Annotated in this window: 50 protein-coding genes and 1 riboswitch (2 of these 51 only partly in view); of the genes, 17 read left to right on the forward strand and 33 right to left on the reverse strand. The window is 71.4% G+C overall.

The genetic code is table 11. The features are described 5' to 3' along the window. From ACIRJP_RS05240 to ACIRJP_RS05255, 4 genes are all read right to left on the reverse strand, one after another. On the reverse strand, positions 1-78 hold the start of the coding sequence (locus tag ACIRJP_RS05240; RefSeq protein ID WP_404168316.1) for a nitroreductase family deazaflavin-dependent oxidoreductase. 366 nt of this gene lie to the left of the window's left edge; only the first 78 of its 444 coding nucleotides appear in the window; its start codon is at positions 76-78; its stop codon lies beyond the left edge, outside the window. A 132-nt stretch (positions 79-210) separates the two neighbouring features. Next, complete coding sequence (locus tag ACIRJP_RS05245) at positions 211-1,092, reverse strand: PucR family transcriptional regulator (protein WP_404168318.1); 882 nt, start codon at positions 1,090-1,092, stop codon at positions 211-213. 64 nt (positions 1,093-1,156) lie between these two features. Next, positions 1,157-1,804: a prolyl oligopeptidase family serine peptidase gene (locus ACIRJP_RS05250; protein WP_404168320.1), complete on the reverse strand. Its 648-nt coding sequence runs from the start codon at positions 1,802-1,804 to the stop codon at positions 1,157-1,159. A gap of 45 nt (positions 1,805-1,849) precedes the next feature. Then, on the reverse strand, positions 1,850-2,464 hold the full coding sequence (locus tag ACIRJP_RS05255) for a hypothetical protein (protein WP_404168322.1): 615 nt from the start codon (positions 2,462-2,464) through the stop codon (positions 1,850-1,852). Between the two features lie 536 nt (positions 2,465-3,000). Between ACIRJP_RS05255 and ACIRJP_RS05260 the strand changes: the two genes are divergently transcribed. After that, positions 3,001-3,567, forward strand: a complete 567-nt coding sequence (locus ACIRJP_RS05260) for a DUF4291 domain-containing protein (RefSeq protein WP_404168324.1) — start codon at positions 3,001-3,003, stop codon at positions 3,565-3,567. Positions 3,568-3,569: 2 nt separating this feature from the next. Here the strand turns inward: ACIRJP_RS05260 and ACIRJP_RS05265 are convergent, their stop codons facing one another. The 4 genes from ACIRJP_RS05265 to ACIRJP_RS05280 all read right to left on the reverse strand — a co-directional run bounded on the left by ACIRJP_RS05265 (position 3,570) and on the right by ACIRJP_RS05280 (position 6,803). Then, entirely contained in the window at positions 3,570-4,604 is a 1,035-nt protein-coding gene (locus tag ACIRJP_RS05265; protein WP_404168326.1) for a hypothetical protein, read from the reverse strand. Between the two features lie 62 nt (positions 4,605-4,666). Continuing rightward, positions 4,667-5,677 (reverse strand): phosphotransferase, encoded by a 1,011-nt coding sequence (locus ACIRJP_RS05270; RefSeq protein WP_404168328.1) that lies wholly within the window; start codon positions 5,675-5,677, stop codon positions 4,667-4,669. Between the two features lie 73 nt (positions 5,678-5,750). Continuing rightward, entirely contained in the window at positions 5,751-6,218 is a 468-nt protein-coding gene (locus tag ACIRJP_RS05275; RefSeq protein WP_404168330.1) for an NUDIX hydrolase, read from the reverse strand. Between the two features lie 75 nt (positions 6,219-6,293). Further along, positions 6,294-6,803, reverse strand: coding sequence for a DUF664 domain-containing protein (locus tag ACIRJP_RS05280; RefSeq protein WP_404168332.1), 510 nt, complete (start codon positions 6,801-6,803; stop codon positions 6,294-6,296). Positions 6,804-6,967: 164 nt separating this feature from the next. Here ACIRJP_RS05280 and ACIRJP_RS05285 point away from each other — a divergent pair, with 164 nt between their 5' ends. Continuing rightward, on the forward strand, positions 6,968-7,909 hold the full coding sequence (locus ACIRJP_RS05285; RefSeq protein ID WP_404168334.1) for an aminoglycoside phosphotransferase family protein: 942 nt from the start codon (positions 6,968-6,970) through the stop codon (positions 7,907-7,909). Positions 7,910-8,260: 351 nt separating this feature from the next. On the opposite strand, the gene ACIRJP_RS05290 is transcribed toward ACIRJP_RS05285, so the two are convergent. From ACIRJP_RS05290 to ACIRJP_RS05300, 3 genes are all read right to left on the reverse strand, one after another. Continuing rightward, positions 8,261-8,452, reverse strand: coding sequence for a DUF6381 family protein (locus ACIRJP_RS05290; RefSeq protein ID WP_404168336.1), 192 nt, complete (start codon positions 8,450-8,452; stop codon positions 8,261-8,263). Positions 8,453-8,524: 72 nt separating this feature from the next. Further along, positions 8,525-8,983, reverse strand: coding sequence for a hypothetical protein (locus tag ACIRJP_RS05295; RefSeq protein ID WP_404168338.1), 459 nt, complete (start codon positions 8,981-8,983; stop codon positions 8,525-8,527). A gap of 36 nt (positions 8,984-9,019) precedes the next feature. After that, positions 9,020-9,712 carry a hypothetical protein gene (locus ACIRJP_RS05300; protein ID WP_404168340.1) on the reverse strand — a complete coding sequence of 231 codons (693 nt, stop codon included), beginning with the start codon at positions 9,710-9,712 and terminating at the stop codon, positions 9,020-9,022. A gap of 205 nt (positions 9,713-9,917) precedes the next feature. On the opposite strand from ACIRJP_RS05300, the gene ACIRJP_RS05305 reads away from it, so the two are divergent. The 4 genes from ACIRJP_RS05305 to ACIRJP_RS05320 all read left to right on the forward strand — a co-directional run bounded on the left by ACIRJP_RS05305 (position 9,918) and on the right by ACIRJP_RS05320 (position 13,162). Next, entirely contained in the window at positions 9,918-10,979 is a 1,062-nt protein-coding gene (locus ACIRJP_RS05305) for a tetratricopeptide repeat protein (protein WP_404168342.1), read from the forward strand. Continuing rightward, positions 10,976-12,028 (forward strand): polyprenyl synthetase family protein, encoded by a 1,053-nt coding sequence (locus ACIRJP_RS05310; protein ID WP_404168344.1) that lies wholly within the window; start codon positions 10,976-10,978, stop codon positions 12,026-12,028. Before ACIRJP_RS05305 ends, ACIRJP_RS05310 begins: the two co-directional genes overlap by 4 nt. 132 nt (positions 12,029-12,160) lie before the next feature. After that, positions 12,161-12,958 carry an Acg family FMN-binding oxidoreductase gene (locus tag ACIRJP_RS05315; protein WP_404168346.1) on the forward strand — a complete coding sequence of 266 codons (798 nt, stop codon included), beginning with the start codon at positions 12,161-12,163 and terminating at the stop codon, positions 12,956-12,958. 18 nt (positions 12,959-12,976) lie between these two features. Continuing rightward, entirely contained in the window at positions 12,977-13,162 is a 186-nt protein-coding gene (locus ACIRJP_RS05320) for a hypothetical protein (RefSeq protein WP_404168348.1), read from the forward strand. Positions 13,163-13,419: 257 nt separating this feature from the next. Here ACIRJP_RS05320 and ACIRJP_RS05325 read toward each other — a convergent pair whose 3' ends face one another. Beyond that, positions 13,420-14,142, reverse strand: coding sequence for a TetR/AcrR family transcriptional regulator (locus ACIRJP_RS05325; RefSeq protein WP_404168350.1), 723 nt, complete (start codon positions 14,140-14,142; stop codon positions 13,420-13,422). A gap of 212 nt (positions 14,143-14,354) precedes the next feature. On the opposite strand from ACIRJP_RS05325, the gene ACIRJP_RS05330 reads away from it, so the two are divergent. From ACIRJP_RS05330 to ACIRJP_RS05345, 4 genes are all read left to right on the forward strand, one after another. Further along, positions 14,355-15,914 carry an APC family permease gene (locus ACIRJP_RS05330; protein ID WP_404168352.1) on the forward strand — a complete coding sequence of 520 codons (1,560 nt, stop codon included), beginning with the start codon at positions 14,355-14,357 and terminating at the stop codon, positions 15,912-15,914. Between the two features lie 87 nt (positions 15,915-16,001). After that, a complete protein-coding gene (locus ACIRJP_RS05335) occupies positions 16,002-17,645 on the forward strand; it encodes an amidohydrolase (RefSeq protein ID WP_404168354.1) in 1,644 nt (547 codons plus the stop codon). 234 nt (positions 17,646-17,879) lie between these two features. Beyond that, positions 17,880-18,035, forward strand: coding sequence for a hypothetical protein (locus ACIRJP_RS05340; RefSeq protein WP_266727286.1), 156 nt, complete (start codon positions 17,880-17,882; stop codon positions 18,033-18,035). A gap of 233 nt (positions 18,036-18,268) precedes the next feature. Beyond that, positions 18,269-18,649 (forward strand): DUF6193 family natural product biosynthesis protein, encoded by a 381-nt coding sequence (locus ACIRJP_RS05345; protein WP_404168356.1) that lies wholly within the window; start codon positions 18,269-18,271, stop codon positions 18,647-18,649. 45 nt (positions 18,650-18,694) lie between these two features. Here the strand turns inward: ACIRJP_RS05345 and ACIRJP_RS05350 are convergent, their stop codons facing one another. Both ACIRJP_RS05350 and ACIRJP_RS05355 read right to left on the reverse strand, forming a co-directional pair. Further along, on the reverse strand, positions 18,695-20,140 hold the full coding sequence (locus ACIRJP_RS05350; RefSeq protein ID WP_404168358.1) for an SMI1/KNR4 family protein: 1,446 nt from the start codon (positions 20,138-20,140) through the stop codon (positions 18,695-18,697). A gap of 65 nt (positions 20,141-20,205) precedes the next feature. Continuing rightward, a complete protein-coding gene (locus tag ACIRJP_RS05355) occupies positions 20,206-20,673 on the reverse strand; it encodes a hypothetical protein (protein ID WP_404168360.1) in 468 nt (155 codons plus the stop codon). Positions 20,674-20,861: 188 nt separating this feature from the next. On the opposite strand from ACIRJP_RS05355, the gene ACIRJP_RS05360 reads away from it, so the two are divergent. Next, a complete protein-coding gene (locus ACIRJP_RS05360) occupies positions 20,862-22,571 on the forward strand; it encodes a translation initiation factor 2 (RefSeq protein WP_404168362.1) in 1,710 nt (569 codons plus the stop codon). On the opposite strand, the gene ACIRJP_RS05365 is transcribed toward ACIRJP_RS05360, so the two are convergent. After that, complete coding sequence (locus ACIRJP_RS05365; protein ID WP_404168364.1) at positions 22,568-24,550, reverse strand: NB-ARC domain-containing protein; 1,983 nt, start codon at positions 24,548-24,550, stop codon at positions 22,568-22,570. The genes ACIRJP_RS05360 and ACIRJP_RS05365 overlap by 4 nt on opposite strands. A gap of 385 nt (positions 24,551-24,935) precedes the next feature. Here ACIRJP_RS05365 and ACIRJP_RS05370 point away from each other — a divergent pair, with 385 nt between their 5' ends. Next, positions 24,936-25,970 carry a metallophosphoesterase family protein gene (locus ACIRJP_RS05370; protein ID WP_404168366.1) on the forward strand — a complete coding sequence of 345 codons (1,035 nt, stop codon included), beginning with the start codon at positions 24,936-24,938 and terminating at the stop codon, positions 25,968-25,970. A gap of 73 nt (positions 25,971-26,043) precedes the next feature. Here the strand turns inward: ACIRJP_RS05370 and ACIRJP_RS05375 are convergent, their stop codons facing one another. From ACIRJP_RS05375 to ACIRJP_RS05435, 13 genes are all read right to left on the reverse strand, one after another. Further along, on the reverse strand, positions 26,044-27,003 hold the full coding sequence (locus ACIRJP_RS05375) for an ABC transporter substrate-binding protein (RefSeq protein ID WP_404168368.1): 960 nt from the start codon (positions 27,001-27,003) through the stop codon (positions 26,044-26,046). Then, positions 26,996-28,939 carry an ABC transporter permease subunit gene (locus ACIRJP_RS05380; protein WP_404168370.1) on the reverse strand — a complete coding sequence of 648 codons (1,944 nt, stop codon included), beginning with the start codon at positions 28,937-28,939 and terminating at the stop codon, positions 26,996-26,998. The genes ACIRJP_RS05375 and ACIRJP_RS05380 overlap by 8 nt, the downstream gene beginning before the upstream one ends. An 82-nt stretch (positions 28,940-29,021) precedes the next feature. After that, a complete protein-coding gene (locus tag ACIRJP_RS05385; RefSeq protein WP_404168372.1) occupies positions 29,022-30,071 on the reverse strand; it encodes a glycine betaine/L-proline ABC transporter ATP-binding protein in 1,050 nt (349 codons plus the stop codon). Next, positions 30,068-31,594, reverse strand: coding sequence for a GMC family oxidoreductase (locus ACIRJP_RS05390; protein WP_404168374.1), 1,527 nt, complete (start codon positions 31,592-31,594; stop codon positions 30,068-30,070). The genes ACIRJP_RS05385 and ACIRJP_RS05390 overlap by 4 nt, the downstream gene beginning before the upstream one ends. A 115-nt stretch (positions 31,595-31,709) precedes the next feature. After that, on the reverse strand, positions 31,710-33,197 hold the full coding sequence (locus tag ACIRJP_RS05395; RefSeq protein ID WP_404168376.1) for an aldehyde dehydrogenase family protein: 1,488 nt from the start codon (positions 33,195-33,197) through the stop codon (positions 31,710-31,712). Positions 33,198-33,564: 367 nt separating this feature from the next. After that, entirely contained in the window at positions 33,565-34,275 is a 711-nt protein-coding gene (locus ACIRJP_RS05400; protein ID WP_404168378.1) for an SGNH/GDSL hydrolase family protein, read from the reverse strand. Positions 34,276-34,343: 68 nt separating this feature from the next. Continuing rightward, positions 34,344-35,174, reverse strand: coding sequence for a sugar phosphate isomerase/epimerase family protein (locus tag ACIRJP_RS05405; RefSeq protein WP_404168380.1), 831 nt, complete (start codon positions 35,172-35,174; stop codon positions 34,344-34,346). 145 nt (positions 35,175-35,319) lie between these two features. Next, positions 35,320-36,747 carry a chondroitinase-B domain-containing protein gene (locus ACIRJP_RS05410; RefSeq protein WP_404168382.1) on the reverse strand — a complete coding sequence of 476 codons (1,428 nt, stop codon included), beginning with the start codon at positions 36,745-36,747 and terminating at the stop codon, positions 35,320-35,322. 29 nt (positions 36,748-36,776) lie between these two features. Beyond that, on the reverse strand, positions 36,777-38,210 hold the full coding sequence (locus ACIRJP_RS05415; protein WP_404168384.1) for a polysaccharide lyase 6 family protein: 1,434 nt from the start codon (positions 38,208-38,210) through the stop codon (positions 36,777-36,779). A 47-nt stretch (positions 38,211-38,257) separates the two neighbouring features. Beyond that, a complete protein-coding gene (locus ACIRJP_RS05420; protein WP_404168386.1) occupies positions 38,258-39,583 on the reverse strand; it encodes an alpha-L-fucosidase in 1,326 nt (441 codons plus the stop codon). A gap of 109 nt (positions 39,584-39,692) precedes the next feature. Beyond that, positions 39,693-40,559 carry a carbohydrate ABC transporter permease gene (locus tag ACIRJP_RS05425; RefSeq protein ID WP_404168388.1) on the reverse strand — a complete coding sequence of 289 codons (867 nt, stop codon included), beginning with the start codon at positions 40,557-40,559 and terminating at the stop codon, positions 39,693-39,695. Beyond that, positions 40,556-41,518 carry a carbohydrate ABC transporter permease gene (locus tag ACIRJP_RS05430; protein ID WP_404168390.1) on the reverse strand — a complete coding sequence of 321 codons (963 nt, stop codon included), beginning with the start codon at positions 41,516-41,518 and terminating at the stop codon, positions 40,556-40,558. Before ACIRJP_RS05430 ends, ACIRJP_RS05425 begins: the two co-directional genes overlap by 4 nt. Beyond that, positions 41,515-42,762, reverse strand: a complete 1,248-nt coding sequence (locus ACIRJP_RS05435; protein ID WP_404168392.1) for an ABC transporter substrate-binding protein — start codon at positions 42,760-42,762, stop codon at positions 41,515-41,517. The genes ACIRJP_RS05430 and ACIRJP_RS05435 overlap by 4 nt, the downstream gene beginning before the upstream one ends. A gap of 588 nt (positions 42,763-43,350) precedes the next feature. Here ACIRJP_RS05435 and ACIRJP_RS05440 point away from each other — a divergent pair. Continuing rightward, positions 43,351-44,361 (forward strand): hydroxyacid dehydrogenase, encoded by a 1,011-nt coding sequence (locus ACIRJP_RS05440; protein ID WP_404168394.1) that lies wholly within the window; start codon positions 43,351-43,353, stop codon positions 44,359-44,361. 359 nt (positions 44,362-44,720) lie between these two features. Here ACIRJP_RS05440 and ACIRJP_RS05445 read toward each other — a convergent pair whose 3' ends face one another. Both ACIRJP_RS05445 and cobN read right to left on the reverse strand, forming a co-directional pair. Then, positions 44,721-44,957, reverse strand: coding sequence for a hypothetical protein (locus ACIRJP_RS05445; RefSeq protein WP_266727314.1), 237 nt, complete (start codon positions 44,955-44,957; stop codon positions 44,721-44,723). Positions 44,958-45,114: 157 nt separating this feature from the next. After that, positions 45,115-48,711 carry a cobaltochelatase subunit CobN gene (cobN, locus tag ACIRJP_RS05450; RefSeq protein ID WP_404168396.1) on the reverse strand — a complete coding sequence of 1,199 codons (3,597 nt, stop codon included), beginning with the start codon at positions 48,709-48,711 and terminating at the stop codon, positions 45,115-45,117. A 90-nt stretch (positions 48,712-48,801) separates the two neighbouring features. Beyond that, a riboswitch (cobalamin riboswitch) is annotated at positions 48,802-48,874 on the reverse strand. 103 nt (positions 48,875-48,977) lie between these two features. On the opposite strand from cobN, the gene cobG reads away from it, so the two are divergent. From cobG to ACIRJP_RS05465, 3 genes are all read left to right on the forward strand, one after another. After that, positions 48,978-50,306, forward strand: coding sequence for a precorrin-3B synthase (gene cobG / locus ACIRJP_RS05455; protein WP_404168954.1), 1,329 nt, complete (start codon positions 48,978-48,980; stop codon positions 50,304-50,306). A gap of 74 nt (positions 50,307-50,380) precedes the next feature. Next, positions 50,381-51,007, forward strand: a complete 627-nt coding sequence (locus tag ACIRJP_RS05460; RefSeq protein WP_404168397.1) for a precorrin-8X methylmutase — start codon at positions 50,381-50,383, stop codon at positions 51,005-51,007. 2 nt (positions 51,008-51,009) lie between these two features. Then, on the forward strand, positions 51,010-52,515 hold the full coding sequence (locus ACIRJP_RS05465; protein ID WP_404168399.1) for a precorrin-2 C(20)-methyltransferase: 1,506 nt from the start codon (positions 51,010-51,012) through the stop codon (positions 52,513-52,515). A gap of 227 nt (positions 52,516-52,742) precedes the next feature. On the opposite strand, the gene ACIRJP_RS05470 is transcribed toward ACIRJP_RS05465, so the two are convergent. After that, positions 52,743-53,498, reverse strand: a complete 756-nt coding sequence (locus ACIRJP_RS05470) for a cobalt-precorrin-6A reductase (protein WP_404168400.1) — start codon at positions 53,496-53,498, stop codon at positions 52,743-52,745. Positions 53,499-53,509: 11 nt separating this feature from the next. Here ACIRJP_RS05470 and ACIRJP_RS05475 point away from each other — a divergent pair, with 11 nt between their 5' ends. Then, positions 53,510-54,625 carry a cobalt-precorrin-5B (C(1))-methyltransferase gene (locus ACIRJP_RS05475; protein WP_404168402.1) on the forward strand — a complete coding sequence of 372 codons (1,116 nt, stop codon included), beginning with the start codon at positions 53,510-53,512 and terminating at the stop codon, positions 54,623-54,625. Between the two features lie 27 nt (positions 54,626-54,652). Here the strand turns inward: ACIRJP_RS05475 and cobM are convergent, their stop codons facing one another. Together cobM and cbiE are read right to left on the reverse strand one after the other, a co-directional pair. Continuing rightward, the gene (cobM, locus tag ACIRJP_RS05480; RefSeq protein WP_404168404.1) at positions 54,653-55,402 is read right to left on the reverse strand and encodes a precorrin-4 C(11)-methyltransferase; all 750 of its coding nucleotides are present in this window, start codon (positions 55,400-55,402) and stop codon (positions 54,653-54,655) included. Next, positions 55,399-56,313: the 3' portion of a precorrin-6y C5,15-methyltransferase (decarboxylating) subunit CbiE gene (gene cbiE / locus ACIRJP_RS05485; protein ID WP_404168406.1), read on the reverse strand. 387 nt of this gene lie beyond the right edge of the window; only the last 915 of its 1,302 coding nucleotides appear in the window; its start codon lies beyond the right edge, outside the window; it ends in the stop codon at positions 55,399-55,401. The genes cobM and cbiE overlap by 4 nt, the downstream gene beginning before the upstream one ends.

Consider the following 56,313-nt stretch of genomic DNA (forward strand, 5'->3'; position numbering starts at 1 on the left):
GCCGGAGCTCTCGAAGAGCTCGACCTGGTCGCGGACCCACTGTTCGGGGCTCGGCTCGTACTCTCCCTGCAGAGGCATGGCATCTGTCCCATCGTCGGCTTCCGGACACCCGGGTGCCGGTGTGTCCCGCTGCTCCGGGAAACTCTCGCACCATTCCGTCCGACCGGCGTCACGGTGACTCCGTGGGGCACGGCGATGGAGTGATCCGGCTCAGGAGTGCGGCGGTCTCAGCCGCAGTTGCAGCATCGCTTCGAACCTCGCCTCCGGGTCGTCGAGATAGATGTCCGCGACCAAGGCCAGCCGCTTGAGTCGGTAGCGGAAGGTGTTGGGGTGGATGTGTACGGCGGCAGCGGCCGCGGCCACGTCACCGAAGGTGCTCAGCCAGGCGTCCAGGGTCTCGGTGAGGGCCGTGTTGTGCTCGGCATCGTAGGCGGGCAGCCGTATGACGGGGCCGTCGGGCAGATCGTCCTCGGCTGCCATCCGGTCCGTCAGCTCCTCCAGCAGCGAGGCTGCGTAGACGTCCGCCAGCCGGGCGGCCCTGCGCCGGGTGCGGCCGGAGCCGAGGACCCGCAGCGCGCGGTCCGCGTCGGCGCGCGAGCGGCGCAGCTCCACCGGGCGGGCGGCGAGCCGGCCGACGCCGATGACGGCGGGCACCCGGCCGCCGATCCGGCCGAGGAACGCCTCTGCGACCCGCAGTCCCTGCTCGTCCGAAATGGTGGGCAGGACCGCGTGGGTGACTTGGCCGAGGGAGGCCGCGGCGGTGCGGGGGTGGATCGCGGCCAGGTGCAGAGCGAGCGCCTCGGCGACGCGGTGGCCCGCAGCCACCCGGTCGGGGTCGTACTGCTCGCCGGTCACCGCGAGCGCCAGTACGCAGGCGGGCTGCGCGGAAAGGCCGAGCCGGACGGCGGCCTGCGGTGCGTGCGTGCCGCCCTCCAGGACGGTGGCGAGCCTCGCCGGCTCGTCCAGGGGGTCCTGGATCAGCACCCCGGTGACGGTGCGGGCCGGGTCGGCCTCCCCGGCCACCACTTCGATCAGTGTCGACCCGAGATCGTTGAGGATCCGGCCGAGCACGGCCCGTGGCTGCTCCGTCATCATCACAAGGTAGTTGATCGGCGATCGCCCGCGGCGGGGGCGGACTGCGCGGGGCCGGGGCCTGTCATCGGCCGATCCATTCCGTCGATTCGGTCACCTCGGCCAGTTGCCCGGGGATCGGGGAGGTCCCGATGCCGGGTCCGCGGGGAACGTCGAGATGGCCGTCGCGCAGTGTGAACGGCTCGGTGATGTCGGTCCGGTAGTACCGGTCGGAGGCGGACGTGTCGCCGGGCAGGGTGAAGCCGGGCAGTGCGGCGAGGGCCACGTTGTCGGCGTGGCTGAGTGGCGAGAGTTCCGTCATCCGTGCCGGGTCGCCGATCTCGTGTTCGGTGATCAGGTGGCCCTCCTCCGAGGTGCCGGCCATGCTCTTCGGGTCGACCAGGACGCCGCCCGGGACGACGGCGGCGAACCGGTCGGTGCGGGTGGAGAGCCAGCAGCTCAGATAGCCGCCGTAGCTGTAGCCGGTGAGGGCGATCCGTTCCGGGTCGACGAGCCCCTCCTCGACCAGGGCGGCGACCGGCTGCAGGACGTCCTGTTCGTCCGTCTTCCCCCCAGGCGCCCACGGCGGCGGTGTAGAACGCCTCGCCGTAGCCGTCGCTGGCGCGGACGTTGAGCGCGAGGACCGTCCAGCCCCGCGAGGCCAGTTCCTGGTGGTAGAGGTGGACCGGGTCGGAGTGCGGGGCACAGGCGTTGTGCGGGCCGCCGTGCACATCGACCAGGAGCGGGCCGCCCGGCGGTGTGCCGGCGGCGCGGGTGATCATGCCGTGCACGACCTGCCGTCCGAGATGCCGAACTCGCGTTCGGTGACCGGGTGGAGGGTGATCTCCGGCAGCGACCGGGCCATGTGGCCGGTGAGCCACCCGGGCCGGTCCGGCTCCCTGTCGGCCCAGGCGTCCAGGTCCAGCAGCACGACCTCGCCGAAGCGCGTCGCGTCGCAGACCACGACCACCGCCCGCCCCGCCTTGCTGACGACCGAGCAGCCGCTGACGCCGGTGCCGGCGGGCAGCGGGGAGGCGCTGATCCCGTCCGCGCCCACCCGGTACAGCCGTGTCGCGCCCCGGTCGCGGGCGCAGAAGACGATGTCGTCGCCGTGGAACTGCGGGAGCGCGCCCGGGTATCCGGGGCCGCCGCCCATGACGTTGCGGTCCAGGGCGGCACTGAGCGACACCGGCGCGGAGCCGTCCAGCGGCTGGCGCAGCAGCTCCGAGTGGCCGACACCGAACGAGGCACGGCCGACGACGAGCAGCGCGGACCCGTCGGGAAACCAGCCCACCGGACCGGCCAGACCGTCGGCGGGCCCGACCCTGCGGGGCTCGGACGCGTTCTCCCCGACCCCGACGACATGGGCGGCCGAGGGGCCGAAGACGGCCACGTCCGGGGTGGTCTGCGCCGGGTAGGCGAGCCGGGTGCCGTGCCGGAGCCAGCCCCACGACGGCCTTGCCGAGGGTCGACTTCCCCGACCCGGACCCGCCCACCAGTCCGGTCACCGTGCCTTCCGGCACCAGCAGGCTTCACCAGGCTCTCCTCGCACAGCAGCGGCAGCAGCCGGGCCATCTGCACGATGAACGGTGCGGGCTTCGTGGTGGTGACGGTGACCGTCCGGGCCGCCTTGTCGGCCTCGGCCACAGCGGTGACGTACCTGGTCCCGCGGGCCCTTCTGTTCCTGGTCTCCGTGCCTGCGGTGCCGGCCATGGTCCACCTCCGAAGGAGCAGCACTCCGCCGCCGAGTGAAGGAACAGTAGGCAGCGCCGTACCGGCTCCGACTGGTCGCGCCGCACAAAAAGCGAGGCCCCCGACGGTGCGCCGCACCGAAGACGGACGCAAGGACCCGCTGATCGCGGACGGAGGAGTTCCGGCGGCGGGAAAACCGATCGCGGCGGATATCCACCACGTGAAAACGTCTGGCGCATGACTGCGCAGCACCAGATACGGGCCGACTACGACGCCCGGACGATCGTCGTCTATCAGGCGTACTCACCGGCGGTCGCCGGGCCGGCCCTGCGGGCGAACAGGTTCGTCCCGCCCTTCTCGTTCAACCGGATGACCTGGATCAAGCCGTCGTTCCGCTGGCTCATGCACCGCAGCAATTGGGCGCAGAAGCCGGGCCAGGAGCGGATTCTCGCGGTACGGATCACCCGGGCCGGCTGGGAGGAGGCGCTCTCGCAGGCGGTGCTGACGACAGCCGATCCGTCAGCTGTCTCCCAGGCTCCCGTGCACGTCCAGTGGGATCCCGAGCGCTCGCTGCGGGGAGCCGCGCTCAATCACTACAGCATCCAGGTCGGGGTGGGACGCGGTCTTATCCGTACGTTCGCCGAGGAGTGGGTCGTCGACATCGGCGACATCACGCCCAGGGTCCAGAAGATCGCGGCGCTCAGGCAGGGCGGCCGGAGCGCGCAGGCCCAGCGGCTGCTCCCGCCAGAGCGGATCTGCCCGGTGCCTCCGGCCGTGGCGAAGCGCCTCGGCATCGACTCGTAGGGCTACTGCATCACTTGGAGCGGGGTGTGTCCGAAGGACCGCTCGCAGGAGTAGACCTGCATGGTGTAGCCGCGCCCGATGGTGATCTGGGTGGGTTCCTGCGGCTGCGGGTGGACCACTCCGGGGGCTGCGGCCGCGGCTTCGTCCTCGACAGGACACCAATGCCGCTCGTTGTCCCATTCGCCGCTGTCGACGGTCAGGAGCGGGCGGACGGGCCCTGCGCAGTCCGGGCACTCCATGGGCCACGGATCGCTGAAGCTCCAGTTGCCCCAGCCGCCGAGCTTCCATCCGGGCGCCACGGACAGGGCGTCCTGGTACAGGTGGTCGCGCGGCTCCTCCCAGTCCCTGACGCGTCCGGCGAGTTCCTCGGTCAGTTCGTGCGGTGCCGGGTACTCGGTTACCTGTTCGGGGTGCAGGACGCAGGGAGCGGGCAGGTAGTTGTCGTCCCCGATCACCGACGGCCCGGGAGGCGTGGACAGCGGCGTACCGACCTCCGCGGCCAGCCGCCACACCAGCCGCACCCGCGGCAGGCAGTCCTCGTCGTGGTCGAAGGGACACCACAGCACCTGGAGCAGATCGGCCGCCTGCGGGCCCGGCCAGAGGCCGCCTCTCACCGTGCCCTCGGCGCCCTCTGCGCCCGGGAGGTCTCGTGCGTACAGCTGGGCGACCGCCAGCAGGGGAACCGGCCCGTCCTGCGGGATGCGCCGGCCGGTGCAGCCGACCCGGTCCACCACTTCGCGCTCCTGCGGGGTGAGGGTCAGGCTGTTTCCCTCCGCCCGTGCCCAGCCCGCGGTCAGGACACGGCGGCTGTCCCGCACCTCGTCGGGTACATAGCCGAGGTGCCACGGGCCCGCGTGCTCCGGGCAGGTGGGCCAGGGTTCGTCCCGTGGCCACAGCAACGGTCCTCCGACGGAGCTGTCCGAGACGGCCGGCTCCCCCGGGCGCGGGTGCAGCCGGACCGCCGTACGTGCCAGAGGGGCAAGTTCCGGGAACTCCTGGGTGATGTCCACCGGGCGAGGCGGCGTCGAACGAGGCATCGGAGCAGCGTAGTTGCCACTGCCCCGGCCCGGTCCACCGGCCCCCGTCCCGCCGAACGCCCCTACAGCGGTGGGTCGGTGAGGAGTTCGAGCAGCCAGCGCGCGCCTTGCGCGTCGCCGCCCCCGCCGGACGCGCCGGGGAAGATCCGTCCCCAGGAGCGGGCCCGTCCGATCGCCCCGAGCCGCCAGGTCAGGCTCAGCGCTCGCCGCAGCTCGGCCGGGGTACGGCCGTGGCCCGTCCACTGTTCCAGGTAGGCGTCGCGCAGCCGCGGCAGCGCCTCGGGCCCGAACCGCTCGCGGGCCGCGAGGGCGGGGACGAGGAAGCTGCAGAAGGGGTGGGCGACGGCCGCGTCGCCCCAGTCGAAGAACGTGAAACGGCCCGGCTCCGGCGTGAAGAGCTGGCCGTCGTGCAGGTCGGCGTGGTCGAGCGTGTCCGCGATACCCACTCCCGCGAGCTCCTCGCACCACTCGACGAGCCGGGGCCGCAGCTCGCCCAGGGCCCGGCGGTCGGCGGGCTCCAGTGCGGTGTTCCCGGCCACGATCCGGTCGAAGGCCGCCGGGAGGCCGGGTGTGCGTGCGCCAGGGACCCCGAGCCGTTCGAGCTCGTCGGTGTACGGAACGAGGGCGCGCTGCATCGCGGCGTACTGCCGCAGCGGTTCCTCCCAGGCCCTCGGATCGACTGCGGTACGGTCCGCCGCCGAGTCGAGAGCGTCGCGGAAGAGAGTGCCGCCGTCCGGCAGCAGTGACCGGCCCCGGTCCGCGTCGACGGCGAGCGGCCGCAGTACGTACCCGGGCACCCAGCGGGCCAGCGCCTCGGTCAGCCCCGCCTCGAAGGCGCTGGCGGGCGGGTTGGCCTTGAACCACACGGCTTCGCCGCCCGCGACGGACATCCGTACCAGCACGGACCACGGCCGCAGTCTCACCTTCCGTGGGCCGGTTTCGCGCAGCCCGTGCGCGGCGAGCCCGCGCTCCGCCCAGCCGAGGGCGTCCGCCCGCCAGTCCTCCCGCTCCCAGGGCGTCACCGCGTCCGGGTACCGCCCTCGGTCCACCGCCACCGCCGAATCGCTTCGCATCGCACCATCCCACCACCGGCCCGGCCCGGCCCTCATCCGGTTTTCCGGCGGTGGTGCGCGGCGGACAACCGGCCTACTGCCGCGTCCCTTGCGTGTCGATCATCGCCAGACCGTCGATCGCCGCCGGGGAGAGCAGTGACTCCTCCAAGCCCGACAGGGGCTTCCAGCTGACCGCCGAGGTGGAGTCGTCGGTCCTGGTGACCGCGAGCGGTCCCGGTTCGAGGTCGACCCGGTAGAAGAGCCCCACCAGGTGCCAGTTCACGCCGAGCCGGTGCGCGCTGTACGAGCGGGCGTCCACCAGTTGGGCGTCCAGGAGTCCGAGGCCGGTCTCCTCGTACAGTTCGCGTGCCAGCGCCTGACGCGGCTGCTCACCTGGATCGATGCCCCCGCCCGGCAGGTGCCACAGTCCGGGCGTGAAAACAGGTGAGCTGTCCGAGAGCTGGGTCAGCAGCAGCTGATGCTCCACGACAGCGATCGCATACGCCGATATTCGTGAACGTACGTCACTTCCCACGTGTGCCCTCCGGTCATCGGGGTCCACGGCTCCGACCGAGCCGTGCGGTCAATCCATCGATCATGCGGCGGGGCCTGGAGAGGGCGCCCGCCGGCTCTCCGCCTACCGGAGCTCCAGCGTTCCCCGGACGAATGCGGCCTGACCCGCGTGTTGCAGATCGTCCGAGATGACGCTGATCAGACGCACCCCGAGACTCACCGGCGGGGACCACGCCTCGTCGACGATGCGGTCCAGGGCCTTGTCGTCGAGCCCGCTCACGAAACCGAGGGTCTGTTCGTGGACGGCGTCGTGATAACCGAGCAGCAGCTCCGCCGAGCCCACCCGCACGGCCGCGACGTCCGCGCTGCTGTGTCCGTACCCGGTGGCCTCCTTCGCGAAGGGCAGATCGAAGCGGGAGGCCCAGTCCTCGGAGAACCAGACCTGCTCGACTCCGGCCGCGTCCGAGACGTGGTCGTCCTGGATCCGGGTGAGATGCCATACGAGCCAGCCGATGGAGTTCGCTCCGTCGTCGAGACGGGCATGGAGGTCGGCGCTCGAAAGGCCCTCGACCGCCGAGTGCACCGTCTCCCGGACGCGGGTGAACGCGTCGGTCAAAAGGTCAGCACTGTTCATGCCCTCACCCTCACCGCTGCGTGCCCGCTCCCCCGTTATCGACACGCGCCGGGCCCCGTCGTCCGCGTAGGGTGGCAGCATGCTTTGACGCCTGCCCGCAGACCGGGCACCACCGCCGCCTCCCTCGTACCCGACCGGTTCCGGACCCGACGAAGGAGCGACACATGAGTACTGCCCTGCCCATCGACGTCCCCGGCGCGTTCGCCGCGTCCTACAGCAAGAACGGCGGTGCGTCCGCCCGCACCTGGCTCGCCGCGCTCCCCGGGCTGGCCGACGACTTCCTGGACCGCTGGAGCCTGCGGCTGGACGGCCCCTCGGCACACGGCATGGCCTCTCTGGTACTGCCGGTGACCCGCGCGGACGGCACGCGCGCGGTGCTGAAGCTCCAGGAGGCCACCGAGGACAACATCGACGCGGCGCCGGGCCTGCGGGCGTGGAACGGCAACGGAGTGGTGCACCTGCTCGACCACGACCCGGACACCGGCACCATGCTGCTCGAACGGCTGGACAGCGCACGGCCGCTGTCGGCGGTGGCCGACGAGGCGGCCGCCGTGCAGATCCTCGCCGAACTGCTGGCACGTCTGGTCGTGGTGGACGCGCCTGCGGGCTTCCGGCGGCTGGCCGACATCGCGGCGGCCATGCTCGAAGAGGTGCCTCGCAGCCTGCCGATGCTGCACGACCCGGCCGAACGGCGGCTGGTGCGTACCTGCGCGTCGGCGGTGGCCGAACTCGTCGGCGAACCGGGCGACCGCCTGCTGCACTGGGACCTGCACTACGACAACGTCCTCGCCGGGCAGCGGGAACCCTGGCTGGCCATCGATCCGGAACCGCTGGCCGGCGACCCCGGCTTCGACCTGCTGCCGGCGCTGCACAACCGCTGGGACGACATCGTGGCGACGAGAGACGTGCCCCGCGCGGTGCTCCGCCGCTTCGACCTGCTGACCGAGGTGCTGGGCCTGGACCGGCAGCGGGCGACCGGCTGGACGCTGGGGCGTGTCCTGCAGAACGCGCTGTGGGACATCGAGGACGGCGAGAGGGCCCTGGATCCGGCCCAGACCGCCATCGCCGATGCCCTGTTGGCCCGGCCACGGCCTACGGCGGGGTGAGCGCCCGGCCCGCTGCGATCTGATCGGGGAGAGTGGGCGTCACCGGCTGGATCTCCAGAGTCGCCGCCGGCTGTGCAGGGAGAAGTGGGCCGCACCGGGCTGTGCTCCGCCCAGCACGGCGGTGGAGACGACTGCCCCGTCGGTCAACTCGCCTGTCGGCGTCGGCTGATCCGCACCTCGGCCGCGACGTCCTCTCCGGTCTCCGCCACCGACCGCAGCGGCCGTCTCCAGGGCCGTGCCGCAACCAGGCTGTGACACGGCCGTGGAGATGTCTCGGCAACCCGGTGGATCCGCCGCTGTTCATCGAAACCGTCCATGGAAGGATCTGCGAAGGGCAGGTCACCGCCCAGATCACTTCATGGGGTAGATGTCCCCACTCGCCATTCCGCTGACCTGCTCGCTCTCCGATTCGATCCTGCGGGCCTTCTCCTTCAGGCGCCGGCGCTCCTCGGGATCGGTGGCGCGCTCGGCTTCGGCCTCCAGGCCCTTCGCCTTGGCTCGCAGCTGCTGTACGCGATTGCGGAGCTCGTCCGACTCACTCATGATCACTCCTTGGATGTGCTGGCCCCCGACACGGAGCCGCCAGTCGTCCGTACGGTTCCCGGCCGGTGTGTGTCAGCCACGGGACCGATGCCATGGGCATCCGGACGCGGCCGTGTGCGGCCGGCGCCTGCAGGCGCCCAGGAAACCGAGGCCGATGCCCAGCATCCAGAAGTCCTTGGCCATCGGGATGCCGTTCTGGGTGGGGCGCAGGCTTCCGGACTCCCGCAGGCCGGGGACCCGCAGGTACAGACCGACCAGCCCCCCGGAGAACCCTGTCAGCGCCAGCCCGGCCAGCCTGGTCGGCACAAAAGGGGCGAGCAGCGTTCCGCCGACCGCGATCTCCGACCAGGCGAGCAGCCGGGTGAACCTCTCCGGCTCGATCTTCTTCAGGAAGGGATAGGCGACACAGGCCATGCCATGCAGGCCCTCGGCCGTCTCCGCGTCGGCCTTCAGCTTGCCCAGGCCGGAGTTCAGGATGAACGCGCCAGTGGCGAGGCGAGGGGGGACATCGCGTGGTTCGAGAGTCGTCATGGGAGCCTCCGTCCCGTTCCGGGCCCCTCGTCGAGCTTAGCCAGTGGGCGCCGGTGGCGCTTCACAAGAAGGGTGCCGGGCCGGGCGTGGTTCCGGATTCAATTGATTCGGTCGGCTGCGGGCTCCGCCGCCGCTGCCGCCGCGTTGCCCGTGACCGTGACTCGTGGTCTGCGAGGCGGTGCTCAGGCAGCTCCGGGAGGACGGATCGGTGACGGTGGGTAGGCTGCCCGTATGGGCGGCGCCCGCCTCGGTGCCGACCGGCCTGCCGTACGTCACCGTGATCCGCTGGCCGCAGCCCGCGGAGAGGTACGGCTCGATGAACCCCTGATCGGCATTCTTGAACCGGCCCGAGGCGGACGGCAGCCCGAGACTGCCGATGTGCGCCACCGGCGTCCCAACCGCGGTCTCGACGACGTCCCCGGTCATCAGCTGCGTCGCACCACTCACACCGGCCCGCTTGAGAACCAGGGAGTACATCGTCCCCGGTGTGTAGCGGAACCGGACCGCGCAGCTCACTCCGGCACCGCCATCGGCGCCGTAGGTGCAGTGGTCGCCCGTCGTCGTGGCATCGGCGTCGAAGGAGCTGAAGATCGCTTGGAGCACACGGTTCCCGTTCGCGTCCACGGGCTTCGGCTGGAAGCCCGCGTAGGGGCGGGTGCCGCTCTCCAGAGTGGTGTAGTAGGCGACTCGCCGTAGCGGCGACGTCGACTTCTGTTGAACGCGGAGCAACCTCGGAGGCACGACCGTCGTCTTGATCCACAACAAGGCGGCTCGCCACGGGCAACAGCCAGAACGAAAGCCACGAGCAGCAGCCACGTCCGACAGCCCAGACCGACCCCTCGCGGGTCCACCGGCCAGGCAACTATGCACGGAATGTATACATCAAGTGCATAGCAATCCCCTGCCCTGATCCGACCGCGCACGAAAGGCCCCCATGCACAGCAAGGCACTGGCGCCCGAGTACCAAGGCGCCCTCACCAAGATGTCGGTGAACTCCTCCCTCACAGACGTACTGGCAGAAGGAGTACGCCACTTGAGGGAGGCCGAACTGTCCGGTTCACAGGAGGAGGTGGCCCGGTGCGGGCTCGCCGTCGCCGAGGCGCACCGCCGGCTCGGCAACGTCGAGGAAGCCGATCGGGCCTGGAAGTCCAGCTACCGGTCCGCCCGCTCGGCCGGCGACCTCGGGGCGATGGCCTGGGCTCTCTGGAGCGGCGGGACCCTGGCCCGGCAGCGGGGTGAACTCAAGCTTGCCTTCCGGCTGTTGGGGCTGGCTGCCGACATGGGAAAGCGCGGCGGGGACATAGTCGCCCGCGGCTACTCCCTCGCCGGCCTCGCAGAGACCGGCCGGATCCAGGGGGACTACCGCACCGTTGCCGCGCTGCACGAGCAGTTGCTCGCCGAGGCACGGGCGCGCGGCGAGGCGCGTCACACCGTCTGGGCCCTGGAGGGCATCGCGCAGATCCACCGCAACACCGGCTCGCTCGACACCGCCCTGGCCATGTTCGAGGAGGCGGCCGAGCTCGCCGGCAACGCGGACGACCGGCGCGGCCGGGCGTGGGCCCTGCGCGGCATGGCCGACATCATCTCCTTGAGGGACGATCCGGAGCGTGCCCTTGCGCTGCTCGCGGAAGCCGAACTCACCTGCCGTGCGATGAATTTGTCCAGCGCGCTCGCCTACAACCACAAGATGCGCGCCAACGTCCTCTTCCGCGCCGAGCGTTACGAGGAGGCGCGCGCGATGTACGAGGAAGCGCTCGGGGAGTTCCGCGCCATGACCGAACCCCGGGGTGAGGCGCTGGCCCGGCTCGGACTCGTCAAATCGCTGGCCCGGCTCGGCCGCGACCGCGACGACACCGCGGCGGATCTGCACGAGCTGCGCCGCACCCTCAGCCGGATCGGCCTGCTCAACGCCCGGGACATGGTGGACAAGGCGTACGCCGAGCTCGGCGTGGCACCGGTCGACGGCGGCACGGACGAGGAGAGCGGACGACGATGACACCACCACCCGCAATCCGGCAGGCCGCGCCGCCGGAGGTGCTCGCCCGCTGCCGTGAGCAGGTGCGCCCGGCGCTCGCACAGGCCGTGCGTCGTCTGCATCCGTGGCACGCGGAAATGGCCGTGTTCTCCCTCGGGTGGGCCGCGACGGACGGCAGCCCCGGCCCGGGCTCACAGGGCAAGGGGGTCCGCCAGGCCCTCGCGCTGCTCAGCGCCGAGGCCGCCGGTGCACCGGCCGAGGACGCGGTCGTCGGAGCGGTCGCCGTGGAACTGATCCACGTCTTCTCGCTCCTGCACGACGACATCATGGACGGCGACGAGACCCGCCGACAGCGCGCCACCGTGTGGAAGGCGTACGGAACCGGCCCGGCGATCCTCGCGGGCGACGCGCTCTTCGCCCTGGCGGTGCAGACCCTGGCCGACGCACCCGGAAGACACAGTGCGGCGGCGGTCCGGCACCTTGCCGGGACACTGACCGAGCTGGTGCGCGGCCAGGCCGACGACCTGCTCTTCGAGTCCCGGCCCTGGCAGGGTCCCGAGGCGGTGCGGCCGCACGAGTACCGGTGGATGGCCGAGAACAAGACGGGGGCACTGCTCGGCTGCGCGGCCGGTCTGGGCGCCGTGCTGGCGGGTGCCCCGGACGCGACCGTCGACGCACTCTCCCGGGCGGGCCGGCATCTCGGGGTGGCGTTCCAGGCAGTGGACGATCTTCTGGGGGCATGGGGAGATCCCGAGGTCACGGGCAAGCCCGTGCACAGCGATCTGCGCCGGCTGAAGAAGACGTACCCCGTCTTGTCGGCGCTGGCGACGGACCACCCCGCCGCCCGTCGGCTCGCCCTGCTGCTGGGCACCGGAAACCCGCTCGACGACTCCGACGCCCGGCGGGCGGCCGAGCTCGTCGAGGAGGCCGGCGGACGCACCGCCACGCTGGCCGAAGCCCATCAGCAGCTGGACATCGCCCGCCGTGTTCTGGAGGCCGTTCCGCTCGCTCCGGCCGCGCTGGGCGAGATCCTCGCGCTCTTCCCGTACCTCATCGACCGCACGCGGTGACCCGGGCCCGGGTCACCGGCTCCTGACGCAGGGTTCGTGCCTCCCGGACGGTCGTTCACTCGGCGTCGTGGAAGACGAGGCCGAGGGTGCGGCGCCGGCCGGAGCGGACGGTGCTGACTCCGGAGGTGTCGCATGCCTGCACAGCCGCTCGACGACACGACGCTGCGGGAACTGGTCGCCGATGCCACCGCCGCCCCGTCGATGCACAACGCCCAGCCCTGGCGGTTCCGGTACCGGCAGGCCACGCGGACGCCCACGCTCCGGGCGGAGTTCGGCCGGGAGATGCCTGAGGCCGACCCGTCCACACGCGCCGTTCATGTGGGGTGCGGTGCGGCGCTGCTGAATCTCCGGGTCTCGGCGTCGCACCGGGGCCTCGACGCGGTGACCACGCTGCTTCCGGTTCCCGCCGATCCGGCCGTCGCGGCAACCGTCCGCCTGGCCGAGTGCTCCGGCGTACCCGGGGAGCCGGCGGATGCGGCCCTCGCCGCCCTGCATCCCGCGATCCGGAACCGTCACACCAGCCGCGCTCCGTTCGCCGACCGGGTCGTCCCCGACGACGTCCGCACGCGCCTCGTCGACGCGGCCCTCGTCGAGGGGGCCGACTTCGCCTTCCTGCCGCCGGAACACCTGGAAGCTGTGCTCGTGCTGATCCGGGAAGCCGAGGGGTTCGGCCTGAGCGACCCGGCGAGGGAGGCGGAGCAGCGCTACTGGACCCGGGACACAGAGGCGCAGGCACCGGTCGACGGCATCCCGGACTACGCCTTCGGCCCCACCGACATATCGGGCAGAGCAGTCCACCGGGACTTCGCGGGCACAGATGTCGTTCCGGGGCGGGCGCGCGCCCTGTTCGAGAGCAGGCCGCAGCTCGCCCTGCTCCGTACCGTGCGCGACCGCCCGGCCGACTGGCTGCGTGCCGGTCAGGCCCTGTAGCGCGTACTGCTCACCGCCGTGGTGCACGGGCTCGTCGCTTCGTTCGCCACGCAGCCCCTGGAATGGCCGGAACTCCGGCGCCTGCTGCGCGACCCGGCCCTCGGCACGGGGCACCCGCAGATGATCGTGCGCCTGGGGTACGGGCCCGAGGGGCCGCGCACGCCTCGCCGCCCCGTGGCCGAGGTGCTGGAGACCGAGCCCTGACGGTCGATGCCGACCGCATCGTGCTCGGGCAGCGCGAGACCGGGGCCACGAGCCTGTGGGAGATGAATCTGCGGTCCGGCGGGGAGCGGTTCCTGGCCCGGGTCGCCACCCCTGCGGGTCGGGGACCAACACGCTCCGCCTGGCCCACGTCGGCCAGCGCCCCGACAGCACCAGGTCCCGCGGGACGTGCGCCATCGGCCGCATCGGTCTGCGGCGCGCCGGTTGGTCGTGCCGTCCGGCTCGCGACGCCCGGCCCTTCAGCCGCTCGCCGGGGCGCGGGCGGCGATCGCGTCCAGCATCAGGTCCAGGGCGAAACGGAAGTTGGCGTCGTCGTCCACCGAGGCCAAGTAGGGGGCCGCCGCCGCGATATGGGGGTGGGTGGTGGCGGGGACCGCCGCGTACTCGCCGGACCAGGCGGACTCGTCGCCGCGGCGGGTGTGCGCGTCGAGCGTGGAGTAGGTGGCGTCCATGCACGACCAGGCCAGCAGGAAGTCCACCAGCGCCCGGTAGTGGCGCACCGCCTGTTCGGGCGGGAATCCCGCGTCGGACAGCGCGGTGAGCGTAATCTCGATGACCCGCATCTCGGCCGGGCGCCGTGTGACGCGTACCGTGGCGAGCACGGCGGCGCGCGGGTGCGAGAGATAGACCTTGTGCATGCGGATGAACAGTCTGCGCAGTGTCTGCCGCCAGTCGTCGGAGGGCTCAAACCCTTCGATGCTCGCCTCCAGCAGATGGTCCGCCACCGCCAGCAGCAGATCGTCCTTTTTTCGGAAGTGCCGGTAGAGCGCCGTGGGGTCGGCGCCCAGCTGGGCGCCGATCCGGCGGAACGTCAGGGCGTCGGCACCTTCGGTGTCCATAAGTTCGAGGCACGCCTCGACGATCAGCCGGGGACTGAGCGAAGGCCGAGGGCGGCCGGTGTCGGTACGCTTCCCTGTCGCCGCCTTCGCCGCCGCGGCCCGCTTTCCCGTACGTGACTCCACTGCGCACTCCCTCGCTCCGGTCGGCCCCATTGTGCCGTCAGCCGCGCCCTCGCACGTCATACCCTCGCCCATTCGGAGTCAACCACGTTGTCATCACCGTTGACTTTGGTGTCGCCTCCCTGCCACGCTGCCGCCACCCGCACCACGCCGCGGGACAGCGCGCCATGGCACGGCCCATCGCACCGCCCCGTTCAGAGGTCAAGGAGAAGCCCATGCCCGGTCACCCGCCCCCTTCCTCACCGGTCTCCGGCACCATGGCCTCGGGGACCCCGCCGCAAGCCCCCGCCGAGCTGCCAAAGGTTCTCGGAGTGCTGGACGGGGTCGTGCTCTCCCTGTCCAACATCAGCCCGACCTTCAGCATCGGCGTCGGCCTGGGCATCATCGGCGCCTCGGTGGGCGTGGGGATCCCGGCGGCCTTCCTGCTGGGGCTGCTGCCGATCCTGGGCATCGCCCTGGCCTACACCAAGCTGAACCAGCGCGAGGCCAACTGCGGCACGGCCTACGTGTGGGTGGGCAAGGCGGTCGGGCCGATGCCCGGGTACATGATCGGCTGGGTCACCGTCGTCACCCAGGTGCTGTTCCTGTCCTACGCCATCCCGCTGATGGGGCAGTACACACTGCTCGCGGCCGACTCGATGGGACTGCACCGGGTGGCGGGGGTGAGCCTGGCCGATGCCCCCGCGTTGGCATCGATAGCGTTCGGCCTGGTCCTCACCGTCGGACTCACCGCGTTGGCGATCCTCGGTGTCGATGTCGCCGCGCGCTTCCAACTCATGCTGATCAGCCTGGAGTTCATGGTGCTCCTCGCCGTCTGCATGTGGGCCGTCGTCGCCGGTCGCGCGGCCGACTTCGACCTCAGCTGGTTCTCACCGACGGTCTTCTCCTCGCCCTCGGTGATGGCGATGGGCATCCTGCTCGCGGTGTTCATGTACTGGGGCTGGGAGACCGCGTTCTCGGTGACGGAGGAGAACGCCGACGCACGCACCTCGGCACGGGCCGGCATGTGGTCGCTCGCGGCGGTGGCGGGGCTGTTCCTGCTCGCGGCCGTGGCCTTCCAGCGCGCCCTGACTCCCGAGGAACTCGTCGCCAACGGGGAGCGCGGTCTGCCCTACATCGGCCAAATGGCGGCCGGGGACGTCGGCCGGGCGGTGACCACCGTCGTCCTGCTGTGCTCCATCATCGCCTGCGTACAGTCCGTACTGATCGGCTCCGCACGCCAGACACTCGCGATGAGCCGGGACGGCGTGCTCGGCGCAGGCTGGGCCGCGGTGCACACCCGCCGCCGTACCCCGCATCTGTCGACCCTGCGGATCGCCGCGCTGTCGGCGGTGCTGGCCCTGCTGTCGGCCGGTCTGGGCAGCTTGCAGGACATCATCGTCGGATCCGTCACCTCCGTCGGCATCCTGATCTCCCTCTACTACGCCTTCGCCGCCCTGGCCTGCGCGATCACTTTTGCCCCGGACGCCCGGCGGGACCCGCGCATGCTGGTGGTCACGGTGCTGGTGCCGCTCGTGTGCGGGCTCGCGCTGCTCGGGCTCGGCTGCTACATGGTCTACAGCCTGTGGACGTCCTCCGAGCATTTCGCGTTCGCCGCCGACAACGGCCGCTTCCTGACTCTGGTGCCGGTGGTCATCCTCGTCACCGGAGTACCGGCCGCCCTGTGGGCCAAGTACGGGCGGCGCGCACCGTACTTCCACCGAGACCGTCCGTCCGCGCCCCGCCCTTCGAAGCCGCCCGTGCCCGCCGAGCGCGACACCGCACCGACCGCGTGACAGGCCGGCCCTGTGACGAGCCGGCCCCCTGACCCGTCCCACTGCACGGAACGGCCCCATGAACCAGCACCACGAGGAGTACCCCCGATGAGCCACGCAGATCTCGTCTTCACCTCAGGCTCCGTGATCACCATGGACCCCGCGCACACCGGCGCCACCGCCCTGGCGGTGACCGGTGAGCGGATCACCGCGGTCGGCGGCGATGAGGTACGCGAACTGATCGGTCCGGGCACCCGGGTCGTCGACCTGGCGGGGCGGGCGTTGCTGCCTGGCTTCCAGGACGCCCACGTCCACGCCGTGTTCGGCGGCCTGGAGCTGGGAACCTGCGACCTGACAGGAACGACGGACCCGGCCGAGTACCGCCACCGGATCGCGGACTACGCCGCCGCCCACCCCGAACGGCCCTGGATCACCGGCGGCGGCTGGTCGATGGAGAGCTTCCCCGGCGGCCTGCCGACCAGACAGATGCTCGACGAGATCGTGCCCGACCGGCCCGTACTGCTGGTCAACCGGGACCACCACGGCGCCTGGGCCAACACCCGGGCCCTGGAGCTGGCCGGGGTGACCGCCTCGACCGCCGACCCCGCCGACGGACGCGTCGAGCGCGAGGCCGACGGCACACCGTCGGGCATGCTGCAGGAGGGAGCCGTCGAACTCGTCGGCCGCGCCGCGCCCCGGCCCACCGTCCGGGACCTGGTCGACGGGCTGCTGCGGGCCCAGCGGCTGCTGCACTCGTACGGCATCACCGCCTGGCAGGACGCCCTGCTCGGCGAGTACGGCGGACACCCCGACGTCTCGGCCGCCTATGTCACGGCGGCCGGACGCGGCCTGCTCACCGCCCGGGTCAACGGCTCCCTGTGGTGGGACCGGGACGCCGGCGCCGAGCAGATCCCGCACCTCGTCGAACGCCGCAGGACCTTGCGTACGGGCCGCTTCCGCGCCGACACCGTCAAGATCATGCAGGACGGCATCGCCGAGAACCACACCGCGGCCATGACCGCCCCGTACAAGGACGCCTGCGGCTGCGCCACCGCCAATTCCGGCCTCAGCTTCGTCGACCCGGAGGCGCTGCGGGGGTACGTGACCGAACTCGACGCCCTGGACTTCCAGGTCCACTTCCACGCGCTGGGCGACCGGGCCGTCCGCGAGGCGCTCGACGCGGTCGAGGCGGCGCGGAAGACCAACGGGCCGCGCGGCAACCGCCACCACCTGGCCCACCTCCAGGTCGTCCACCCGGACGACGTAGGGCGCTTCGCACGGCTGGCGGCGGTCGCCAACCTCCAGCCGCTGTGGGCGGCGCACGAGCCGCAGCTGGACGAGCTCACCACCCCGTTCCTCGGCGACGAGCTCGCGGCATGGCAGTACCCCTTCGGCGACCTGCACGGCGCCGGTGCCCCGCTGGCCGCCGGAAGCGACTGGCCCGTCAGCTCCGCCGATCCCCTGAAGGGCATCCACGTGGCGGTCAACCGGATCGTTCCCGGCGGCGACATGCCGCCGTTCCTCCCCCACCAGCGGCTCGACCTGACGGCTGCCCTGCGCGCGTACACATCGGGCTCCGCATACGTCAACCAGCTCGACGACACCGGCGTTCTGCGGGCGGGCCATCTCGCGGACCTGATCGTGCTCGACCGCGACCCCCACTCCGTGGATCCGGCCGAACTGGCCTCGCTGCACGTCGAGGCCACCTATGTCGGCGGGCAGCAGGTCTTCGGCGCCGCTGCCGGGGAGTGACCGGCGCGGCGGGGCAGGTGTGAGGGTCGAGGAGCAAGGCTGTCCGGTGCCGCCTCGCTCCTCGCCCCGTCACAGCCCGGCGTCGCGGTGGGTGGTGCGACCGTCCACCAATGCGCCGCCGCCTTGCCGCACCCGCTCGCCGGCCGCGCTGACCACCCGTATCCGGCCGGCCGTCGACCGGACGGACGCGATACGCTCGATCTGTAGGCAGGCGTCCCGACTACGGAGGCTGCCATGAAGGAGAACATCGAGTACCCGACTCCGTCGCAGGCCGAGGGCGAGAGGCTGGACGAGGACAGGGATCCGGCCGAGGAGCGCCACCCCGCCACCATGCGCACCCAGCCGTCCCAGGCGGAGGGTGAGCGCCGCGCGGAGGATGAGGAGACCTGACGCGGGCCGCGCACCGGACCGTGGCCGTCCCCGGGCCGGCGCGCGGGGTGTTCCGCATTCCCGGCGGAACATCCTCCCGCCGCTGCGGCACGATCAACGGCTGTGGTCATACACCTTGATCCAGCCGTTCTGTATCCCGATGTCGCGGCGCGGGCAGCCTCGCCGCGGCGCTGCAGGCCGTAGCGGAAGACGGCGGCTTCTCCGTCGTTGCGACGCCCTCGTCCACCGACCCGTTGTCCCATGCCCGAGCCGCGAGCGGGCTGCCGTACCGCAAGGCTCTGGTCGTCAGCGCGTGGGCGGTCGAGCAACGGTGGTCGATTCGCGGTGAGGAGCCGTTCGAGGACAGCACGCTCGTCCGAGGCGACACCGACGACTTGGCGCAGGTCGCGCGGGCCGTGCAGGGATGGCAGGACGGGGCGGCATCGAGCGACATCCGGGGCGATACCGGCCAGGCCTGCACGGTCAGCAAGGGGTTCATGGGCGGGGACCCGCTGGCCGAGGCCGCGACGGCAGCGGAGGCCGCGGCGGCCGCGGTACGCCATCTGCCCGTCGGTCCCGGCCCTGTCACGTACGGAGCGCCCCCGGACAAGAAGCGGAGCGGATCCGCTTCGTGAGCTCCGCGGCCGTCGTCCCCGAGGCCGTCGAGGCTTGGAGTGCCGTCATTCACGGTCTCCGGAGACACCGTCCATAGCCTCCTCCCCGCCCCGAGCCATGGACCCGAGGTCGCCTTCGAGGACGGTCTGGATGATCTGGGGCCGGTCCCAAAGGGCCAGCAGTTCGTTGGCCAAGCCCACAATGGGCAGCGGGTCCCGGGTGCCGTGCACCGTGATGGCTGCGGCCGACAGGCTGCGCGGGACGGCTCCCGCGTCGAGCAGGACACGCCATTCCTCCGGGCCGAGCTCCAGGAACTCCAGTGCGGTGAGGCCGGCGATCTCCAGAGGGTCGGCGAGCGTGCCGGGGTAGGCGGCCAGGGTCCGCAGACGGGGCAGCTCCATGACCGGGGAGAGGCTGAGCGGCTCGGCCTCCCACACACCGACGGACAGGACCTCCAGACCGGGGTGAGCGGCGGCCTCGATGCTCGGCAGGCTCCGGATGTTGACATGGGCCACGGCGGGGGGCCGGTCTCCGTCCGAACCAGCACGTCGCCCGCTGCGCCGCCCCATCACGAGGTCGGTGAGCGAGTCCGCGACCAGGCAGGCGCCGATGTTCTCCTCGTGGCTGAGGATGATGATCTGCCCCGTGTGCCCACGCGGGCCGGGTGTCAGATCGACCGCCAGCCGGTCGCCGCCGCCGTTGTCCCCGAAGACGATCCAGCCGGGCGAGCCGACCACGCCCTGCACCGCCGCGTCGGGCGGGGTGACGACCGCCTCCATCGCCGCGAACTTCCAGAGACAGTGGCGGGACGACGCCTCCGCGATGTACAGGTCCTCCAGGGCGAAGAGCTCGCAGCCGACCGCCTTGCATTCCCGTTCCGCCGCTGTGTGGTCGTCGACCCGGTCCTCCCACCGTGCCCGTGTCACCCGGTAGAGCGCCTTGAGCTCCTCGGGCAGGGTGATGCCGAGTCGGGCTTCCGCGGCGGCGATCTCCGTCTCCGTCGCGCCGACGGCTTCAGGCAGTCGCTCACGGAGGGTCCGCTCCAGCAGCACCGGATCCGCCGAGGGGGCCGGCACCGCCCCGGGCGCCGGGTCCGGAAGACGGAGCCAGGGCCGGGGAACGGCGTCCTCGACCAGGATGAGCGTCCCCGGGTGCGGGCTGCCGAGGCCCGGCTCCACCGCGGGGCTCGTCCCGAAGAGCCGGAGCTCGGTCTTCCCGGCCGGTGATATCTCCGCCGTGAACGTGACGTCATCGACACCGGTGTCCGCCAGTACGCGCCGCACCCGCTCCACCGCCTTCATCTCGTCCCGCATTCCATCGGCCAGAAAGGCCCGACCGAACCCGGGCGACTGTCGTTGCCGGGGCAGGCTCCAGCTCCCCCGGCCGACACGTCCCGCGACTCGGATGGAATGGGCAGCCTGCTCCTCTCCGCCGTCCCGCAGGAATCGCAGCACGGGCGTCCACGTCGCGAAGTCGTACAGCAACGAGGAGCGAGATCTCTGATCAACCATGCGCAGACCCTACGCGCGGCCACTGACAACGGAGTTCGACCTACCTCGCACAACTGCGCCGACGCCTACAGAACCCCGGGTGACGTGGTCAGCGCCTCCTGTGCAGCGGACACGAAGGCGAGCTTGGCGCGCTGGATGCTGTCGGGCGCCTCGTGGCGGCGCAGGCGGTCGACGACTTCCTGTGCGGCCTCGGCGACCCCGGCCGGTCCCTCCAGGACGACTTCACCCAGTGCGGTCTCCAGCAGGGTGTCGTCGTCTCCCCGCACCCGCCCCGTCCGCTCGATCCGGATTCTCGACTCCGCCGCTCCGAGGAATGCCACATAGGTCCGGCGCCGGATGTCGAGCACGCGCACGGCCGCCTGCTCCCGAAGAGTCATCCGTACTGTTTCGAGCAGCGCGTCGGCCTGACGGTCACCGGCCTGACGCGCCGCCTCGGCCTGCCGCAGTCCGGCGCTGCGGGTGTACCAACCGGTAGCGACACTCCCCGCGATGGCTGCTCCCGCAGCGATCAGCGCGATCCCCAAGTCACTCATGCCGCCATCCTCCCGAACAGCCGCCGACCCGCGCCGCACGCTTGCCGAATGTGCGTTGTGGATCACGCGTTCGGAGCGCGTACCGGGCACACGGTACGATCGGAACATGTCGTTCGACGGCGCGAAGAAGCACCCCCGATCTGTGGAAACGCCGGATAGCGCCCACCCCGCCTCTCTAGAATGGACACTTGCGGGCGACGGGCGACGGGCGACGGGCGACGGGCGACGGGCGACGGGCGACGGGCGACGGGCGACGGGCGGTTCTTTTCGCGGCTCGGTCCGCGGTAGCTCTCTACCGTCTTCTCGACGCTCTCCCGGTCTTCGCCGGTGATGACCGCATCACCCGTCTCTTCACCCTGGTGCCGGGATCCGACTTCGGAGTTGACGCGCTCTCGGTCATCGACGGCGTCGGCGGCCGAACGCTGCCGTGGGACGAGGCGTGCCGGCGCACATTCGACCTGGTCCTCACGGCCAGCCCGAAGGGCGAACTGAGCCTGCTCTCCGGACAGCACGTGCTGCTCCCGCACGGAGCAGGGTTCAACAAGTCGATTCCGGGCGAGGGCTCCCCCGGTTCGGCCTCCGGACTCGATCCGGAATACCTGCTGCCGTCCGACGACGAAGCGCCTGCCGCCCTGTACGCGCTCGCCCACCCCGATCAGGTCGCCCGACTGGCTGCCGCGAGCCCGAGGGCCGCCGAGCGGGCGAAGGTCATCGGTGACCCCACCTTGGAGCGCATCCTCGCCTCGCTGTCCCTCCGCGACCGGTACCGCAGGGCATTGGGCACCGGTTCCCGCACACTGATCGTTCTCGCTTCGACGTGGGGACCGGAATGCCTGCTGCGCCGGCGGCCCGGACTGCCTGCCGAGCTGGCCGCCCATCTGCCCTACGATGAATACCAGTTGGCACTCATCGTGCACCCCAACGAACGGAGCCTGCTCGGCAGGTACGAGTTGGCCGAGCGCCTGTCCCCGGCACTGGACGCAGGACTGGTCCTCGCCGGACCGTACGAGGAATGGGCATCCGTACTGATCGCCGCCGACGCGCTCATCACCGACCATGGGTCGACAGCCCTGTACTACTCCGCAGTAAGCGACCGACCGGTCGTCAACGTCCACCGGACCGGCGCCGAGCTGATCCCCGGCAGCCCGATGGACGTACTCCTGCGACACGTGCCGGAGTTGGGCCCTGCCGAAACGGTGCAGGAAGCCCTCGCGGCGTACCGGCCCGGAACAGGACATGCCGCAGCCCAGGCCGGGTTCGCCTCCCGGGGCGAGTCGTCGAGCCCACTGCGCACCGAGGTCTACGCACTCCTCGGTCTCGCCCCGCCGGCCAACCACGTCCCGCCGCGGCTGCTGCCTGCCCCTTCGGCTGCCACCCGTACGCCTGCAGCCTTCGATGTGCACGCCACGGTCTCCGAGGACGGGGTCCTGGTCGACCGGCGCCCCGCCGGAATCGGTCCGCCCGGACACCACCTGGCTGTGGAGTACGGCGCCGCGGGCGAACAACTCGTCCGGTCCGCAGGCCTGTTGTACTGCCGCCGGTCGCAGCCCTCCCCCACTGCGGGGGAAGTCGAGTGGACGGCGGCGGGGTGGGCTCGGCACGCCCTGTACGAGTACTCGGGCTGCCGCTCGGCCGCGGCCATCATGACCACCGGGCCGTGCGTGCTCAAGATCCGGGGCGACGACGGTACGTACGCCGTGCACGTCGAATCCCGTTACGAGGACGGCCGTATCGTGCGCGTCGACCCGGCCGCCGCACTGTCCGCCGTTCATGCCTGGCTGTCCGACCACCGGGGCGTGCCCGACGGACAGTCCGGCCTGAACTGCGTCATCGGCGACCGGACCTTCCACGTTCTGCTCCGCCCGGCCACGGACGAGGAAGCCGGGCAGGCCCTCTAGAGCAGGCCGTTGCGGCGTCGGATGGCTTCCGCGGCGGCACGGTGTTCCTCAGCCGCCGTGTTCACCCCCTCCGCACCGGCCAGCTCGGCCAGTGCGTCGAGGACACGGACCTGGTCGAAGCCGGAGCCCCGTCGGCGCGCTCCCTCCAGTGACCGCTCGTACAGCCCCCGGGCCTCATCGGTACGACCGAGTCGTTGCAGGACGCCGCCGAGCGCGAATCCGGTGCGCGCGCTCAGCCTCGCACGGTCCTGTGCCACGGCCGCGTCGTGTGCTTCGGCCAGCAGGCGGGCCGCCCCCTCCAGGTCCCCGAGCTCCGCGCTCGCCTGGCCCGAGCGGTAGGTCTGGAGCATGGCTCCGTATTCGTTGCCGATGGCCAGGTGCACCTCACGGGACCGGGCGAAGTCGGCCGCCGCGGCGTTCCAGTCCCCGCGTGCGGAGCTGAGCATCCCGCGGAACTCGATCGTCGAGGCCCGGAGTTTGTGGTCCGCCTCGGAGTCCCCCAACAGATCGAGGGCCGCGAACGCTCCGTCGAGTTCGCGTCCGGCGTCCGCGAACCTGCCCGACTCCCAGAGCGGACGGGCGAGTTGGCATCGCATGCGCACCATCCAGGAGGCGTTCCCGGACCGGAGCGCGGAGGTCACCGCGAGCCGGAAGAGCTCGGTCACATCGGAAGCGTGAGGATGGTCCATCGCGTACGTCCACACGGGCTCGCACAGGGCCACGACCTCGGCGTCCATTCCTCGCCCGTGGGCCAGCCGTACACACGCGAACAACGCGTGCCGTTCCGCGTACAACCAGCGCGCCGCCCGCTCGGCCCGTGCGGTGCGGACCGAGCCGCCCTCCGACCGGGCCGGATCGTCAAGGGGCACGTCCGGGGCATCGGGGACGGGGCCGAAGTCGTCGGCGACGACCAGCCGCCGGCCGGCGGCGAAGCGGTCGGCCAGTTGGGCCTGCCGGACGAACCAGCGCAGCACCCGCTTCTGCGCCTCGGCCGTCTCGCCGTGCGCATCGTGGTCGCGGGCCCGCCGCCGGGCATGGGCGTGCAGCGGACCCGGCAGCCTCATCCGGCCGTCTTCGGTGAGCTGCATCATGCGCAGGTCCAGCAACCCCGCCGTGACCAGCTCCTCCAGCGCGTCCTGACAGACGTCCGGCCCCAGCCCCAGCAACGCGGTGGCGGACTCGTGGGTGAACGTCGAGCCGGGGTGGTCGGGCAGCAACCGGTAGAGCAGGGCGGCCGAGGAGGACAGACTGCGGTAGATCGCGTCCCAGATGTCCTCCACCCCGGAGGACACCCCTTTCTCGTCCAGCTCGGCCCGCAGCTCCGCGATCAGACGCGGCAGCGGCCGCAAGGGGTGGGAGCGGACCCAGCGGCCCGCGACGTGCAGGGCAGCGGGCAAGCCGTCGCACATCTGCACCACTGTCTGCGCAGCTTCCGGATCGGTGGTCAGCCGACGGTCCCGGACGATCAGTTCCAGCAGCTCCGTCGCCACCGGGTCCTCCAGCGGCGGCAGCACCAGGTCGACGGCGGCACCGTCCTCCAGGTCGTACAGGGGCCCGTGACTCGCCACGATCACCACGCTGTTGCCCGACGCCGGAAGCAGCGGGACGATCTCCGAGGCGTACCGCGCGTTGTCCACGACTACGACCAGCCGACGGTCGGAGGTCACGTTCCAGTACTGCCTGCAACGCGCCTTGAACTGGCGCTCCACCGAGTCGGGTTCCACATCGAGGGAGAGCAGCAATTGTGCGAGCACCTCGCCGGGGTCCACCGCGCCGCCCACCCGGAAGTCGTCCAAGTCGACCGACAGTACATCGGAGAAGCTGTCACGCAGCTTCCGGGCGATCAGGAAGGCCAGTTCGGTCTTGCCGAGACCTCCCGGGCCGCTCAGCGACAGGACCAGCGGCCGGGAGCGGCCTTGCCACTCCGCCACCGCGCGGAAGGCCCGTGCCTTCTCCTCCTCGCGGTTGACGAAGTGCATAGGCTCCGGTGGCAGTTCAACCCTCATTCAGGATCCGCTCCCATCCCCCTGCCCGACACGGCCGAGTCAGGTACTCCGCGCAAACCCGGCTACTGCCCGAAGACTTGCCGCTGTCCAGGACTCGCACTCTAGAGGTTCCCACACGACGGGGGTGGCTGGGCACAGCCCGGACAGGTCCACCCGATTCCTTGCCGATCGCGCGAAACGCCCGGCTCGCGGGGAGAAGTGCACCTGTGCGACCGTGTCGACCTGTCCCGGCCTCACCGGATCGGCCAGACCGAACAGTTCAGGCCACAGTCATCCGCGATACCCCGACGGGCCATCCCGAGCGGCGACACTCCCTCTGTCCCATCCGCACGGGGGCGTACAGACGAAGGAAGTTCCAATGGATCGCAGATCGTTCATGGCCACTACAGGCACCGCGTCCCTGGTGGGCGGTGCCCTTGCCGCCGGGGCCGGAATCACGGCACCGGCGGCCGAGGCCGCTCCGTACCGGCCCGGCAAGGGCCGGACGGTCCGGTTCAACATCATCAGTGATATCCAGGGCGATCTGACGGACTTCGGCAAGGCCCTCGATGATCTGCACCGGATCAACCCCGACAGTGCGGGCCTCGGCATAGCCGGCGACATCACCCCCCGCGGCTATGACTTCGAGTACGCGGCGGTCCGCCAGACCCTTGAGCGGCACCCGCATCCCAAGAACGTCGCCTGGGCCATCGGCAACCACGAGTTCTACGTGCCGAAGTACAGCGACCCCAACACCCTGGCCCAGGCGACCTGGCCCAACGGCACGACGGAGGACTCCCTCTTCCGCAGCTTCTACAACTTCGCCGGCCGCAACAAGGTCTACTCCGAGACGTCGTTCGGTGGCGTGCCCGTGCTCAGTCTCGGGACCGAGCGCTACTCGCACTACCACGACGCGAAGCTGTGGGACGAGGTGTGGATCAGCGACGAGCAGTTCGCCTGGCTGGAGGACCGTCTCGCGTACTGGGCCCGCCGCCGCAGGCCCGTCATGGTGATGACCCACCACCCGCTGCCCAACACCGTGTCGGGCACCCACAACAAGCTCTACCTCAACGACTACCTCCAGCCCGACCGGCTCCTGTCGATCCTCGGCCGGCACAAGGACGTGTTCCTCTTCTCCGGGCACACCCACTGGGACCTCAACCTGTCCGACTGGGTGGTGCGCCGGGTCGTCCCCGGTACCGGCAACCTCGAAGGCTTCACCGTCGTCAACACCGCGGCCGTCCAGGTGGGCTGGATGGACGACGGCAAGGGCGGCGAGGTCTCCCTCGGCGATGCCTTCAACCAGGGGCTCCAGGTCGAGGTCGGTCCCCACTCCGTCGTCATCAAGGCCCGTGACTTCACCACGGGCACCTGGCTCAAGCAGCTGACGGTCCCGCTGCACACCAGCGCCTGACCCGCCACGGCACACATGTCCCGCCGTGCCGTACCGAAGTCCGGTACGGCACGGCACGGCACACCGTCGCGGTTCACTTCGGCAGCCACGCCCGCCAGGTGGACTCGTTCTTCTTCACCCAGCGCTCCGCGGCCTGTTCGGGCGCGAGCTTCCGGTCCGCGATCAGCAGCGCCACCTCGTTCTGGGCCCGGGTCGTCCAGCGGAAGTTCTTCAGGAACTCGGCGGCCCGGCCGCCCGCGTCGGCGAACCGGGCGTTGAGAAACTTCCGCAGGGGGGTGTGCGGATACGCGCACGCCACCTTCTCCGGTTCGGCGTCGCAGCCCTCCTCGTACGCGGGCAGCTTCACCTCCGTCATGGGAACCTGCTCGAACAGCCACTGCGGCTTGTACCAGTAGGTCAGGAAGGGCTTCTTCTCCTTGGCGAACTGCTTGATCTGGGTGATCTGCGCCGCCTCGGAGCCGGAGAAGACCACCTGGTAGTCCAGGTCGAGGTTCTTCACCAGCGCCCTGTCATTGGTGACGTACGACGGCGAGCCGTCCAGGAGCTGGCCCTTCCCGCCGCTCTCCGCCGTGCGAAGCCGGTCGGCGTACTTGTTCAGGTTCTTCCAGTCCGTCACGTCGGGGTTGGTGTCGGCGAAGTACTTCGGCACGAACCAGCCGATGTGGCCGCTCACGCCCAGTTCCCCGCCCGGCGCGATGGTCTTCTTGTCCTCGACGTACCGCTGCTCCTGCTCCGGGTGGCCCCAGTCCTCCAGGATCGCGTCGACGCGGCCCTGGCTGAGCGCGTCCCAGGCGGGGACCTCGTCGATCTGGACAGTGTCGACGCGGTACCCCAGCTCGTGTTCGAGCAGGTACCGGGCCACGGCGGCGTTGGCCTGCGCGCCCACCCACGACTGGACGGACAGGGTCACGGTCTTCGCGCCGTGGGCATCGGCGTACGGGGACGCCTGCTTGGTCATGTCCGCCTCCCCGCAGCCCGTGAGGGCCAGCAGACCGAACGCCGCGGCAGCGGCGGCGAGGGTACGGCTACGCATTCCGGGTCTCCTTTCCGGCAGGCTGGGTGACCCGGTCCAGCATCAGTCCGAGGCACACGATGGCCACGCCCGCGACCAGCCCGGTAGCCAGATCGCCCTGAGCCAGCCCGAACACCACGAGGTAGCCGAGCGCACCGCCGCCGACCAGGCCACCGATGATGACGACGGCGAGGACGAGGACCACGCCCTGATTGACGGCCAGCAGCAACGCGGGCCGGGCGAGCGGTAGTTGGACCTGGCGCAGCTGCTGCCAGCCGGTCGCCCCGAGCGAGCGGGACGACTCCAGCACGACCGGGTCCACGGCCCGCATGCCCTGGGTGGTGATGCGGACGACGGCGGGCAGCGCGTACACCACTGCGGCGGCGACAGCGGGTGCACGGCCGACGCCGAACAGCGCGACCACCGGGATGAGGTACACGAACTGCGGCATGGTCTGGAAGACGTCGAGCACGGGCCGCAGCAGCCGCTCCAGGCGTGGGCCGCGCGCCGCGGCGACGCCGGTGGCGACACCGGCGAGGAGGGTGACGGCCACCGCGGCCAGCACCTGCGAGAGGGTGTCCAGCGCCGGTTCCCATGCGCCGAGCACCCCGATCACGGCCATGGCGAGCACGGCGGTCAGCGCGGTGCGCCAGGTGCCGACGAGCTGGGCAAGTACTGCGACCAGCAGCAGTACGGTCCACCAGGGCAGCCACTGCAGGCCGTCGCGGACCGGGTCGAGGACCCAGCCGGTGAAGCGGGCGGCCCAGTCGGCGGTGCCGCCGACGACGGGCACCCCGGAGTACAGGTGCGCGGTCATCCAGTCGACGGCGCGGTTGACGGACGCGGCGATGTCCACGGTCCAGGCGTCGGGCCACGACAGCCGGCCGGTGCGGCGGCCGACGAGCGCGACGGCGGCCGCCACGGCCGCGGTGACGGCCCAGCCGAGACCCGTCCCCCGGGCGGGTGCGGCGCCGATCCGCTCCCCCGCCGCGGCGGTGACACGGTCGAGGACGACGGCGAGGAGCACGACCGGCACACCGGCGGCGAGCGCGGCGCCGACATCGACGGAGGCCAGGGCCTGGTACACGCGGTCACCGAGGCCGCCCGCGCCGATCACGGAGGCGATCACGGCCATCGAGAGCGCCATCATGATCGACTGGTTGACGCCGAGCAGCAGTTCCTTGCGGGCCAGCGGGAGCCGGGCGGTCAGCAGCCGTTGCCGGCCGGTCGCGCCGAGCGAGGCCGCGGCCTCCATGACCCCTGCATCCGCGCCGCGCAGCCCGAGCGCGGTGAGCCGGGCCATGGGCGGTGCCGCGTAGACGACGGTGGCGAGGACGGCTGCCGGGACGCCGATTCCGAAGACCAGTACGACCGGGAGCAGATACGCGAACGCGGGCAGCACCTGCATGGTGTCGAGCACCGGGCGCAGCGCCCGGTGCACCCGGCCGGACAGTCCGGCGGCGAGCCCGAGCACCGCGCCGAGCAGCACGGACGTGGTGACCGCGACGGTCATCAGTGCGAGGGTCTGCATGGTGGGGACCCACATACCGAGCAGCCCGCACCCGGCGAACGCGGCGACGGCGGTGAGCGCCGGGCGGATGCCCGCGAGGCGCCAGGCGACGAGGCCGGCGGCGGCCGTGACCCCGGCCCAGCCGGCGGCTAGGAGCACGAGGTAGACGGCGCGTACGGACAGGACTACGGCGTTGCTGATGTGGCCGAAGAAGTACAGGAAGAGCGGGTGGCTGTCCCGGTTGTCGGTGATCCAGTCGCTGGCGTCGCCGAACGGTCCGGACACGTCGACGGCCAGGCGCGCGGGCCAGGTGCCGCCGCCCAGGAGCAGGGTGCCGAGCAGGAGCGCGACGAGCGCGGAGCCCGCCACGAGTGCGGTGCGGTACCGGGCGAGGGTGTCGCTCAGTGGCAGGCGCGCCTCGGCGGCGGTGGTGACGGGGGTACTCATCGTGGCAGCCTTCCCGTCGCGGCCGCGGCACGGGCGGGTGCGGCACCGGGGCCCGGCGGGCCCCATGTGGTGTGCGCGGGCATCAGGCCGCCTCCTTCTGCGGGGCGAGCCCCGCCACCACACCGAGCAGATCCGCGTGGCCGACCACGCCCACGCAGCGGCCGTTCTCGACAACCCGGGCTGTCGCGCCGCTGCGAACCACGGCCTCGATGGCTTCGTGGACCGTGGCGCCGGGGGCCAGCGTCGGGCCGCTGTCCGCCTCGGCGGCCTCGGCCGGCCGCATCGCCGTACGCACCGTCATGACGTGTTCGCGCGGCACGTCGCGGACGAAGTCGCGTACGTAGTCGTCCGCGGGGGCGCCCACGATCTCCTCGGGTGTACCGAGCTGGACGATCCGGCCGTCCCGCATCAGCGCGATCCGGTCGCCGAGTTTCAGCGCCTCGCCGAGATCGTGCGTGATGAACACCATCGTGCGGCCCTCCTCGCCGTGCAGCCGTACGACCTCCTCCTGCATGTCGCGCCTGATCAGTGGGTCCAGCGCGCTGAACGGCTCGTCGAACAGCAGGACTTCGGGGTCGACGGCCAGTGCGCGGGCCAGTCCCACCCGCTGCTGCTGGCCGCCGGAGAGCTGGCCGGGGCGGCGGCCCTCCAGGCCCTCGAGACCGACCTTGGCGACGAACTCGGCCGCCTGCTTCCGCCGTTCGGCGCGCGGGACGCCCTGGATCTCAAGACCGTACGCGACGTTGTCGATCACCGACCGGTGCGGCAGCAGCCCGAAGTGCTGGAAGACCATGGCGGCGCGGTGGCGGCGCAGTTCGCGCAGCCGGGACGCGTCCATCGACAGCACATCCTCGCCGTCGATGGCGATCGAGCCGGAGGTGGGCTCGACCAGCCTGGTCAGGCAGCGCACGAGCGTCGACTTGCCGGAGCCCGACAACCCCATGACGACGAAGACCTCGCCCTTGCGGACGTCGAAGGACACGTTGCGCACGGCGGCGGTGCAGCCGGTGTGTTCGCGCAGCTTGGCGGGGGCGAGAGCGGCGAGAGCCGGATCCTTCGGCACCCTTTCGGCCTTCGGGCCGAAGACCTTCCACAACTCGTGTACGGAGAAGACTGGGGGCTCGGCGGTCATCGGGCATTGCCTTCCAGGAGGTCCGCGCATTTCTCCCCGATCATCAGCACGCCGATCATCGGGTTGACGGTCGTCATCGTCGGGAAGACGGACGCGTCGGCGATCCGGATGCCTTCCAGGCCACGGATCCTCAGATCGGGTGATACCACGGCGAGTTCGTCGTCCGAGGAGCCCATGCGGCAGGTCCCCGCCGGGTGGTAGACGGTGTGCGCGACCTTGCGCGCGTACTCCCCGAGCTCCTCGTCGGAGGTGACGCCGGGCCCCGGACAGACCTCGCGCTTCAGCCAGCCGGCGAGCGGCTCCTGCTCCGCGATGCGGCGTGCGATGCGGATGCCGTCGACGAGGGTGCGGCCGTCGTAGTCGTCCTCGTCGGTGAAGTACCGGAAGTCGAGGGCGGGTTTGACCTCGGGGTCGGCGCTGGTCAGGTAGAGGCGGCCACGGCTGCGGGGCTTGGGGATGTTGGGGGTCATCGACACACCGTGCGGGGGCCGCTCGTACCCCAGCCGCTCGGGGTTGTCGGTGAACGGGATCTGGTAGAAGTGGAACATCAGGTCCGGCCCGTCGGCGTCCGGGTCCCTGCGTACGAACAGGCCCGCGTCGCTGTCCATCGCGGAGTTCTCCGGGATCGGCCCGTCGGTCTCCCAGACGATGACGGATTCGGGGTGGTCGAGGAGGTTCTCGCCGACGCCCGGCAGGTCGTGCACGACGGGGATGCCGAGCTTCTCCAGGTCGGCGCGGGGCCCGACGCCCGAATGCAGCAGCAGCCGGGGGGTGTCCACGGCGCCCGCGCAGACGAGCACCTCGCGCCGGGCCCGTACGACGTGCTCCTCGTCCTCCTTGGTGCGCACCCGCACCCCGGTGGCCCGGGTGCCTTCGAGCTCCAGACGAAACGCCCAGGTCTCCAGGGCGATATGGAGGTTGGGCCGGTCCAGGAACGGGTGCAGATACGCCACGGAGGCGGATGAGCGCTTGTTGTTCTCCGGGTGGTACGCGAGATCGAAGAAGCCGACGCCCTCGTGGAACGGCTGCTTGTTGAAGCCCTCGACGTGCGGCACGTCGAGTGCGGTCCGGGCGGCCTCGACGAAGTCCCGGGCGATGGCGTTGCGGTCGGCCTCGTCCACCGGGACGATGTTGTTGCGCAGCCGGGCGAAGTACGGATCCATCGACGCCGCGTCCCAGCCCTCGGCGCCCGCGTCGGCCCACTCGTCCCAGTCGGACGGCAGGGGCTTGAAGGCGATGAGGGTGTTGTGGGAAGAGCAGCCGCCGAGCACGCGGGCCCGGCTGTGGCGGATGTGGGAGTTGCCGCGGGGCTGCTCGGTCGTCGGGTAGTCGTAGTCGAGTTCACCGCCGAGCAGGCCCATCCAGCGGCGCAGGGTGAGGACGTCGTCCCGTCCGACGTCGCTGGGGCCGCCCTCGATGACGGCGACTGTGGTGTCGGGGTTCTCGGTGAGCCGGGAGGCGATCACCGATCCGGCGGTGCCGCCGCCGATGACGACATAGTCGTAGACATGGTTGTCGGTCATGTGCTGCTTACCTCTGCTCCGTTGTGTGCGTTGCGTCGGTCGCGTACGGGTGCGGGGGTGCCCACCGCCCTGCTCCAGGCGTCAGGTGTGGCGGGCGCGTCGCGTCGCGCGTGCTTCAGCCCGCGAACCAGCGCACTGGGCGCGGGGCGAGGTTCTGGTAGATGTGCTTGGCCTCGCGGTACTCGGCGAGCCCGGTCGGGCCCAGTTCGCGGCCGATGCCGGACTTCCCGAAGCCACCCCATTCGGCCTGCGGGAGGTAGGGGTGGAAGTCGTTGATCCAGACGGTGCCGTGGCGCAGCCGCCCGGCGACGCGCCGGGCGCGGCCCGCGTCGGCGGTCCACACGGCGCCGGCGAGCCCGTACTCGGTGTCGTTGGCGAGAGCGACGGCCTCCTCCTCCGTGCGGAAGGTCTCGACGGTCAGGACAGGGCCGAAGACCTCCTCGCGGACGACGCGCATCCGGCGGTCGCACCGGTCGAGGACGGTGGGACGGTAGAAGTAGCCGGGGCCGTCGGGCCGTTCGCCGCCGGCCCGCAGCACGGCGCCCTCCTCCATGGCGGACGCGACGAAGTCCTCGGTCCTCGCGAGCTGCCGCGCGGAGACCAGCGGCCCGCACTCGACGCCGGGGTCGGTGCCCCTGCCGAGGCGGATCCGCTCGGCGCGGCGGGCGAGTTCGGTGACGAACCGGTCGCGCAGCGGCTCCTCGACGATGAGGCGCGATCCGGCGGAGCAGACCTGACCGCTGTGGATGAAGGCGGCGTTGAGCGCCTGGTCGACGGCGGTGTCGAAGCCCTCGTCGGTGGCGCAGGCGTCGGCGAAGACGACGTTGGGATTCTTGCCGCCGAGTTCGAGGGCAACCTTCTTGACGGTGTCGGCGGCGGCCCGCGCCACCTTCGTACCGCTGGCCAGGCCACCGGTGAACGAGACGAGGTCGACGTCCGGGTGCTCGGCGAGGCGGGCGCCGACGGTGGTACCGGCGCCGGTGACGATGTTGGCGACACCCTGCGGCAGCCCGGCCTCCGTCAGCAGCCCGATCAGTGCGACGGTGGTGAGCGGGGTGATCTCGCTGGGCTTGATCACGAAGGTGTTGCCGGCCGCGAGGGCCGGGGCGATCTTCCAACTTGCTTGGAGCAGAGGGTAGTTCCATGGGGTGATCAATGCGCACACGCCGACGGGTTCGTGGACGACGACGCTGTGGACCTCGTCGTTCCCGGCGTCGACGACTCGTCCGCCGCTCTCGTTCATGACGAGGTCGGCGAAGTAGCGGAAGGCGTCACGCACGCAGTCGACATCGACGCGCCCCTCTTCGAGGGTCTTTCCGGCGTCCTGGCTCTCCAGGGCGCCGATCCTCTCCCGGTCCCGTTCCAGCAGGTCCGCGACGCGTCGCAGCAGGCCGGCCCGTTCGGTCACGGCAGTACGCGGCCAGGAACCGTCGTCGAAGGCGGAACGCGCGGCGGCGACGGCGGCATCGGTGTCGGCGACGTCGCCCTCCGACACAACGGCGAAGACGCTCGCGTCGACGGGGTCGATGATGTCGCGTGTGGCGCCGGAGGCGGCCGAACGCCATTGTCCGCCCACATGGATGGTCTGTTGTGCTGCCGACACGTCGTATTTGGCCCTTCGGTTCCGGATTGCCTGGTCCACCGGTCACACCCCGGCGATCTGGCCGTATGCCCCGGGTCCGGACAACCATGCCCCGAGCTGCACGGAAAGTGACCCGCCTCACGCGCCGATGCGGGCAAGTCGTGTCGTACAGCCGGGAATGCGCGGCATGCTCCCGGCCGAGGCGCGACGGAAACGGCCTGCTGCGGCTCGGCGAACCGGCTCTCTGCCCGGCCCGCGCCCTGCGCTGCAGCGATTCGGCACAGATCGACGGACATGCGGAGTCCGTGGATGTGCAAATGGGCCTCCCCCCGCTCCGCGAATTCCGCGAGCAGGGAGAGGCCCAGGGTGTGCCGCGCCGCCGACGGCTCTACCGTCGCGGGTCCGGAGCGGCGGCGGAGCCGACCGCGTCGAGCCAGGCATCGGCGATGATCCGGTGGCCGGCAGGGCTCGGATGGACACCGTCCCGGGCCAGCTCCGCGGCCTCGTGCCGCTCGGCGGCGCGGCCGAGCGCGAGGTCCGCGCGAACGAGTCGCGCGCCGTTGGCCGTCGCGGCACGCAGGACGGCTTCCGTACGGGGCGTGAGGTCCTCGAACCAGTCCTCCTGTTCCGCGGTGACCGGCAGCAGGAACGGGGTGATGACGACCAGCCGGGCGGACAGCTTCCGCGCGGTGTCCGCGAGGAGGCGGTCGAGGCAGGCCTCGAACTCGTCGACCGGGCTCATGATTCCGTGGTCGTAGCGCCGCCAGGTGTCGTTGATGCCGATCTTCACGGTGACCACGGTGGGCCGGAGATCGATGACGTCGGTGGTCCAGCGGGCTTCGAGGTCGTACACGCGATTGCCGTTGAGGCCCTTGTTGATGACGGCCGGCCCGGGTCCGCCGCTCGCCCGGTCGTGCAGGGTCCGGGCGATCTCGTGGACGTATCCGCTGCCGAGCGATGCAAAGTCCGTACGGTCGCGGCCCGCGTCGGTGATTGAGTCACCGATGAACAGGAGTGTGTCCGTCTCCTTGATGTGCGTCCCCGTGATGTGCATCTCCACGTTGTGCTTGTCCTTGATGCGCTTGTCCTCGATGGGCATGGTGCCGTCCTGACGGTGGTGTGGTGGGTCGGTGGCCGCTGGTCGAGTGTGCCTCGTACGCCGGTGCCTTACTGAAGCACGTCCTGGGGCAGCGGCCCCCGGCGGTGACCTGCCACGCGCCGCAGCGTCGCGGCCTCGTGCGCCAGTACCTCGGGGTCGTCGCCGGGCACGAACTCCAGCAGCGCGTCCATCGGGACGCGCCGTTCGTTCAACAGGTCGAAGACCCCGGTCCACAGCTCCGCACGCTCGGCCAGCTGCAGCCGGCGGTTGCCCGGCCACCACGAGAAGACATGTACCGCGCTGACCCGGTCGACGAGCTGCGAGAGCCCAGCCAGCGCCTCGTCGTCGGGGGCGTCGAGCGGCGGTTGCCAGTAGGTACGGAGATTGTCCTCGCCGACCTCGTCCAGCAGCCGGAGCGTCGAGTCGACGGTGTCGGTGAGGGTCCTGGAGTGGAACTCCAGGGCGAGTTCCAGCCCGTGGTCCGCGCCGATCCGGGCCGCCTCCCGCAGACAGTCCACGGTTGCGCCCCGCTCCTGCGGTGTGACGGCCGCCGATCCGGCCCCACCCGCCCAGACCCGTACCCGTGGCGCCCCCAGGAGTACCGCGGCACGGGCGGTCCAGGGGAACGCGGCCAGCTCGTCCTGCGTGGCGCGGAAGTAGGAGCCGTACGAACAGCAGGTGAGCCCGTGACTGTCGCCGGCCTCGCGGGCGGCGCGGAGCATGTCGGGTTCCGTCGCGGGTGCGTGCACGTCCGCCCCCCACTCGACCGCTTCGAGGCCCGCGTCCGCGGCCCGGCGTGCGACCTCGGCAGCCGGCAGCTGCCGGAAGGTGACCGAGCACAATCCGGGTCTGGTCACGGTGGTGCCAGGGGCCCGGTCCCGGGTCTCGCTGCCTGTCACGGTGTTCCCTTCCTTCGTCCGCCTGGCGGCGGTCCTCCTCTGCGCGACGGTGCCCCGCCCTGCCATGGGAGCCCGGCAACGGCCTGCGGCCGGGCTCCACCGAAGCGACCGTCTCACCGGTGGTGCCGTCACCACCGGTGTCACCTCACGATGCGTTCGGACCGACGTCCGCGGCCGTGAGGGGGTGGCGGAGCGCGGGCGCGGTCGAGTACTCGTCGGCGCCGATGTCCCGCGTACCGCCCCGGGTGTCACCGTCGATGTCGTCTGCCACGGCGGGGCTTGCCAGGGTGGCCGCGCCGATCGCCGGGCTTCCCGCCGACAGCCGGGCGACGCCGTCCGTGCCGGTCACCAGTTTCGGGTCGACGCGGGTGTAACCGCCGGAAGGGATGTTGCCGTTGGCGGCCGCACCCCACAGCATGTTGGTCTGCCAGGTGAAGCCGGTGGTCGTCCCCATCGCTACGAGGCTGCCGGAATCGCCGACCAGCAGGTTGTCGGCGATGACGACGTCCCGGGGCTCGTACGTCCGGGTCTCGCCCGACAGCGTGCCGGAGTTGCCGATCAGGGTGTTGTGCACGATCACCGCGCGGTCGCAGGCGTCGTTGCCCCGCCGCTCGTTCTGCGTCTCCCCGGAGTTGTGGTCGCGGGTGGTGCCGCTGCCGACGACCAGGGCCCGCGCGGACAGGCCGCTGAGGTAGTTGTTGACGATCACGTGGTCGTTGCCGTACAGCCGTACGCCCTCGCTGCCGCCGATCAGGTAGTTGCCCTCCACCCTGGAGCGGTTGCCGTGCCGCAGCACGATCCCGCCGCGGCTGTTGCGGATGGTGTTGTAGCGGATGGTGTTGTCGGAGGACTTCACCGAAATGGCTTCGGGGTCCCCGTCCGCGTGCTCGAACAGGTTGTACTCCACGACCGCGTGGGCGCCGGACAGCGCCCGTCCGCTGACGCCGAGCCGGATCGACTCCCCCCCGTTGTCCCCGGCGAAACTGTGGTTGGAGAAGTGGTTCCTGAGGATCTGGATGTTCTGGGCCATGTCGGTCGAGCCGGGGCCGTCGACGACGAGGAAGATGCCGGCGGTGGTCTTGTCGTGGAAGTGGTTACGGTCGATCTTCGTGTCGTTCGCCCGTACGACGACCCAGTACGGGTCGCCGGTGTCCACGTGCTGGAAGTCGTTGCGGGTCAGCCGGATCGACGAGCAGCTCGCCGGAATCTCCAGCGTGGTGCTCTGCCGGAAGGCGAAACCGCTGACGGTGATGTTGCTCGAATCGGCGAAGACGAAGCTGCGTTCGCCGCGCAGCACCGCGCCGCCGCGGGACTTGGAGACGATGGTGATCGGCGCGGCGCTGGTGCCGTTCTTGCCGGACACATTGACAGCGCCCCCCGACGGCACGGTGTACGTGCCGTCCGCCAGGATGATCCGGTCGCCGGGTACGGCGGCGTTGATCGCGCTCTGGAGTTCGCCCAGGGAACCGACCGGTTTGTCGGCCGCCGAGGCGTCGACCGACATCGAGGTGCCGAGTGGAACGGCGGCGAGTGCTGCCACCGCGGTACCCCTGAGGAACGTGCGTCGTTGCATGGTGCCTCCTGCGTTGTGGGGGGATCTGGTCAGCGGGCGTCGGGGCCGACGTCGGCCGTGGTCAGTGGTCCGCGCCGGGGCGGCCGGTGCGAGTACTCGTCCGCGCCCACGTCCCGGTGCCGGCCGCGCGGCTCTCCGTCGATGTCGTGGGTGACCGGTGGCCGCCGCAGCGTGCCCGCGTCGATCACCGGGCTGTCCGCGCCGGGCCGGGCGATGCCGTCCGGGCCGGTCAGCAGCTTCGGGTCGACGCGGGTGCCACCGCCGGAAGGAATGTTGCCGTCGGTGGCGGCACCCCACAGGATGTTGCCGGACCAGTTGAACCGCACGGTGTTCGCCATCGCGACCAGCTCGCCCGAGTCCCCGACGAACAGGTTGTCCGCGACGGTCACATCGCGCGGCTCGTGGGGGCGCTGGCTCTCGCCGGAGAGCGTGCCCTTGTTGTTGGCCAGGGTGTTGTACGCGATGAGGACCCGGTCGGGTGCGTCGTTGCCGCGGCGGGCTTCCGGCGACTCGCCGGGCAGGTGGTCGCGCTCCGAACCGCTGCCGATCACCATGGCCCGGCCGGAGAGACCGGCGAGGTGGTTGTTGACGATCACATGGTCGTTGCCGTAGATCCGTACGCCTTCCGTGCCGGCGACGAGGTAGTTGCCGTCCACCCGGTTTCGGTTGCCGTGCCGCAGGACGATTCCGCCGAGGCTGTCGCGGATGGTGTTGTGCCGGATGACGTTGTCCGAGCTCTTGACGGAGATGGCCTCCGGGTCGCCGTTGGCGCGCTCGAACAGGTTGTACTCCACGACGGCGTGGGCGCTGGACAGTGCCCGGGGGCTGACGCCGAGCCGGATCGGCTCTCCGCCGTTGGAGCCGGTGAAGGTGTGGTCGGAGAAGTAGTTCCTGAACACATGGACGCGCTGGGCCATCTCCTCCGTTCCCGCGCCCTCGATCCCGAGGTAGATGCCGAGTGTGGATTTGCCGTGGAAGTGGTTGTGGTCGACCTTGCTGTCGTCGGCACGCACCATCACCCAGTGCAGGCCCTCGATGTCGGCGAGCTGGAAGTCGTTGCGGGTCAGCCTGATGTGTGAGCAGTTCGGGGGGATGTCCAGGGTGCTGCTCTGGCGGAAGGAGAAGCCGCTGAGTGTGATGTGGCTGGACGCGTCGAGGACGAAGCTGTGTTCGCCGTCGAGGACGACGCCGCCGCGGGAGCCGGCGACGATGGTGATGGGCGCGCGCTCGGTGCCCTGCTTGTCCCGGATGGTCAGGGGCCGGTCCGGCGCAACGGTGTAGGTGCCGTCGGCCACGACGATCCGGGTGCCCGGCCGTGCCCCGTCGATGGCGGCCTGGAGTTCGTCCAGCGAACCGACGGTGGCCGGGGCCGCCACCGCGCGCGCGGTCGGGAGAGGGCCGGTGGGGGCGACGGCGAGCGCCGCCCCTGCCGCGGAAGCCATGAGAAACGTGCGGCGTTGCATGGTGCCTCCGTGAGTGTGGTGGTGGATCGAGGGGGGCCGGACCGGTGTCAGCCGCCGGCCCGGTCTGCCGGGGTCTCCAGGAACAGCTCGATGACCGGCACCGGGGTGTCGGGGCGCTGGACGGGGATTTCGAGAGTGAGCGTTCCGGCGGGCTGCCCGCCCATTTCCGTGTTCATGGCGGGCCGGTCCGGGTCGATGTGGACCTGGATGATCTCCGAGGCGTCGTTGAGCAGTTGGGCGTAGCGCACCCGGCCGGCGAGTCCCGGGAGGTGCAGATGGCGCAGCGGCCAGGCGAGCAGGTGGACGTAGAGCCGGTCGCCGCGCTGGGTGTAGCGGCACTCCGGCGGGGCGGTGTACGGGGACGGGCCGCAGCCCCGGACCGACCGCTCGTGCAGGTCCATCCACCGGCCGATCTCGCCGAGGACGGCGATGGCGCGCGGTTCGAGGTCGCCGCGGCCGGTCGGGCCGACGTTGAGCAGCAGGTTGCCGCCCTTGGACACGCCGTCGACGAGCATGCGGATCAGCAGGTCGGCGCTCTTGTGGTCCAGGTTGTCGCGGTCGTAGCCCCAGCTCCCGTTGAGCGTCTGGCACGCCTCCCACAGCACGGGCCGGCCGTCCTTGGTCATGGGGCCGGAGGGCTGGTACTGCTCGGGCGTGATGAAGTCGCCGGGCAGGCCGGTCCGATCGTTGACGAGGATGTGCGGCTGGAGTTCGCGAACCGTCTCCAGCAGCTTCGGGGAGTCCCAGTCGTCCGGGCCCTTGCCGCCCCACCAGGTGCGTCCCGCGTACGAGAAGTCGAAGAACAGGTAGTCGATGCGTCCGAAGGAGGTCAGCAGTTCGCGGACCTGGCCGTGCAGATAGCGCTGGTAGTCGCGGATGTCGCGGTCGGCGGCCGCAGCCTTGAACTCCTCGTCGTCGCGCTGCGGATGGGTGCCGTCCACCGGGAAGGACGGGTGGTGCCAGTCGATGAGGGAGTAGTAGAGGCCGACCTTGAGCCCCTCGGCCCGGCAGGCCTCGACGAACGGTCCGACGAGGTCCCGGCCGTACGGGGTGTTGGTGACCTTGTACTCGGTGAGGGCACTGTCCCACAGGCAGAAGCCGTCGTGGTGCTTGGTGGTCAGGACGACGTAGCGCATGCCCGCCGCTCTGGCGGCCCTGGCCCACTGGACCGGGTCGTAGCGGTCGGGGTCGAAGTGGTCGAAGTAGACCTGGTACTGCTCGTCGGTCAGCTTCTCCCGGTTCTTCACCCATTCGTGCCGCGCGGCGAGCGAGTACAGGCCCCAGTGGACGAACATGCCGAACCGGTCGGTGGTGAACCAGGTCGTGTCCGGGGCGGCGGGCGCGGGCACCTGGGTCTCGGCGCTCGGGGTCATGGGGGCATCCCTTGTCGTCGGCGTCCGGTGGCGTGTTCTGTGCGCTGCCGCCGGAGGGCTGGTCGTACGGGTCGTGCGGGGGAGATTCGCGCGCGGACGGTCTGCCGGGTCAGCCCTTGAGGGCGCCGGAGGACAGACCGTGCACGAAGGAACGCTGGAAGAACAGGAAGACGATCACGGAGGGGAGCAGGGCCAGCAGGGAGGCGGCCATCACCACTCCGGGGGTGACAGCGGGGTCGATCCGCAGGGTCCGCAGCGCCAGCGGGAGCGTGTACGAGGAGGAGTCCGTGGAGACCAGGAGGGGCAGCAGGTACTGGTCCCAGATCATGGTGAAGCCGAAGACCCCGATGACCCCGAGGGCGGGCTTGCACATCGGCAGGATGATCTGGGCGAAGATGCGCAGGTCGCCGGCGCCGTCGATGCGGGCGGCCTCTTCGAGTTCGCGCGGCACGTCCTTCATGAACTCGGTCATCACGAGGATGGAGAATCCCCAGGCGCCCAGCGGGACGATCATTCCGGCCAGGGTGCCGATGAGGTTGAAGTGGACGACCGGCAGATCGGAGAGGATCAAGGAGAGCGGGAGGGCCAGGATCTCCTCGGGCAGCATCAGCGTGGCGAGGATGGCGACGAGCACCAGCGTCATCCCGGGGAAGCGTCTCCTGGCCAGTGCGTACCCAGCGAGGACGGAGACGGCCACCTGGAGCAGCAGCCCGAAGCCGACCACGAAGAACGAGTTCAGCAGGTACCCGAGCACGCCCTGGTCGAAGGCGACCCGGAAGTTGTCCAGAGTGGCGCCCGAGGGGATGACGCTGAGCTGAGTCGGGTCCTTGACGTGGCTGAAGGCGCTGACCAGCAGGGCCAGCAGGGGGCCGGCGAAGACGACAAGGACCAGCAGGTAGGTGACGGCCTTCAGGATCCGCCCGCCCGGACTGCGGCTCTCCGTCAGGCCCAGCGCGGTCTCGGTCGGCGCGTTCATTTGCTCTCTCTCCGTCGCAGCAGGTGGACGACGACTGTCAGGATCAGCGTCGCGATGAACAGCAGGACGGCTCCCGCCGCGCCGACGCCGAGTCTGTTCTGCTCGAGGCCGAGCTTGTAGATCAGGGTCATCACGACCTCGGTGGAGCCGTCGGGCCCGCCGTTGGTGAGCAGGAAGACCTCGGTGAACACGCGCAGTCCGCGGATCGCGGCGAGGATGAACAGGATCGAGAACACCGACCGAAGTCCGGGCACCGTCACATGCCAGACCCTTTGCAGCCTGGAGGCGCCGTCGACCTTCGCGGCCTCGTACAGGCCGCGGTCCACGCTGGTGAGACCGGCGAGGAAGATCATCATGTCGTAGGGGGCGCCCCTCCAGATGCCGGTGAGCATGATGGAGGCCATCGAGGTGTCCGGGTCGTTGATGAATCCCGAGGGGCCGAACCCCACCAGGCCGAGGATGGAGTTGAGCATGCCGTCTTCGGTCGGGTGGTACATGATCCGCCAGAGTTCGGCGACGACCGCGATCGGCACCACCACCGGCAGGAACGCCGCGGAGCGTACGAATCCGAGCCTGCGGCCCTGCCCCTCCATCAGCAGCGCGAGCGCGAGGCCGAGGGCCATCGAGCCGGCCGTCTGTCCGGCGGCGAGGACGACGGTGTGCCAGGCGGCCTCACGGAAGCCGTCGGACTGGAGCACCGTGGAGTAGTTCTCGGTGCCGACCCACCTGTTGCCGAGGTAGGGCTGGACATCCTGGAAGGACATGGTCAAAGCGCTGACCATGGGGATGAACTTGAAGTACAGGAAGAGGAGCAGTGCCGGGGCCAGGAACAGCCATGGCGTCCACCACCGGCCGGCCCGGCGGTCGTGCCCGCGGCGGCCGGTGGCCGCGCGGCCCGTTTTCCGGGTGGCGGGCCCGGCCGCCGGGAGGACGGCCGGGTCCGCCTGGTCAAGACTCATGACGCGGCGATTCCCTGTTCCTTGAGGATGTCGGCGAGCTGCTTGTCGAGCTCCTTGAGCTTGGTCCCGGTGTCCAGGTCGCAGTCGGCCATCAGGGCGCTGACGGTCTCCGCGGTCGTCTGCCGGACGGGTGTCCAGTTCGGGATGGAGGGCGCGTACCGGCCGGCGCTCCGGTAGACCTCGGCGTAGGTCTTCCAGCGGGGGTCGGGACGTACCTCGGAGATGTCCACCGTCTTGTTGACGGGCAGCTGCACGGTGAATCCGGTGTCGCCCTCCATCCCGGTCTTCTGGCCCTCGGCGGAGATGGCGTAGTCGGCGAAGGCGTCCTGGCCCGCCATGTTCTCGGAGCCCGCCATCAGGTAGATGGACCCGCCCTCGGCAAGCACGGTGGCGTCCTTCGGGCCCTTGGGCATCGGGACGACCTCGTACTTGTCCTTGCCGAGGGTCTCGTCGAAGCGGGGCAGCAGGTACGGGCCGACGACGAACATGCCGGTCCGGCCCGCCTCGAACGTCTCGTTGGTGGGCGGGGTCTCCATGGTCACGGCGCCCGGCTGGATGACCTTGTTCCTGCAGCCGAGGTCGCGGAACCACTGCACGGCCTGAACCGATTCCTTCGTGGTCATCGCGGGCTTGTACTTGCCGCCCCCGGCGTCGGTGATGAAGTCTCCGCCCGCGGCCCAGAGGAAGTTGGAGAAGTACCAGGAGGCGTATCCGCGCTTGGTGGACAGCGGTGCGGCGAGACCGTAGGTGTTCTTCTTGCCGTCGCCGTCGGGGTCCTTGGTGGTGAAGGCCTCCGCCATCGCGGCGAAGTCGTCCCAGCTCTGCGGGACTTCGAGCTTCAGCTTCTCCCGCCAGTCCTTGCGGAGGAGCAGCGCGGACGCCTGCGCCGAGTAAGGCATGCCGAACTGTTTGCCGTCCACGCTCTTGCCGGAGTCCAGCCCCTGGCCGACGATCTGCTCGGCGTTCTTGAGCTTGTCAAGGTCGATCTCCCTCAGCAGGCCCTGGCTGTGCATGGCGCCGAGCTGCGTCACATCGTTCATGACGATGTCGGGGAGCTTCTTCTGCGCGGCCCGCTGCTGGAGCTTGGTCTCGAAGTCGTCGAAGATCGCCGTGACCTTGACCTTGTAGCCCGTGGCCTTCTCGAAGGCGGCGGCGAGCTTGAGTGCTCCCTGCTCTCCCGGGCCGCCCGGTGTCGTCCGGGTCCACAGTTCGAGCGGTGCCTTCGAGTTCTGCTTGGCGTCCACTCCCGCAGGCCCTGATGTACAGCTGGTGAGGACAAGTGCGGAAGCGATAACACCCGCACCGATCCACCGCGATCTCTGCATGACAACTCCTGTTTCGCCGCATCACAGCTGGCCTGGAAGCGCTTGGTCACAGCTGGCCTGGAAAGCGCTTGCTGGGGACGCTAACGGCGTCCGAATCCTTGGTCAATAGTCCGATGAATACAAAACCCTCGCAATGGCCCACAACAGCCTTGTCGTACCGGTCCTCACGCTCCTCCCCCACCGTCCGCCACCTCGGGACGCGACCGGAGCAGTTGACGAAAAACCCTGGCACACCACCGGTTTCGCTGCTTGGCGCACCGATGGACCGGCCGCACACCGTTGGCAGGTGAAGACGAAAGCCTGCCGTTCGACGAGTTCCGGGTGACCGATCTTCATCCGAGGACTCCTCAATCATCCGATGTATCGTGCCTGCAAGCACACCGACCAGGCAACGAACAAGCCACGTCAATCTTCAACACCGAGTCAGACATTTCCACACGTGCCCGATCAGGGATCACGAGTGGAATCACTGACTGCCTGTCAGCGAAGAGCCGAGGAGCGAACGTCATGAACGAGCCGGCCCGCACACCGACAGCCCTGTTGGTCATGGAGGAGGAACGCAGGGCGGACGTCTATCCCCGCGAGGTCCTAGCCGAAGTGGAACGTCTCGTACACCTGCAGGGTCCACCCCTCACCCGGCAGCAGCTCGACGAGGATCCCGACATGCTGCGACAGGTCGATGTCCTGTTCACGGGTTGGGGCGCGCCCGTGCTCGATGCCGCCTTCCTCGCGCGTGCCCCCCGGTTGCGGGCGGTCTTCGTCGCCGCAGGCTCCGTGCGGCACCTGACCACGCCGGCCTTCTGGGCACGCGGCGTCCCGATCGTCTCCGCGGCCGCGGCCAACGCCGTCCCGGTCGCGGAGTTCACTCTTGCCCAGGTGCTCCTGGGCCTCAAGCAGGTGCATCGCATCGCCCGGGAGGTCGCGAGCAGCCGCCGTTTCCCGCACAACCCCCAAGTGCCGGGGGCCTACCGGTCACGCGTGGGCCTGCTCGGGCTCGGGCACATCGGCCGTCTCGTCGCGGCCCACCTCGGCCGGTTCGACGTCGAGGTCCTCGCCACGGATCCCCTCGCCTCCCCCGAAACCGCCCGGCAGGCGGGCGTCCGGCTGGTCTGCATCGAGGAGCTGTTCGCCACCTGCCATGTCGTCAGCCTCCACGCGCCCCTCCTGCCCGAGACCCGCGGCACGATCGGGGCACGGCTGCTGAATTCCCTGGGGCCGGGCGCGACGCTGATCAACACCGCACGCGGCGCGCTCATCGACGAGACCGCCGCGGCGCAGGTCCTGCACGCCAGACCCGACCTCACCGCCGTACTCGATGTCACGCACCCGGAGCCTCCCGCCCATGACTCGCCACTCTTCACCCTTCCCAACGTCGTCCTGACACCCCACCTGGGCGGCGCCCTCGGGGCCGAACGCCATCGCCTCGGAGAGCTTGTGCTCGACGAACTCCGACGCTTTATACATGACCGACCTCTCCAGCACGCGATCGACCCCGCCCGCGCCGCCTCGCTGGCCTGAGGCGGCGACCGCAGGCCAGGAACGTCAGCGAAACGTCAGCGAAACGTGCGTGGAACGTCAGCGCGGGACGGGAGAGTTCGGGGCCCGGCTGATCCGTCGGCCCCGGTTTGTGACGCGCTCGTGGGTTGTCATGTTGTGCTCGCGAGCCGAGGTCCGGGTGGCGGGTCTCGGTTCTGGGCGTTGGGCCCGGGTGTTGGGCCTCGGGCTTTGGTTCTCGGGTTTCCGTGTGCCGGTTCCGCGCGTTGGGTTTTCGGACGGTGGTCGCGGACCATCGTAGGCACCCCGCCGAGATGCCGCCGGGGGTCGGGCGGCGGGGTCGAACCCGCAGCCCGACCCGCGGGGCCGCCGCGCGACAACTCTCAGTGCGGCCGCCAATGGAATTTGCCACCCCCCACCCACCGCACGACAGTCGGGTCGTCGAGGTCATGGACCTTGATTCCTGCGGCCGAGGCGGCGGCGAGCACATCCACCATCGAGGTTGCCGCGCTCACCACCTCCCCGTCGATCTCCACGAGGCGGAAGGGCGGGTCACCGGGCTGCACCGCGAGCACGGTGATCCGGGCCGACGAGATGTATGGACTAGCACTTTCGGTCATGCGTAGATCGCTTCCACGCCACGGGCGACACTATGCCCGGCGGCAGGACGGGTAACGCCCCTTCGCTGAACAGTGCGTCTACCTGGGGCAATGGGGTGACGCACCGGGGCCCGGACACCGGTGACCGACCGCTGGTCCGGAGCCGGGCCCCCGGGAGTCAGTCCTCGCCCTCCAGGTCGCCCTCCGTCTCCAGGTATGCCTGGCGCAGGGCGTCGAGAATCGCCGGGTCGGGCTTGGCCCACATGCCGCGGGACTCCGCTTCCAGGAGGCGTTCCGCGATGCCGTGCAGAGCCCATGGATTGGCCTGCTGGAGGAATTCCCGGTTGGTCGGGTCGAGGACGTACGTCTCGGTGAGCTTGTCGTACATCCAGTCGGCGACCACGCCCGTCGTCGCGTCGTAACCGAAGAGGTAGTCGACGGTGGCGGCCAGCTCGAAAGCGCCCTTGTAGCCGTGCCGCCGCATCGCCTCGATCCACTTGGGGTTCACCACCCGGGCGCGGAAGACCCGGGAGGTCTCCTCCACCAGGGTGCGGGTGCGGACCGTCTCGGGGCGGGTGGAGTCGCCGATGTACGCCTCCGGGGCGGTGCCGCGCAGGGCGCGGACGGTGGCCACCATGCCGCCGTGGTACTGGAAGTAGTCGTCCGAGTCGGCGATGTCGTGCTCGCGTGTGTCGGTGTTCTTGGCCGCGACCGCGATCCGCTTGTACGCCGTCTCCATCTCCTCACGGGCCGGGCGGCCGTCGAGCTCGCGGCCGTAGGCGTAGCCGCCCCACACCGTGTAGACCTCGGCGAGGTCCGCGTCGGTGCGCCAGTCGCGGGAGTCGATGAGCTGGAGCAGACCGGCGCCGTACGTGCCGGGGCGGGAACCGAAGATACGGGTGGTGGCACGGCGTTCGTCGCCGTGGGCTGCCAGGTCGGCCTGTGTGTGGGCGCGGACGTGGTTCTGCTCGGCCGGCTCGTCCAGGGAGGCGACGAGGCGGACCGCGTCGTCGAGCAGGCCGATGGTGTGCGGGAAGGCGTCGCGGAAGAAGCCGCTGATGCGCAGGGCGACATCGATGCGCGGCCGGCCGAGCTCGGCCGGCGGGATCGCTTCCAGCCCGGTCACGCGGCGCGAGGCGTCATCCCAGACCGGGCGGACGCCGAGCAGGGCGAAAGCTTCGGCGACGTCGTCACCGGCGGTGCGCATCGCGCTGGTGCCCCACAGGGACAGGCCGACCGAGGTGGGCCAGTCGCCGTTGTCGGTGCGGTAGCGCTCCAGGAGCGAGTCGGCCAGGGCCTGGCCGGTCTCCCAGGCGAGGCGCGAGGGTACGGCCTTGGGGTCGACGGAGTAGAAGTTGCGACCGGTCGGCAGGACGTTGACCAGGCCGCGGAGCGGGGAGCCGGAGGGCCCTGCGGGAACGAATCCGCCGTCCAGGGCGTGCAGGGCGTGGTCGAGTTCGTCGGTCGTGGCGGCCAGCCGCGGGACGACCTCGCGGGCGGCGAAAGCCAGGATGTCGGCGACCGCCCGCGGGTGCCCGGCCGCCACCTCGGCGACGGCGTCCGCGGACCAGTCGGCGTCCTCCATCGCCTGGACCAGTGCGCGGGCCCGCTCCTCCGCCTCGTCGGCGGTGACGCGGGTCGCGGCGGACTCGTCGAGCCCGAGGGCCTCGCGCAGGCCGGGCAGGGAGGCGGTGCCGCCCCAGATCTGGCGGGCCCGCAGGATGGCGAGGACGAGGTTGACCCGGTCGGCGCCGGCCGGGGCGCCTCCCAGCACATGCAGGCCGTCGCGGATCTGGGCGTCCTTGATCTCGCAGAGCCAGCCGTCGAGATGCATGATGAACTCGTCGAAGCCCTCGTCCTCGGGGCGGTCCTCAAGTCCCAGGTCGTGGTCGAGCTTGGCGGCCTGGATGAGGGTCCAGATCTGTGCGCGGATCGCCGGGAGCTTCGCCGGGTCCATCGCCGCGATCTGGGCGTGCTCGTCCAGGAGTTGTTCGAGGCGGGCGATGTCCCCGTAGCTGTCGGCCCGTGCCATCGGCGGTACGAGGTGGTCAACCAGGGTGGCGTGGACGCGCCGCTTGGCCTGCGTCCCCTCGCCCGGGTCGTTGACCAGGAACGGGTAGATCAGCGGCAGGTCGCCGAGGGCGGCGTCGGGGCCGCAGGCGGCGGAGAGGCCGGCGTTCTTGCCGGGCAGCCACTCCAGGTTGCCGTGCTTTCCGAGGTGGATCATGGCGTCGGCGCCGAAGCCGTTGTCGTCGGCGGAGGCGGCGATCCAGCGGTAGGCGGCCAGGTAGTGGTGCGAGGGCGGCAGGTCGGGGTCGTGGTAGATCGCGATCGGGTTCTCGCCGAAGCCGCGCGGCGGCTGGATGAGGACGAGCAGATTGCCGCGGCGCAGGGCGGCGAGCACGATGTCGCCGTCCGGGTTGCTCGACCGGTCCACGAACATCTCGCCCGGGGCGGGGCCCCAGTGCTGCTCGACGGCTTCACGGAGCTCGGCCGGGAGGGTCGCGTACCAGCGCCGGTAGTCGGCGGCCGGGATGCGGACCGGGTTGCGGGCCAACTGTTCCTCGGTGAGCCACTCCTGGTCGTGGCCGCCGGCCTCGATCAGGGCCCGGATCAGCTCGTCGCCGTCGCCCGACACGAGGCCGGGGACCTCCTGCGTACCGAAGTCGTATCCCTGGTCGCGGAGTCGGCGCAGCAGGGCGACGGCGCTGGCCGGGGTGTCGAGACCGACGGCGTTGCCGATCCGCGAGTGCTTGGTCGGGTACGCGGACAGCACGAGCGCGATCCGCTTCTCGGCGGCAGGGATGTGGCGCAGCCGGGCGTGGCGCACGGCGATGCCGGCGACGCGGGCGGCGCGCTCGGTGTCGGCGACGTACGCGGGCAGGCCGTCCTCGTCGATCTCCTTGAAGGAGAACGGCACGGTGATCAGCCGGCCGTCGAACTCGGGGACCGCGATCTGGCTGGCGGCGTCGAGCGGGGAGACGCCCTCGTCGTTGTCCTCCCAGTCGGTGCGTGAACCGGTGAGGCAGAGGGCCTGGAGGATGGGGACGTCGAGGCCGCTGAGGACGCCCGCGTCCCAGGACTCGTCGTCGCCGCCCGCCGATGCCTCGGCCGGCCGGGTGCCGCCCGCGGCGAGGACGGTGGTCACGATCGCGTCGGCGGCGCGCAGCGCTTCGATGAGCTCGGGCTCGGGGGTCCGCAGCGAGGCGACGTACAGCGGCAGCGCGCGGGCGCCCGCGTCCTCGACTGCGGTGCACAAGGCGTCCACGAACGCGGTGTTGCCGCTCATGTGGTGGGCGCGGTAGTAGAGCACGGCGACGACCGGGCCGTCGGTGCGGCAGGCGGTGCGCTCCAGCGGGCCCCAGGAGGGTGCCGGGGCGGGCGGTGCGAAGCCGTGGCCGGTGAGCAGGACGGTGTCGGAGAGGAAGCGGGCGAGCTGGTCCAGGTTGGCGGGTCCGCCGTGGGCCAGGTAGGCGTGGGCCTCGGCGGCGATGCCGATGGGGACGGTGGAGGCGGCCATCAGCTGGGCGTCGGGGGCCTGTTCGCCGGTGAGGACGACGACGGGGCGCCCGGTGGCGAGGACTTGGTCGAGTCCGTCCTGCCAGGCGCGGACGCCGCCGAGGAGGCGGACGACGACCAGGTCGGCGCCGTCGAGGAGCTCGGGCAGGTCCTGGAGCGGCAGCCGGGAGGGGTTGGCGTAGCGGTAGGGGACCGGGCCGTCCGAGGCGCGGGCACTGAGCAGGTCGGTGTCGGACGTCGACAGGAGCAGGATCATGCGGCGTCGGGCCTTCCTCGGGGTGTCCACGCCCCGGGCGGTGTCGGAATGGAGTCTCCCCTGCTCGACGGAGTCGAGGGCCGGGGAAGGGAGTTCCTGACTCGCCCGGCCGGGGCCGGGCTCACAGTGGCGGGACCGTGCCGGAATCGCACCGGGCTTCCTCCCCTGTCGCCGTCTGTGGCGACGACGTGCCGGATGGCCCGTCACTAGGCATAGTAAGGGCCGGTCAACTGATGGAGACATACGGATCCGGTCGGATGGTCGGTATGCTCGCCGCCATGCCCCCACCTGCCACTTCGCCTTCGCTGCCCGCAGACGCGTCTGCCCGGGACCGCGGTGACGCCTGTCCTGGCACGCTGCGGCTGCACCGCGCGGACGACGGCGCTCTGGCCCGGGTCCGGGTGCCCGGTGGTCTGCTGACGGCGGTGCAGGCGGATGCGCTGGGGGCGGTCGCGGAGAGCCTGGGCGATGGTGAGTTGCATCTCACTTCGCGCGGCAATGTCCAGTTGCGCGGTTTGGGCGCGGACTGCGGTGGCGAACTGGCCGGCCGGCTGGGCGAAGCGGGGCTGCTGCCCTCCGCCCGCCATGAGCGGATACGCAACATCGTGGCGTCGCCGCTGTCGGGGCTCGACGGCCGGGGGGCGCGGGACGTCGGACCGTGGCTGCGGGCGCTGGACGAGCTGTTGTGCGCGGGCGACCGGACGACCGGGCTGTCGGGCAGGTTCCTGTTCGTGCTCGACGACGGTCGTGGCGATGTGGACGCGCTGGGCGGCGATGTGACGCTGCTGGCGCAGGACGACGGCGCGGCGCTGCTGCGGATCGGCACGGGCCGGACCGTGGTGCGGATACCCGGCGCGCAGGCGCCGCGGGCCGCCCTCATGACGGCCGAGGTCTTTCTGGAACGGGCGGCCGGCGCCGGTGCCTGGCGCGTGAGGGATCTGCCCGGCGGCGCCGGCCCGCTTCTCGACGAGGTCGTACGGCGGTTGCGGGAGGAGGGCTCCGGCCCCGCCTCCACCGAGGACCGTGACTGCCCGCCGGGCTCGGACGGCCCAGCCCCGGGTGTGGTGACCGGCCCGCACGACGGGGCCGCACTGTCCGTCGGCATCCCGCTGGGGCGCTTCACCCCGGCGCAGTGGCGGACCCTGACGGAGACGGCCCGGCACGGGGGGCGTGGCGAATTGCGGCTGACACCGTGGCGCGGGGTCGTCGTACCGGGAGTGGAGCGGCGCCGGGCGGCAGGGCTGCTGGACGGTCTGGGGGCCACCGGCCTCGTCGTCGGGCCCGACTCCCCCTGGACCGGGGTCGGTGCCTGTATCGGCCGGCCCGGCTGTGCGAAGTCGCTGGCCGATGTACGGGGCCGGGCGGCGGACGCGGTGGGGCCCGTGGGCCTGCTGCCGGTGTACTGGTCCGGGTGCGAACGCCGGTGCGGCCATCCCCGCGGCGAGTGGGTCGACGTCGTCGCCACCCCCGACGGGCACCGGATCTCCCTCGTTCGGGGCGAGGAGCGGGGTGCCCCCCTGAACGTCCCCGACAGCCCCGGCCGCCCCGGCGGTCTCGCCGCGGCGGTGGCCGCGGCCCGCGGTACGCGCGGCTGATCCCGTACGCCCGACTCCCCCTGTACCCGACTGCACCCGACCGTTGCACGCCCGAGGAAGAGAGCGAAAGCACTGTGCACCAGTACGAGAAGGACGGACCGGCGATCTACCGCCAGTCCTTCGCCACGATCCGTGCCGAGGCGGACCTCGCGGGGCTGCCCGCCGATGTGAGCCAGGTCGCGGTCCGCATGATCCACGCCTGCGGGATGGTCGACCTCGTCCGCGATCTCGCTTTCACCCCGGACGCGGTCGCCCGCGCCCGTGCCGCGCTGCGGGGCGGCGCACCCGTCCTGTGCGATGTGGCGATGGTCGCCAGCGGTGTGACCCGCAAGCGGCTGCCCGCGGACAACGAAGTGGTGTGCACCCTCTCCGACCCGTCGGTGCCCGGCCTGGCGAAGGAGCTGGGCACCACCCGCAGCGCCGCCGCCCTGGAGCTGTGGCGGGACCGGCTGGAGGGTGCGGTCGTGGCTGTCGGGAACGCGCCGACCGCCCTGTTCCGGCTGCTGGAGATGATCGAGGAGGGCGCGCCCCGCCCCGCCGCCGTCATCGGTGTGCCGGTCGGCTTCATCGGTGCCGCCGAGTCCAAGGACGCCCTGGCGGCGCACCCGTCCGGGCTGGAGCATCTGATCGTACGGGGCCGTCGCGGGGGCAGTGCCATCGCGGCCGCCGCCCTCAACGCGATCGCCAGCGAGGAAGAGTAGACGTGAGCGAGCAGAAGACGGGCCGGCTGTACGGGGTCGGGCTCGGCCCCGGTGATCCGGCTCTGATGACCGTACGCGCGGTGGAGATCATCGCCGAGGCCGATGTGATCGCCTATCACAGCGCCCGGCACGGACGGTCCATCGCCCGGTCCATCGCGGCGAAGCACATCCGTGCCGACCATGTCGAGGAGCCGCTGGTCTACCCCGTCACGACGGAGAGCACTGACCACCCGGGCGGCTACCGGGGGGCGATGGAGGAGTTCTACGCCGAGGCGGCGGCCCGTCTGGCAGCACACCTCGACGCCGGGCGGACGGTCGCCGTACTGGCCGAGGGCGACCCGCTCTTCTACGGCTCGTACATGCACATGCACAAGCGGCTCGCCGACCGCTACCCGACCGAGGTGATCCCGGGCGTCACCTCCGTCAGCGCGGCCGCCGCTCGGCTCGGCACCCCGCTCGTGGAGGGCGAGGAGGTGCTGACGATCCTGCCCGGCACGCTGCCGGAGGAGGAGCTGACCGCCCGTCTCGCCGCCACCGACGCGGCTGTGGTGATGAAGCTGGGCCGTACGTTTCCCGCGGTGCGCGGCGCCTTCGAGGCATCCGGGCGGCTGCCCGAGGCGCGTTACGTGGAACGCGCCACGATGGCCGGGGAGCGGGTGGGCGAGCTGGCCGAGGTCGACGCCGGCTCGGTGCCGTACTTCGCGGTCGCGGTCCTGCCCAGCCGGATCGGGGCGCCGCGTCCCGAAGGCGCCCCGGAGGGTGGCGAGGTGGCCGTGGTGGGTACCGGCCCGGCCGGTCCGCTGTGGCTGACCCCCGAGACGCGCGGGGTGCTGGCCGCCGCCGACGACCTGGTCGGCTACACCACCTATCTGGACCGGGTGCCGGTGCGGCCGGGGCAGGTGCGTCACGGCTCGGACAACAAGGTCGAGTCGGAGCGTGCCGAGTTCGCCCTCGATCTGGCCCGGCGCGGGCGGCGGGTGGTCGTGGTGTCGGGCGGCGACCCCGGGGTCTTCGCCATGGCGACGGCCGTCCTCGAAGTGGCGTCGCAGGACGAGTACGCGCAGGTCCCGGTGCGGGTGCTGCCGGGGGTGACGGCGGCCAACGCCGCCGCAGCGCGGGCGGGTGCGCCGCTGGGCCACGACTACGCGACGATATCGCTCTCCGACCGGCTCAAGCCGTGGGAGGTGATCGCGGAGCGGCTGCGCGCCGCCGCGACGGCGGATCTGGTGCTCGCGCTTTACAACCCCGGTTCGCGCAGCCGGACCTGGCAGGTCGGCAAGGCCCGTGACCTGCTGCTCGAACACCGCTCGCCGGACACGCCCGTGGTCCTCGGCCGGGATGTCGGCGGCCCCGCCGAGAGCGTGCGGACCGTGCGCCTGGGCGATCTCGACCCCGCCGAGGTCGACATGCGCACGATCCTGCTCGTCGGGTCCTCGCAGACCCGCTGGGTCGAGCGCGGTGACGGGCACCAGATCGTCTGGACCCCCCGCCGCTATCCGGAGGGCTGAGAGCCTGTCGGGGCGCGGCCGTCGGCTAGTAGGGTCTTCCGTTTGGACCAGGCCGGATCAGGGAGCGGGGTTTGGTGCCGTGCATCGCAAGGCGGGGGAGGGATCGGACGGGTCTCCCCTGCTCGAGCGGGGCCGAGAGCTCGGGGAAGGCGCGTCGGCGACCGACGACAGCGCGGCGAGGCGCGGCACCGGGGCACGCGAGCCCGGCATGATCCGAACGAGAGGCCCTAGCTGCCGTGCAGGATGTGTGCGCGGAGCCAGGCGACGGCCGCTTCCGGGCCTTCGACGACCGGGACGCCCTTGGGCACGGGGGGCCGTCGCACCACCACCACCGGGATCCGCGCCTCGCGGGCCGCGGCGAGTTTGGGGGCCGTGGCGGCGCCGCCGCTGTCCTTCGTGACGACGACGTCGACGCGGTGACGGCGGATCAGTTGGCGTTCCCCGTCCAGGGTGAACGGGCCCCGGTCCAGCAGCACCTCCATGCGGGCGGGGTACGGGGCTTCGGGGGCGTCCACCGAACGCATCAGGAACCACAGCTCGTCGAGCCCGGCGAAGGCGGCCAGTCCCATCCGTCCGGTCGTGAGGAACACCCGCCGGCCCAGCGCGGGCAGCATCGCGGCGGCCTCGGCGAGGGAACCGGCCGGATGCCAGTCGTCGCCGTCACCGGGGACCCACCCGGGCCGCCGTACGGCGAGCAGGGGAACATGGGCGGCAGCGGCGGCAGCGGCCGCGTTGAAACTGATCGTCCCGGCGAAAGGATGGGTGGCGTCGATGAGCACGTCCACCTGGTGGGTACGCAGCCATGCGGCGAGCCCGTCGGCTCCGCCGAAACCGCCGATGCGGACCTCGCCGGGCGGCAGCCTCGGGCCGGTCACGCGTCCGGCGAGCGAGCTCGTCAGCACGGCACCGGCCGGGAGCACTTCCACCAGCAACTCGGCGAGGCGGCGGGCCTCCGTCGTTCCTCCGAGTACGAGTACATGCATCGGATCCATCCATGGGTGAGATTGAGGGCGGACGCAGCGCCCAGCTGAAACACACCGGTCTGCGGCCCGGCTGGACCACCGGCGCCTGTGCGACCGCGGCGGCCACTGCCGCGTACACGGCTCTGCTGACGGGCGACTTCCCCGACCCGGTGACGATCACCCTACCCAAGGGGCAGACGCCCGCCTTCGCGCTCGCGGTGGAGGAGCTGGCCGAGGGGCGGGCGACGGCGGGGGTGGTCAAGGACGCGGGCGACGACCCCGACGTGACGCACGGCGCTCTCGTCCGGGCCACCGTGCGGCGGCTGCCGCCGGGCTCGGGCGTGGTGTTCCGGGCCGGGCCGGGAGTGGGCACGGTCACCCTTCCCGGGCTGCCGCTCGACGTCGGTGAGCCGGCGATCAATCCCGTGCCGCGTCAGTTGATCCGCGACCACATCGCACGGGTCGCCGCGGAGCACCGGGGGGCGGGGGACGTGGAGGTCACCGTCGCGGTGGACCACGGCGAGGAGATCGCCCGCTCCACCTGGAACCCGCGCCTGGGCATCCTGGGCGGTCTGTCGATCCTCGGCACGACCGGTGTGGTGGTGCCGTACTCCTGCTCGGCGTGGATCGACTCGATCCGCCGCGGTGTGGACGTGGCCCTGGCCGCCGGGCACAACCATGTGGCCGGGTGCACGGGTTCCACCTCGGAGCGGACCGTGGTGTCCGAGTACGGGCTGCCGGAGATCGCGCTGCTGGACATGGGCGACTTCGCGGGCGCGGTCCTCAAGTACATCCGCCGTCATCCGGTGGACCGGCTCACGGTCTGCGGCGGGTTCGCGAAGCTGTCGAAGCTCGCCGCCGGCCACCTCGACCTGCACTCGGGCCGGTCGCAGGTGGACAAGCCGTTCCTGGCCCGCCTGGCCCGGCGCGGTGGTGCGGACGAGGCCCTGGCGGCCGAGGTGGCGGTCGCGAACACGGGACTCGCGGCGCTCCAGTCGTGCCTCGCGCGGGGTGTGCCGCTCGGGGACCTGGTGGCCGTGGCGGCGCGGGACGAGGCGCTGTCGGTGCTGCGGGGCGCGCCGGTCGCCGTCGACGTCATCTGCATCGACCGGGCGGGCACGGTCGTCGGGCGCAGCGAAGTACGCTGACCGGCCGCCCGGCCGGTGCGGGACCCCTCAGCAGACGTGGCGTTCGCGTGCGGGCGAGTAGAGGTGGCTGTCGCGGAACTGCTGGGCGCCCAGGGTGCGGCCGACCATGATGACGGCGGTGCGGATCACGCCCGCCGCCTTCACCTGCCCGGCGATGTCGTCGAGGGTGCCGCGCAGCACGAGCTCGTCCGGGCGTGAGGCCATCGCCACCACGGCGGCCGGGCAGTCGGCCCCGTAGTGCGGCAGCAGTTCCTCGACGACCCGGTCCACGTACCTGGTGGCGAGGTGCAGCACGATCAGGGCGCCGCTGCGCCCCAGGGTGACCAGGTCCTCGCCCTTCGGCATCGCGGTCGCTCGGTGGGCGATCCGGGTGAGGATGACGGTCTGGCCGACGGTCGGCACGGTCAGTTCCCGCTTGAGCGCCGCCGCCGCGGCCGCGAACGCGGGTACGCCGGGCACCACTTCGTAGGGCACCCGGGCCTCGTCGAGCCGGCGCATCTGCTCGTTGACCGCGCTGAACACCGAGGGGTCGCCCGAGTGAAGCCGGGCCACGTCGTGACCGGCCTCGTGCGCGGCGAGCAGTTCGGCGGTGATCTGGTCGATGTCGAGCTGCGCGGTGTCCACCAGGCGGGCGTCCGGCGGGCATTCGGCGAGCAGTTCCCGGGGCACCAGGCTGCCGGCGTACAGACACACCTGGCAGGAGGCGAGGGTGCGGGCGCCGCGCACGGTGATCAGGTCGGCGGCCCCCGGGCCCGCGCCGATGAAGTAAACGGTCATGCCTTGTCTCCTGGGTGTTGCGCGGGCTCGGTTGCCGAGTGTGCCGCTTCGGGACTGGTCAGGGGTTTGCGTACGGACCACTGGGTGACGGGCATGGCCTGCCGCCAGCCGGTGAACCCGCCGACCGGCACGGCGTGCGCGACCGCGAGCCGGACCAGTTCGCCGCCGTGTGTGCGGTGCGCCTCGGCCAGCAGCGCCTCCGACTCCAGCGTGACCGTGTTGGCGACCAGCCGTCCGCCGGGCGGCAGCGCGTCCCAGCAGGTGTCGAGCAGGCCGGGCACGGTCAGCCCGCCGCCGATGAATACGGCGTCGGGCGTGGGCAGTCGGGCCAGGTTGCCGGGGGCGGGGCCGGTGAGCACGCGCAGGGCCGGTACGCCGAGCCGGTCGGCGTTGCGGGCGATGCGCCCGGCGCGTCGCGGGTCGCGTTCCACGGTGACGGCGCGGCAGGAGGGGTGGGTCCGCATCCATTCGATGGCGATGGATCCCGAGCCTCCGCCGATGTCCCACAGGAGTTCGCCTGGGGCCGGTGCGAGCACACCGAGCGTCGCGGCCCGGATGTGCCGCTTCGTGAGCTGCCCGTCGTGCTCGTAGGCCGTGTCGGGCAGGCCGGGTACGGCGCCGAGGCGCAGGGCCTCGGGGGTGCGCCGGCAGTCGATCGCGATGATGTTCAACGGGTCGCCCGGTGGGTGCGGCCAGTGGCCGGCGGTGCCCTCCAGGCACGCTTCGTCCGTTCCGCCGAGTTGTTCGAGCACACGCATCCTGCTCGGTCCGAAGCCCTGTTCGCTCAGCAGCCCGGCCACCGCGGCCGGGGTGGCGGCGTCCGCGCTCAGGACCAGGACCCGCCGGCCGTGGTGCAGGGCGGCGGCCAGCCGGGCGGCGGGGCGGCCGACCAGGGTGACGACCTCGGTGTC

This window comes from Streptomyces sp. NPDC102437, assembly GCF_044765565.1.
In the GTDB taxonomy this organism is placed as follows: Bacteria; Actinomycetota; Actinomycetes; order Streptomycetales; family Streptomycetaceae; genus Streptomyces.

Coding starts and splice junctions, on each gene's coding strand:
- ACIRJP_RS05245 (WP_404168318.1), bottom strand. CDS start 1,092: ATGACGGAGCAGCCACGGGCCGTGCTCGGCCGGATCCTCAACGATCTC.
- ACIRJP_RS05250 (WP_404168320.1), bottom strand. CDS start 1,804: ATGTGCACGGCGGCCCGCACAACGCCTGTGCCCCGCACTCCGACCCGG.
- ACIRJP_RS05260 (WP_404168324.1), top strand. CDS start 3,001: ATGACTGCGCAGCACCAGATACGGGCCGACTACGACGCCCGGACGATC.
- ACIRJP_RS05265 (WP_404168326.1), bottom strand. CDS start 4,604: ATGCCTCGTTCGACGCCGCCTCGCCCGGTGGACATCACCCAGGAGTTC.
- ACIRJP_RS05270 (WP_404168328.1), bottom strand. CDS start 5,677: ATGCGAAGCGATTCGGCGGTGGCGGTGGACCGAGGGCGGTACCCGGAC.
- ACIRJP_RS05280 (WP_404168332.1), bottom strand. CDS start 6,803: ATGAACAGTGCTGACCTTTTGACCGACGCGTTCACCCGCGTCCGGGAG.
- ACIRJP_RS05285 (WP_404168334.1), top strand. CDS start 6,968: ATGAGTACTGCCCTGCCCATCGACGTCCCCGGCGCGTTCGCCGCGTCC.
- ACIRJP_RS05290 (WP_404168336.1), bottom strand. CDS start 8,452: ATGAGTGAGTCGGACGAGCTCCGCAATCGCGTACAGCAGCTGCGAGCC.
- ACIRJP_RS05295 (WP_404168338.1), bottom strand. CDS start 8,983: ATGACGACTCTCGAACCACGCGATGTCCCCCCTCGCCTCGCCACTGGC.
- ACIRJP_RS05305 (WP_404168342.1), top strand. CDS start 9,918: ATGCACAGCAAGGCACTGGCGCCCGAGTACCAAGGCGCCCTCACCAAG.
- ACIRJP_RS05310 (WP_404168344.1), top strand. CDS start 10,976: ATGACACCACCACCCGCAATCCGGCAGGCCGCGCCGCCGGAGGTGCTC.
- ACIRJP_RS05315 (WP_404168346.1), top strand. CDS start 12,161: ATGCCTGCACAGCCGCTCGACGACACGACGCTGCGGGAACTGGTCGCC.
- ACIRJP_RS05330 (WP_404168352.1), top strand. CDS start 14,355: ATGCCCGGTCACCCGCCCCCTTCCTCACCGGTCTCCGGCACCATGGCC.
- ACIRJP_RS05335 (WP_404168354.1), top strand. CDS start 16,002: ATGAGCCACGCAGATCTCGTCTTCACCTCAGGCTCCGTGATCACCATG.
- ACIRJP_RS05340 (WP_266727286.1), top strand. CDS start 17,880: ATGAAGGAGAACATCGAGTACCCGACTCCGTCGCAGGCCGAGGGCGAG.
- ACIRJP_RS05350 (WP_404168358.1), bottom strand. CDS start 20,140: ATGGTTGATCAGAGATCTCGCTCCTCGTTGCTGTACGACTTCGCGACG.
- ACIRJP_RS05355 (WP_404168360.1), bottom strand. CDS start 20,673: ATGAGTGACTTGGGGATCGCGCTGATCGCTGCGGGAGCAGCCATCGCG.
- ACIRJP_RS05365 (WP_404168364.1), bottom strand. CDS start 24,550: ATGCACTTCGTCAACCGCGAGGAGGAGAAGGCACGGGCCTTCCGCGCG.
- ACIRJP_RS05370 (WP_404168366.1), top strand. CDS start 24,936: ATGGATCGCAGATCGTTCATGGCCACTACAGGCACCGCGTCCCTGGTG.
- ACIRJP_RS05375 (WP_404168368.1), bottom strand. CDS start 27,003: ATGCGTAGCCGTACCCTCGCCGCCGCTGCCGCGGCGTTCGGTCTGCTG.
- ACIRJP_RS05380 (WP_404168370.1), bottom strand. CDS start 28,939: ATGAGTACCCCCGTCACCACCGCCGCCGAGGCGCGCCTGCCACTGAGC.
- ACIRJP_RS05385 (WP_404168372.1), bottom strand. CDS start 30,071: ATGACCGCCGAGCCCCCAGTCTTCTCCGTACACGAGTTGTGGAAGGTC.
- ACIRJP_RS05390 (WP_404168374.1), bottom strand. CDS start 31,594: ATGACCGACAACCATGTCTACGACTATGTCGTCATCGGCGGCGGCACC.
- ACIRJP_RS05400 (WP_404168378.1), bottom strand. CDS start 34,275: ATGCCCATCGAGGACAAGCGCATCAAGGACAAGCACAACGTGGAGATG.
- ACIRJP_RS05410 (WP_404168382.1), bottom strand. CDS start 36,747: ATGCAACGACGCACGTTCCTCAGGGGTACCGCGGTGGCAGCACTCGCC.
- ACIRJP_RS05415 (WP_404168384.1), bottom strand. CDS start 38,210: ATGCAACGCCGCACGTTTCTCATGGCTTCCGCGGCAGGGGCGGCGCTC.
- ACIRJP_RS05420 (WP_404168386.1), bottom strand. CDS start 39,583: ATGACCCCGAGCGCCGAGACCCAGGTGCCCGCGCCCGCCGCCCCGGAC.
- ACIRJP_RS05425 (WP_404168388.1), bottom strand. CDS start 40,559: ATGAACGCGCCGACCGAGACCGCGCTGGGCCTGACGGAGAGCCGCAGT.
- ACIRJP_RS05430 (WP_404168390.1), bottom strand. CDS start 41,518: ATGAGTCTTGACCAGGCGGACCCGGCCGTCCTCCCGGCGGCCGGGCCC.
- ACIRJP_RS05440 (WP_404168394.1), top strand. CDS start 43,351: ATGAACGAGCCGGCCCGCACACCGACAGCCCTGTTGGTCATGGAGGAG.
- ACIRJP_RS05445 (WP_266727314.1), bottom strand. CDS start 44,957: ATGACCGAAAGTGCTAGTCCATACATCTCGTCGGCCCGGATCACCGTG.
- cobN (WP_404168396.1), bottom strand. CDS start 48,711: ATGATCCTGCTCCTGTCGACGTCCGACACCGACCTGCTCAGTGCCCGC.
- cobG (WP_404168954.1), top strand. CDS start 48,978: ATGCTCGCCGCCATGCCCCCACCTGCCACTTCGCCTTCGCTGCCCGCA.
- ACIRJP_RS05470 (WP_404168400.1), bottom strand. CDS start 53,498: ATGCATGTACTCGTACTCGGAGGAACGACGGAGGCCCGCCGCCTCGCC.
- ACIRJP_RS05475 (WP_404168402.1), top strand. CDS start 53,510: ATGGGTGAGATTGAGGGCGGACGCAGCGCCCAGCTGAAACACACCGGT.
- cobM (WP_404168404.1), bottom strand. CDS start 55,402: ATGACCGTTTACTTCATCGGCGCGGGCCCGGGGGCCGCCGACCTGATC.